53 protein-coding genes and 1 pseudogene (2 of these 54 cut by a window edge) are annotated in these 57,671 nt (G+C 58.1%); 26 read left to right on the forward strand and 28 right to left on the reverse strand.

Annotated features, from left to right (window positions below; translation table 11 throughout):
• The 5 genes from ACQUWM_RS13935 to ACQUWM_RS13955 form a co-directional block, all read right to left on the reverse strand.
• Nucleotides 1-1,919: the 5' portion of a penicillin acylase family protein gene (locus ACQUWM_RS13935; RefSeq protein WP_428922567.1), read on the reverse strand. The gene continues 571 nt to the left of window position 1, outside the view; 1,919 of the gene's 2,490 nt are visible here — the first part of the coding sequence; it begins with the start codon at nt 1,917-1,919; the stop codon falls past the left edge of the window.
• A 96-nt stretch (nt 1,920-2,015) separates the two neighbouring features.
• Nucleotides 2,016-3,692, reverse strand: coding sequence for a methyl-accepting chemotaxis protein (locus ACQUWM_RS13940; protein ID WP_407001492.1), 1,677 nt, complete (start codon nt 3,690-3,692; stop codon nt 2,016-2,018).
• Between the two features lie 273 nt (nt 3,693-3,965).
• Complete coding sequence (locus tag ACQUWM_RS13945) at nt 3,966-4,196, reverse strand: DUF3565 domain-containing protein (protein WP_407001493.1); 231 nt, start codon at nt 4,194-4,196, stop codon at nt 3,966-3,968.
• A gap of 15 nt (nt 4,197-4,211) precedes the next feature.
• On the reverse strand, nt 4,212-4,817 hold the full coding sequence (locus tag ACQUWM_RS13950) for an outer membrane beta-barrel protein (RefSeq protein ID WP_428922568.1): 606 nt from the start codon (nt 4,815-4,817) through the stop codon (nt 4,212-4,214).
• 124 nt (nt 4,818-4,941) lie between these two features.
• Entirely contained in the window at nt 4,942-5,406 is a 465-nt protein-coding gene (locus tag ACQUWM_RS13955; protein ID WP_428922569.1) for a YchJ family protein, read from the reverse strand.
• A gap of 108 nt (nt 5,407-5,514) precedes the next feature.
• Here ACQUWM_RS13955 and ACQUWM_RS13960 point away from each other — a divergent pair, with 108 nt between their 5' ends.
• The gene (locus ACQUWM_RS13960; protein ID WP_407001496.1) at nt 5,515-6,246 is read left to right on the forward strand and encodes a sulfite exporter TauE/SafE family protein; all 732 of its coding nucleotides are present in this window, start codon (nt 5,515-5,517) and stop codon (nt 6,244-6,246) included.
• A 13-nt stretch (nt 6,247-6,259) separates the two neighbouring features.
• Here the strand turns inward: ACQUWM_RS13960 and ACQUWM_RS13965 are convergent, their stop codons facing one another.
• Nucleotides 6,260-6,937, reverse strand: coding sequence for a hypothetical protein (locus ACQUWM_RS13965; protein ID WP_428922570.1), 678 nt, complete (start codon nt 6,935-6,937; stop codon nt 6,260-6,262).
• A gap of 188 nt (nt 6,938-7,125) precedes the next feature.
• On the opposite strand from ACQUWM_RS13965, the gene ACQUWM_RS13970 reads away from it, so the two are divergent.
• The 7 genes from ACQUWM_RS13970 to pelG all read left to right on the forward strand — a co-directional run bounded on the left by ACQUWM_RS13970 (nt 7,126) and on the right by pelG (nt 18,840).
• Complete coding sequence (locus ACQUWM_RS13970) at nt 7,126-9,891, forward strand: endo alpha-1,4 polygalactosaminidase (RefSeq protein WP_428922571.1); 2,766 nt, start codon at nt 7,126-7,128, stop codon at nt 9,889-9,891.
• A gap of 3 nt (nt 9,892-9,894) precedes the next feature.
• Entirely contained in the window at nt 9,895-13,065 is a 3,171-nt protein-coding gene (locus ACQUWM_RS13975) for a tetratricopeptide repeat protein (protein ID WP_428922572.1), read from the forward strand.
• Nucleotides 13,066-13,136: 71 nt separating this feature from the next.
• Entirely contained in the window at nt 13,137-13,610 is a 474-nt protein-coding gene (locus tag ACQUWM_RS13980; RefSeq protein ID WP_407001500.1) for a hypothetical protein, read from the forward strand.
• 4 nt (nt 13,611-13,614) lie between these two features.
• Nucleotides 13,615-14,949: a PelD GGDEF domain-containing protein gene (locus tag ACQUWM_RS13985; RefSeq protein WP_428922573.1), complete on the forward strand. Its 1,335-nt coding sequence runs from the start codon at nt 13,615-13,617 to the stop codon at nt 14,947-14,949.
• Nucleotides 14,946-15,932, forward strand: a complete 987-nt coding sequence (locus ACQUWM_RS13990) for a polysaccharide biosynthesis protein (RefSeq protein ID WP_428922574.1) — start codon at nt 14,946-14,948, stop codon at nt 15,930-15,932. Before ACQUWM_RS13985 ends, ACQUWM_RS13990 begins: the two co-directional genes overlap by 4 nt.
• Nucleotides 15,923-17,464 carry a GT4 family glycosyltransferase PelF gene (gene pelF, locus ACQUWM_RS13995; protein WP_407001503.1) on the forward strand — a complete coding sequence of 514 codons (1,542 nt, stop codon included), beginning with the start codon at nt 15,923-15,925 and terminating at the stop codon, nt 17,462-17,464. Before ACQUWM_RS13990 ends, pelF begins: the two co-directional genes overlap by 10 nt.
• Nucleotides 17,464-18,840, forward strand: a complete 1,377-nt coding sequence (gene pelG, locus ACQUWM_RS14000) for an exopolysaccharide Pel transporter PelG (protein WP_407001504.1) — start codon at nt 17,464-17,466, stop codon at nt 18,838-18,840. The genes pelF and pelG overlap by 1 nt, the downstream gene beginning before the upstream one ends.
• Before the next feature lie 32 nt (nt 18,841-18,872).
• On the opposite strand, the gene ACQUWM_RS14005 is transcribed toward pelG, so the two are convergent.
• Nucleotides 18,873-19,298, reverse strand: a complete 426-nt coding sequence (locus ACQUWM_RS14005) for a hotdog fold thioesterase (protein WP_407001505.1) — start codon at nt 19,296-19,298, stop codon at nt 18,873-18,875.
• Nucleotides 19,299-19,397: 99 nt separating this feature from the next.
• Nucleotides 19,398-19,868 (reverse strand): hypothetical protein, encoded by a 471-nt coding sequence (locus tag ACQUWM_RS14010; protein WP_407001506.1) that lies wholly within the window; start codon nt 19,866-19,868, stop codon nt 19,398-19,400.
• Nucleotides 19,869-20,021: 153 nt separating this feature from the next.
• Here ACQUWM_RS14010 and ACQUWM_RS14015 point away from each other — a divergent pair, with 153 nt between their 5' ends.
• Entirely contained in the window at nt 20,022-20,180 is a 159-nt protein-coding gene (locus ACQUWM_RS14015) for a hypothetical protein (RefSeq protein WP_407001507.1), read from the forward strand.
• Between the two features lie 54 nt (nt 20,181-20,234).
• Here ACQUWM_RS14015 and ACQUWM_RS14020 read toward each other — a convergent pair.
• Nucleotides 20,235-20,429, reverse strand: a pseudogene (locus ACQUWM_RS14020) (GTP-binding protein); the annotation flags it as partial.
• Nucleotides 20,430-20,570: 141 nt separating this feature from the next.
• Between ACQUWM_RS14020 and ACQUWM_RS14025 the strand changes: the two are divergent.
• The 4 genes from ACQUWM_RS14025 (at nt 20,571) to ACQUWM_RS14040 (ending at nt 24,164) form a co-directional block, all read left to right on the forward strand.
• Nucleotides 20,571-21,203, forward strand: a complete 633-nt coding sequence (locus ACQUWM_RS14025; protein WP_428922575.1) for a DUF1826 domain-containing protein — start codon at nt 20,571-20,573, stop codon at nt 21,201-21,203.
• Nucleotides 21,204-21,321: 118 nt separating this feature from the next.
• Complete coding sequence (locus ACQUWM_RS14030) at nt 21,322-22,440, forward strand: hypothetical protein (RefSeq protein ID WP_428922576.1); 1,119 nt, start codon at nt 21,322-21,324, stop codon at nt 22,438-22,440.
• On the forward strand, nt 22,430-23,353 hold the full coding sequence (locus tag ACQUWM_RS14035) for a metal ABC transporter solute-binding protein, Zn/Mn family (RefSeq protein ID WP_428922577.1): 924 nt from the start codon (nt 22,430-22,432) through the stop codon (nt 23,351-23,353). The genes ACQUWM_RS14030 and ACQUWM_RS14035 overlap by 11 nt, the downstream gene beginning before the upstream one ends.
• The gene (locus ACQUWM_RS14040; RefSeq protein WP_428922578.1) at nt 23,346-24,164 is read left to right on the forward strand and encodes a metal ABC transporter permease; all 819 of its coding nucleotides are present in this window, start codon (nt 23,346-23,348) and stop codon (nt 24,162-24,164) included. The genes ACQUWM_RS14035 and ACQUWM_RS14040 overlap by 8 nt, the downstream gene beginning before the upstream one ends.
• Here the strand turns inward: ACQUWM_RS14040 and ACQUWM_RS14045 are convergent.
• The gene (locus ACQUWM_RS14045) at nt 24,073-25,455 is read right to left on the reverse strand and encodes a ribonuclease J (protein WP_428922579.1); all 1,383 of its coding nucleotides are present in this window, start codon (nt 25,453-25,455) and stop codon (nt 24,073-24,075) included. The two genes, ACQUWM_RS14040 and ACQUWM_RS14045, sit on opposite strands and share 92 nt — an antisense overlap.
• Before the next feature lie 124 nt (nt 25,456-25,579).
• Here ACQUWM_RS14045 and ACQUWM_RS14050 point away from each other — a divergent pair, with 124 nt between their 5' ends.
• Nucleotides 25,580-26,263 (forward strand): type 1 glutamine amidotransferase domain-containing protein, encoded by a 684-nt coding sequence (locus ACQUWM_RS14050; protein WP_428922580.1) that lies wholly within the window; start codon nt 25,580-25,582, stop codon nt 26,261-26,263.
• An 18-nt stretch (nt 26,264-26,281) separates the two neighbouring features.
• On the opposite strand, the gene ACQUWM_RS14055 is transcribed toward ACQUWM_RS14050, so the two are convergent.
• Both ACQUWM_RS14055 and ACQUWM_RS14060 read right to left on the reverse strand, forming a co-directional pair.
• On the reverse strand, nt 26,282-26,734 hold the full coding sequence (locus ACQUWM_RS14055) for an acyl-CoA thioesterase (protein ID WP_407001515.1): 453 nt from the start codon (nt 26,732-26,734) through the stop codon (nt 26,282-26,284).
• Between the two features lie 51 nt (nt 26,735-26,785).
• On the reverse strand, nt 26,786-27,670 hold the full coding sequence (locus ACQUWM_RS14060) for a LysR substrate-binding domain-containing protein (protein WP_407001516.1): 885 nt from the start codon (nt 27,668-27,670) through the stop codon (nt 26,786-26,788).
• 164 nt (nt 27,671-27,834) lie between these two features.
• Here ACQUWM_RS14060 and ACQUWM_RS14065 point away from each other — a divergent pair, with 164 nt between their 5' ends.
• The 7 genes from ACQUWM_RS14065 (at nt 27,835) to ACQUWM_RS14095 (ending at nt 36,353) form a co-directional block, all read left to right on the forward strand.
• Entirely contained in the window at nt 27,835-28,953 is a 1,119-nt protein-coding gene (locus ACQUWM_RS14065) for an S-(hydroxymethyl)glutathione dehydrogenase/class III alcohol dehydrogenase (RefSeq protein ID WP_428922630.1), read from the forward strand.
• A gap of 52 nt (nt 28,954-29,005) precedes the next feature.
• Entirely contained in the window at nt 29,006-29,842 is an 837-nt protein-coding gene (gene fghA, locus ACQUWM_RS14070; RefSeq protein WP_407001517.1) for an S-formylglutathione hydrolase, read from the forward strand.
• Nucleotides 29,843-29,898: 56 nt separating this feature from the next.
• The gene (locus tag ACQUWM_RS14075) at nt 29,899-30,795 is read left to right on the forward strand and encodes a DMT family transporter (protein ID WP_428922581.1); all 897 of its coding nucleotides are present in this window, start codon (nt 29,899-29,901) and stop codon (nt 30,793-30,795) included.
• A gap of 129 nt (nt 30,796-30,924) precedes the next feature.
• Nucleotides 30,925-31,656: a flagellar motor protein MotA gene (locus tag ACQUWM_RS14080; RefSeq protein WP_407001519.1), complete on the forward strand. Its 732-nt coding sequence runs from the start codon at nt 30,925-30,927 to the stop codon at nt 31,654-31,656.
• A gap of 6 nt (nt 31,657-31,662) precedes the next feature.
• Nucleotides 31,663-32,709 (forward strand): peptidoglycan -binding protein, encoded by a 1,047-nt coding sequence (locus tag ACQUWM_RS14085; RefSeq protein ID WP_428922582.1) that lies wholly within the window; start codon nt 31,663-31,665, stop codon nt 32,707-32,709.
• Between the two features lie 321 nt (nt 32,710-33,030).
• Nucleotides 33,031-34,122 carry an OmpA family protein gene (locus ACQUWM_RS14090; RefSeq protein ID WP_428922583.1) on the forward strand — a complete coding sequence of 364 codons (1,092 nt, stop codon included), beginning with the start codon at nt 33,031-33,033 and terminating at the stop codon, nt 34,120-34,122.
• Nucleotides 34,123-34,133: 11 nt separating this feature from the next.
• Complete coding sequence (locus ACQUWM_RS14095) at nt 34,134-36,353, forward strand: Ig-like domain-containing protein (protein ID WP_428922584.1); 2,220 nt, start codon at nt 34,134-34,136, stop codon at nt 36,351-36,353.
• Between the two features lie 82 nt (nt 36,354-36,435).
• Here the strand turns inward: ACQUWM_RS14095 and ACQUWM_RS14100 are convergent, their stop codons facing one another.
• The 13 genes from ACQUWM_RS14100 to ACQUWM_RS14160 all read right to left on the reverse strand — a co-directional run bounded on the left by ACQUWM_RS14100 (nt 36,436) and on the right by ACQUWM_RS14160 (nt 49,505).
• Nucleotides 36,436-37,548, reverse strand: a complete 1,113-nt coding sequence (locus tag ACQUWM_RS14100; RefSeq protein ID WP_407001523.1) for an S-(hydroxymethyl)glutathione dehydrogenase/class III alcohol dehydrogenase — start codon at nt 37,546-37,548, stop codon at nt 36,436-36,438.
• A 74-nt stretch (nt 37,549-37,622) separates the two neighbouring features.
• Complete coding sequence (locus ACQUWM_RS14105) at nt 37,623-39,740, reverse strand: diguanylate cyclase (protein ID WP_428922585.1); 2,118 nt, start codon at nt 39,738-39,740, stop codon at nt 37,623-37,625.
• On the reverse strand, nt 39,740-41,569 hold the full coding sequence (locus ACQUWM_RS14110; protein ID WP_428922586.1) for a hypothetical protein: 1,830 nt from the start codon (nt 41,567-41,569) through the stop codon (nt 39,740-39,742). Before ACQUWM_RS14110 ends, ACQUWM_RS14105 begins: the two co-directional genes overlap by 1 nt.
• Entirely contained in the window at nt 41,556-41,825 is a 270-nt protein-coding gene (locus ACQUWM_RS14115) for a hypothetical protein (RefSeq protein WP_407001526.1), read from the reverse strand. Before ACQUWM_RS14115 ends, ACQUWM_RS14110 begins: the two co-directional genes overlap by 14 nt.
• Complete coding sequence (locus ACQUWM_RS14120) at nt 41,822-42,514, reverse strand: tetratricopeptide repeat protein (protein WP_428922587.1); 693 nt, start codon at nt 42,512-42,514, stop codon at nt 41,822-41,824. Before ACQUWM_RS14120 ends, ACQUWM_RS14115 begins: the two co-directional genes overlap by 4 nt.
• A 48-nt stretch (nt 42,515-42,562) precedes the next feature.
• Nucleotides 42,563-43,438, reverse strand: a complete 876-nt coding sequence (locus ACQUWM_RS14125) for a type II secretion system F family protein (protein WP_407001528.1) — start codon at nt 43,436-43,438, stop codon at nt 42,563-42,565.
• A complete protein-coding gene (locus tag ACQUWM_RS14130; protein ID WP_428922588.1) occupies nt 43,431-44,348 on the reverse strand; it encodes a type II secretion system F family protein in 918 nt (305 codons plus the stop codon). The genes ACQUWM_RS14125 and ACQUWM_RS14130 overlap by 8 nt, the downstream gene beginning before the upstream one ends.
• Nucleotides 44,345-45,550: a CpaF family protein gene (locus ACQUWM_RS14135; protein WP_428922589.1), complete on the reverse strand. Its 1,206-nt coding sequence runs from the start codon at nt 45,548-45,550 to the stop codon at nt 44,345-44,347. The genes ACQUWM_RS14130 and ACQUWM_RS14135 overlap by 4 nt, the downstream gene beginning before the upstream one ends.
• Nucleotides 45,551-45,562: 12 nt before the next feature.
• The gene (locus ACQUWM_RS14140; RefSeq protein WP_428922590.1) at nt 45,563-46,762 is read right to left on the reverse strand and encodes an AAA family ATPase; all 1,200 of its coding nucleotides are present in this window, start codon (nt 46,760-46,762) and stop codon (nt 45,563-45,565) included.
• A gap of 4 nt (nt 46,763-46,766) precedes the next feature.
• Nucleotides 46,767-47,942: a type II and III secretion system protein family protein gene (locus tag ACQUWM_RS14145; protein WP_407001532.1), complete on the reverse strand. Its 1,176-nt coding sequence runs from the start codon at nt 47,940-47,942 to the stop codon at nt 46,767-46,769.
• Nucleotides 47,932-48,798, reverse strand: a complete 867-nt coding sequence (gene cpaB, locus ACQUWM_RS14150) for a Flp pilus assembly protein CpaB (protein WP_428922591.1) — start codon at nt 48,796-48,798, stop codon at nt 47,932-47,934. Before cpaB ends, ACQUWM_RS14145 begins: the two co-directional genes overlap by 11 nt.
• 23 nt (nt 48,799-48,821) lie before the next feature.
• Nucleotides 48,822-49,262, reverse strand: a complete 441-nt coding sequence (locus ACQUWM_RS14155; protein ID WP_428922592.1) for a TadE/TadG family type IV pilus assembly protein — start codon at nt 49,260-49,262, stop codon at nt 48,822-48,824.
• Between the two features lie 24 nt (nt 49,263-49,286).
• Entirely contained in the window at nt 49,287-49,505 is a 219-nt protein-coding gene (locus tag ACQUWM_RS14160) for a hypothetical protein (protein ID WP_407001535.1), read from the reverse strand.
• A gap of 360 nt (nt 49,506-49,865) precedes the next feature.
• On the opposite strand from ACQUWM_RS14160, the gene ACQUWM_RS14165 reads away from it, so the two are divergent.
• From ACQUWM_RS14165 to ACQUWM_RS14185, 5 genes are all read left to right on the forward strand, one after another.
• On the forward strand, nt 49,866-50,345 hold the full coding sequence (locus ACQUWM_RS14165; RefSeq protein ID WP_428922593.1) for a DUF6231 family protein: 480 nt from the start codon (nt 49,866-49,868) through the stop codon (nt 50,343-50,345).
• A gap of 34 nt (nt 50,346-50,379) precedes the next feature.
• Complete coding sequence (locus ACQUWM_RS14170; RefSeq protein WP_407001537.1) at nt 50,380-50,778, forward strand: YkvA family protein; 399 nt, start codon at nt 50,380-50,382, stop codon at nt 50,776-50,778.
• A gap of 91 nt (nt 50,779-50,869) precedes the next feature.
• On the forward strand, nt 50,870-51,640 hold the full coding sequence (gene pomA / locus ACQUWM_RS14175) for a flagellar motor protein PomA (protein WP_407001538.1): 771 nt from the start codon (nt 50,870-50,872) through the stop codon (nt 51,638-51,640).
• A gap of 2 nt (nt 51,641-51,642) precedes the next feature.
• Complete coding sequence (locus ACQUWM_RS14180; protein WP_428922594.1) at nt 51,643-52,560, forward strand: flagellar motor protein MotB; 918 nt, start codon at nt 51,643-51,645, stop codon at nt 52,558-52,560.
• A 213-nt stretch (nt 52,561-52,773) separates the two neighbouring features.
• Nucleotides 52,774-53,982 carry an ammonium transporter gene (locus ACQUWM_RS14185; RefSeq protein ID WP_428922595.1) on the forward strand — a complete coding sequence of 403 codons (1,209 nt, stop codon included), beginning with the start codon at nt 52,774-52,776 and terminating at the stop codon, nt 53,980-53,982.
• Nucleotides 53,983-53,992: 10 nt separating this feature from the next.
• Here ACQUWM_RS14185 and ACQUWM_RS14190 read toward each other — a convergent pair whose 3' ends face one another.
• The 3 genes in view from ACQUWM_RS14190 to ACQUWM_RS14200 are tightly spaced (each overlapping or abutting the next) and all read right to left on the reverse strand, a layout consistent with a single transcriptional unit that may run on beyond the window.
• A complete protein-coding gene (locus tag ACQUWM_RS14190; protein ID WP_428922596.1) occupies nt 53,993-55,090 on the reverse strand; it encodes a lipocalin-like domain-containing protein in 1,098 nt (365 codons plus the stop codon).
• Nucleotides 55,087-57,360: an FtsX-like permease family protein gene (locus ACQUWM_RS14195; protein WP_428922597.1), complete on the reverse strand. Its 2,274-nt coding sequence runs from the start codon at nt 57,358-57,360 to the stop codon at nt 55,087-55,089. The genes ACQUWM_RS14190 and ACQUWM_RS14195 overlap by 4 nt, the downstream gene beginning before the upstream one ends.
• Nucleotides 57,357-57,671, reverse strand: the end of a protein-coding gene (locus ACQUWM_RS14200) for an ABC transporter ATP-binding protein (RefSeq protein ID WP_407001543.1). It continues 381 nt past the right edge of the window; only the last 315 of its 696 coding nucleotides appear in the window; its start codon lies beyond the right edge, outside the window; the stop codon is at nt 57,357-57,359. The genes ACQUWM_RS14195 and ACQUWM_RS14200 overlap by 4 nt, the downstream gene beginning before the upstream one ends.

The following is a 57,671-nucleotide window of genomic DNA, read 5'->3' on the forward strand; positions in this document are numbered from 1 at the left end:
AGGTTGTGGGTACCATCCCAGCGCTGCAGAACGGAACACGCTTCGGAAATATCCACCGGCTGACCATCGCTGCCCAACACAACACCAAGCGGGCAGTAGGCGCTCAGAACGTCTTGCCGCGCCAATTGCTCGGACATCAGGGAGCTGTCGAGAACGATGTCCTGTAGATTGGCCAGGTCGAACCCTGTACTGCCCGGGCGCCCATCGGAACCATCCAGACGCTGGACCACCTGCTCCATGCATTTACGGGTACGCAGTGAACGCGGGGTTTCCTCGTCACCAATGATGGCGGCAAAGCCGGTCAGCGGCTCCGCCGGGTTGGTGACCCAATAGCTGTCATTGCAATTATGGACCCAGTCGTTCCGCTGCAGCGACGGCAGGTTCGAGGGGCCGAATACTCCGTCTGCCGGAGCGTCCGCATCCGTGTCCCACTGGCAATCGGCACGGGCGCCGTCCAGCAGAGGCAGGCCCGGGGCCAACAGATCAAATACCGGTGACAACACCGTGGCACACGCCTGCACCTTGCTATCCGGAACATTGGGCACCACCGTCAGATCACCGTAATAGGCGGGTTTTCCCGGCCCTGTCGCGACGGTATTGACCCAGGGCACGCCAAGCACGCTGCCATGCAGTTCCACGAATTCCTCGAAACTGTCGGCCTGGTTCCAGCGGAAAAACTGGTTCAGCAAGCGGTCATTCTCGGCATTGGCGTCCCGCAGGGTGTATGCCTTGCCGTTTGACCAGTTCAGTATTGGCACACCTGCCGCCTCGAAAGTCAGCATGGGTCCATAACGGGAATTGTAAAGCGTGCGGGTGACGTCACTCACCTCACCACTCTCATCCATCGCCTGTACCGTGATCTCGGTGGCATCCATATCCACAAATTCACCTTCATAAAGGTACTGGGTCGGGTCGGCCGGGTTCAGGGTCAGTTCGTAGAAGCTGAAGCGATACGCTGTGGATACCGTATGGCTCCAGGCAAAATGTTCATTGAAACCGATCAGCACCGCCGGAAGGCCATAGAGTGCCGCGCCCATGATCTCGGCCTGATCCCCGACTTTAAGGTGGGCCAGGTAAAGCCGCTCGGTCTTCTCCCATGGAAAATGGGGGTTGCCGAATAATATGGACTCCCCTGTGCGACTGGCCTCGGCTGACAGCCCGTACATATTGCTGCCGATGGGGAGTTCGTCCGCGAAGGGGAATGGCAGGTCTCCGCCATCCTCAATGCCAGCATCGGCCAGCGCATCGAGAATCGCGTCGGCGGACAGCTCTGGCACGTCCGTTTCCGGCGGCTGGGCTGTCGCGACCCCATCCACAAACACGGAGGATGACGCCAATACCGCCAGGCGGAGATAACGGCGGTACATATCATCCTCTTCCATCGCCATCAGCCAGGGTTCGCTGCGGCAAGCTTCGTGCCGTCCGGGGTGCTCTCCATTGCGGAGCTCCCGCAGGTAGCGATTGAACCCGGCAACGTACCCACGGGAAGCCTCGCCAACCTCCGGATCGCTACCGGTTTTCAGGGGCTGTATGGCTTCATCCGTTGCCGTGGCTCGCCAGAAAAAGTCGGCGTTGAGGTTGGTGGTCGTCGCCCCATTGGACGGGATTTGATAGGTTCCATCGGCCCCGAGGAAGCGGGCACGCAACCCGCGAACGGTCAGGGTATCCTCCGCCAGGAGGCAGAGATTGTCCTCAGCCTGAACGTAACCGTAGGCATAACCCATACTGGCGAAGTCATCGGCTTCGATATGGGGAATACCGAAGGCCGTGCGCTTGAGGGTGGCCTTGAAGACTTGCTGATCACCCCCGACGACAGGTGCCGGGGCATTCGAATCGTCATCACCGCCGCTGCTGCTCAGGCAGCCGGAAAGCAGGATTGCTGACAGAGCAATCCCGCCCAGTTTTATTTTATGTACCATTGTCTCATCCGTCGTTGTTATTGTTGGTCACAAAGCTGACGCCCTGTCACCAACTAACGAACAACGGAGAGAAAGGGTTCCCTTTACCCGCGCAGTTTATACCTTGAATTGCCCCACCAACTCCCGCAGGTTCTCGCCCAGGCGCGCCAGTTCATGGCTGGCCTCATTGGTCTGGGTCACGCCGGTATCGCTACGCTGAGCGGCGTCCACGATGCGTACCACGTTCTGATTGATCTCCTCGGCCACCTGGCTTTGCTGTTCGGCTGCCGTTGCAATCTGCGTCACCTGGTCATGGATCTGACCCACGGATTTTTCGATGGTACCCAGGGCACTGGTGGCGTGATTGATACGCTCAACCGTTTCCGTGGAGTGATCACGGGATGCATTCATACGGTCAACGGCCGCCCGCGACTCGCTGACGAAGCCACCGATCATCTCGCGAATCTGGTCGGCCGACTCCGCACTGCGCTTGGCCAGCTGACGAACCTCATCGGCCACCACCGAGAAACCGCGACCGTGCTCACCGGCGCGGGCAGCCTCAATAGCTGCGTTCAGCGCCAGCAGGTTGGTCTGTTCGGTGACGGCATGAATCACATCCAGCACCTGTTGAATATCGTCCGACTTTTCAGCCAGGGAATTGATGCTGCGGGCGGTTTCCTCAATTTCACCAGACAACTTGTTAACTGCGGCCTGAGCATTGGTGATGGTTTCACCACCATCCCGCGCCATGCGATCGGCATCCGAAGCGGCACTTTCCACTTCATTGGCATTGCCTGAAATCTGCTGGATTGTCGCCGCCATCTCATTGATGGCAGAAGCAATCTGGTCGGTCTCGGATCCCTGCTCCTGCACCGATGCGCGGGTTTCATTCGCCACCCGGCTCAGTTCTTCAGCAGCCGACGCCACCTGATCCGTGGTGGACCCCACTTCACGGATGGTGCCCTGGATCTTGATGACGAAGTTATTAAAGCGCCGCCCCAGTTCCGCCAGTTCATCCGTGCCCTCGTCCGGCAGGCGTTGACGCAGATCACCCTCGCCGTCAGCGATTTCCTGCATCATGTCACTGACGACTTTCAGCGGCTTGGTCACGGTACGGCCAACGAACAACCCAATGAACAGGGCTACCAGAACCACGATGACAGTCACCAGCAGAATAAAGCCAAGGGTGGCCTGAATGTTCTCTTCGACATCCTCGCGGGCGGCGTTTACCACGGCGTCAATATCCGTCACGTATACACCGGCGCCAACCAGCCAATCCCATTCAGGGATAATGGTCGAATAGGACACCTTGGATTCCTCATTGCCAGAGGCGGGATTCATCCAGTCGTATCCGTAAAAGCCACCGCTTTCAGCAGCATCAAACAGGTCTCTGATCAGTTTCCTGACAGTCGGGTTATCCGTGGGGCCTTCCTTCGAAGGATCGGGGGCATACGCCAGGTTGTTGACGTCCCGGGTGTAGGCAAATACATAATTGGTCTTATCGAATCGAATCGAACGCAAACGGGCTGCCGCTGCCTCCTTGGCTTCCGACTCTGACAGGTTCGGGTCGTTCTTCGCTTCCATGACCACTGCACGGGCTGCGTCCACCAGATTCCTCAGCCCGGTTTTGCGGGCATCCAGCAGGCTCTCTTCCAGACGCTCGAGCTCCGCCTCACCGTTTGCACTGATCTGACTTGCAGTAATCCAGGCAATGGTAGCGGCCGTAAGCAGAACCGGGACCATTACAGCCAGCAGCAGTCGGGAACGGATTTTCAATCGAGTCATCAGTGTCATAGGCGCATACCCCATTATAATCGGTGCTTGTGGTGCAATTATGCACAGGCCAGCAAACACATCTGTTCCAGTTTGTTAAGGCGGTGTTACCGGAATTCATTGTCGGGGGAGTCCGTGCATACGAACTCGTTTAACGACAGTTGATTACGATAAGAGGTGTATCGGCCATCCTGTTACGGACTTGAACCGAGTGTAGACTAAAGTACCTACCATCGGACGGCACCTATGAAGAATCTGCTCCTCATATGCCATGGGAGGGGATACTGCAGTGACTCAGGGGAGCAGAGATGACTGCGATGGGCGCTCATCCGCCGGAGCACCCTCATCGCACTTTTTACAATCCAATTCAAATCCGACCATCGAGGCCCGCCCTTCTTCGGACACAACCCATGGCCGGTTTACCCAGGGCGGCTCATGGCGCACATGCTGGTTATGACCACAAGCCAGTTGCGCAACCCAATGGTTTTCCTCGTCTTTGTGATAGCCGGTTATGGATTGTTTCATGGCTGGTTCAGGATATCAGAACCTGAATTCAGGCCCGGCGGAAATCACATGGATATCCGACTTGAAATTCTCAATATCGGCAACGTCTTCGCCAATGCTCTGGAGGTAATCATACTCCACCCGCAAGCCGAAGGACTCGGTGATATCCACGGTAGCGCCAACACCGGTACGCAGAGAGAAACCCTGTTCATCGTCACTGGCACTGCCCAGACCAGTCACTGAGGCGCTGATGTCCTGGCGCCAGAACTGGCCGCCGACTTTGGCAAACAGGCGGACCGGACCAAAATTGGGCGTGAACACCAGCAACGAGCCGTCGAACATGTGATAGCCCATATCCAGCCTCGCGCTCATACCCGGCACCGATGCCTCCATCGTGACATCGTCGACAAACCGATAGCCGCCTTCAAAAGCCAGGTACTTATCAATGAATCCGCCGGCATAGACGCGAACGGTGGTTGCCTCATCGTCGCAACCGGAATCAATGTCGTCGCAAAAATCCTTCACTTCTGCCACGCCGCCGGACAGACCGACGTAAACCAAGTCCTCTGCAGAAGCCGCTCCAGCGATACCGGCCATAAAACCGCCGGCTAACACGCAAGACAACGCCCTTGTCTTAAACATCCTATTTTCCTTGTGTTGGTATAAGAGTGCGGATTGAGACAGGGATAGTACATCGGGAAAATTCGCCAGAGGCATAACGCACCCAATGTTTTACATGGTTTGACATTGCCAGCGAGCCAGATAGTCAGAGGCAACACGCCTTGTATTTTTTACCGCTACCACAGGGGCACGGTTCGTTGCGGCCGGGTTTCAGCTGGCCTTCCGTGGTGTCACCGGACACGTAATACCAACGGCCATCTTCCCTTGTGAAATTCGATGTTTCTTCCAGATACCCCCAGCCGTCACCCAAACGATAGACCGCACGGAAATGCACCATTCCGGCATCGCCCCGGGTGGACGTATCGAGAATACGAAGGGAGGCCCAGTCCGGCGACTGTTCCGTATCCAGGGACTGGGGGCGGGTACTCTCGTGCCAGGTTTCCAGCAGGTAGCCGGCAAGCCTGAAAACGAAAGCGCAATACCGCGAGCGCATCAACGTTTCCGGCGTGGGTGCCGGGCTGCCTTGATGAAATGGCTGGCAACAGGCATGGTAGGCTTCGCCGGAACCGCAGGGGCAGTGTTGCTGTTCAACGGAGGATTGGGCTGTCATCCGGATACTCTCATTCCACTATACTGTGATAAAGGCGCACAGTTTATCAGTTCCAACCGTTTCCCGGCTGTGCTATCACGATCCCTTACCCTCAATCGGTGACTTGTTTTGGACGAAGTAGCCCTGGTTCATATTCTGCTTGCCAACCTGACGTTACTTGCGGGTGCTTGCCTCCAGGGCGTTGCCGGCTATGGCATAGGCACCTTTTCGGCACCACTGCTGTTCCTGATCAGCCCTCTGTTCGTACCCGCGCCGCTGGTGTTGAATGCGGTTCTCCTGACGATCTTCATGCTGTTCCGGTACCGGGGAGCCCTGCAACTCCGCGAAGTACGTTTCGCGATTGGCGGAGGGGCACTGGGCACCATTTTCGCCGGTCTGACACTGTTGATCCTGTCACCCCAGGGGTTCGAACTGATATTCGGGGTGCTGATCCTGACCGGCGTGATGCTGAGCATTGGCGGCTTACGCCCGCGACTGAACGCCCGCAACAGCGTACTTGCCGGCGCTGCGTCTACCTATATGGGCACGATTACCGCGGTGGGCGGCCCTCCCATTGCCCTTATATACCAGAATGAAAAAGGGCCGCTGGTCCGTGCAAACATGTCCGCATTCTTTCTGGTCGCCAGTTTTTTCAGCGTAACGGCGCTGTTTGCGTCGGGGTATCTGGGCACCCGGGAGCTCACCCTGTTCGCCCTCACGTTTCCTGGTGTTCTTGGCGGCTTTTGGCTTTCGGGTAAACTGGTTCACCGCCTGCCGGTTGAGGGGCTTCGGCCAATCATCCTGGGCATCGCCGCCGTAGCGGGTACGGCGGCTCTGGCGCGTGGATTACTGTCGCTTTAGGGGAGCCCTGTCCTCACTCCGCCCAGAGCCGTGCCCGGAATCGGCTTCGCCGCCACAGCACAGCCAGCCATAGGGCGTGGAGATTGATCAGCAGCGCCAGCACCCATTCAAAGGCATTGTCCCTCTGGTCATGAAATTCCGGCACCACGCCATCGAGAATGACCGACAGGATGCCCACTGCGAGAGTGAGCTGGCACAGCTTCAGGAGCCGTGAGCCGGTTTCGTTCCAGGTCGGATGATGTCGCAGGGCGCCACTGATCAAAAGCTGGGCAATGAACGTGAGCGAGAAATACAGAACCACGCCGGTGCGCCGAACCAGGTTGAAGCCGTCACCGGCGTGACCGAGCGCCAGGGTATACGCGATCAAAGACAGGCAGGCGATAAGCCCAAGCCCGGGAATCCAGGCTACGCCCGAGGTGTGAATTCCCAGCTGGCGCAACCAGCGGCCATTCAGCCACCAGAACAGAATTCCAAGCAACCCGGCTGGCAACATCGCACCCTTGAAGATGAAATAGGCCATGCCGTTCCGCCCGGTACGGCTGATGCTGGTGCAGCTGTCCCAGTAGGGGATACACGCGGAAACATGGCCTTCCAGCACCGAGACCACAAAGGTGGTGTGAATGGTCAGAAACGGAATAAGGCCAGCGGCAAGCGCCAGCCACCATAGTGATATACTCCTATGATCGGCCACGGCAACAACCCCTTTATCGGGAATCCTCAGACAATGAGGTTAGCACTTCGCCGATTTGACGGCTCGCCGCTCAAATGAACATTATCTGATCGGTTTTTGCAAGTGGACGTATTAAATGCCTTCAATGCCGCTTAACTGCTAGATTAGACAGACGCCCATTCATCATCCGACGCTGATTCCATTATAAAATGTCTCGAACGTGCCTGTTGTTTATCACTCTTCTTGCCAGCAGTTTTGGGTTCTCAGCCCCGTCCACCCCTCACAATGTCGCGTTCTACTATGGTGACGAAGCTCCCATAGGCAGCCTCTATGCCTATGACTGGGTGGTACTGCAGCAGGACCGGACATCCGATGCCCGTCTCGACCTGCTGGACAAGGGGGGAACCCGTCCACTGACGTATATCAGCATCGGCGAAATGGCGCGTTCACATCGGTATTACCGTCAGTTGAAGGATCACTGGAAACTGGGCAAAAACACCGCCTGGCAAAGCTCGGTACTGGATATCAACAACCCGGCAGTTCAGCAGTTCATTCTGGATAAGCTGGTTGCTCCCGCCATGGAGCGAGGGTTTCAGGGTGTATTCATGGACACACTGGACAGCCATCTTCTGACCGATCAGGGGAAGGAGGATCCTGCCAGTTTCGCCGAAAGTCAGGCTCGTCTGATCAGGGCAATCAAACAACGCTATCCATCCGCCAGACTGATCGTGAATCGCGGGTTTCACCTTCCTGAAAGCGTTCACCCGCTGATCGATGCCCTGGCGTTCGAGTCCTGGCGGAATGGCTACGATGCTTCCCGTGATCAGTACACAATCGTGTCGGACAACGACAGGGAATGGCTGGGGGGACAGTTAACGCATTGGCGCGAGGAACATCCGGCTGTCCCGCTCATTGCCATCGACTACGCCGGGCGTGGCGACAACGCCGATGACCAGGCAAGGCGCCTCCGGGAAGAAGGATTCATTCCCTACATCAGCAACGGAGCACTCAATCGGCTGGGCCCCACGCAGCCGGCAACCGTAAAGCGGCACGTGCTGGTCATCCATGATCTACCGACTGAACGCATGGACCAGAGCGCCGCCCACCGTCGTCTGGGTATTATCCTGGAGCGCCTGGGGCTGGTACCGGTCTACCGATCCGCACAGGAGCCACACCCCCAGGAGCCCCTGGAAGACCGTTATGCCGGAGTGGTCATCTGGTGGGAAACAGGCAACCGTAGCAGCGACCTTTGCCAATGGCTGGGTGGTCGGCAATCGCCAACCATGCCGGTCATCACCTTTGGCCAGGCTCCCGTGGAGACCGCCTGCAGGACCCTGTTAAAAACTACGCGCCTGGCGGTTCCCGAGGCGCCGCTGTCCTTCAACTCACTCCACCCCTCAGTTGGGCAATACGAAGGCGGTCGGTTGCCGACCGCACCCACATCTCCATTACCAGCCATGCAATCCAGCAATACCTGGATAACGGCAACCAGCCACGACGGCAGAAAATTTCACCCGGTCTACACCTTTGACAGCGGTGGCGCGGCACTGGACCCGTTTGTACTAGAGCATGGCCCCGACGATCAGGCGTTCTGGCTATTCAACCCCTTTGAGTTCCTGCGCGAGGCCCTCCGGCTGGGCACATTCCCGGCCATCGACAGCACCACCGAAAGCGGTCGGCGAATCCTCACCGCACACATTGATGGCGACGGCCTGATATCCCGTGCCGAATTCCCCGGCAGTCCGCTCAGCGCGGAAGTGATCCGGAAACAGATTCTCAAACAGTTCCCTCTGCCCCATACCGTCTCCGTCATTGAGGCAGAAACATCGCCCAGAGGGCTCTACCCGGACGTTAGTGGGGAAGCAGAAGCACTGGCCCGGCAGATGTTTGAGATGGACAATGTCGAGGTGGCGTCCCACACCTACAGTCATCCTTTTTTCTGGCAGATTCTGGAGGGAGGCCCCGCCCCGGACCTTGAATTTACCCAGTATGGCTATTCGATGAACGTTCCTGACTACAACGCCAACCTGGACCGCGAAATCGACGGCTCGGTCAGCTACATCAACGACCGGCTGACACCGCCAGACAAACCCGTCTCGGTATTTCTGTGGACGGGAGATGCCAGACCGGGAAAACGCGCTCTGGCCAAAGTCCGCGAGCTGGGACTGATTAACATTAATGGGGGCGATACACACCCGATGCCCTATGATTCCGAGCTCGCGGGCGTGTGGCCAGACGCCAGACCCGTGGGTGACGAATTACAGGTCTATGCCCCGGTAATGAACGAAAACGTGTACACCAACCTCTGGACCGGACCTTTTTACGGCTTTCGCAACGTGATTGACTCGTTTGAAATACTTGAAGCGAAGGGGCGATTAAAGCCGGTTGGTATCTACTACCACTTTTATTCCGGCACCCGGTCCGAATCCCTGAACGCGCTAAAGGAAGTGTACCAGTACGCCCGCAGTCAGTCGGTCACTCCCCTGTTTCTGAGCGACTACGCCAAACGGGTGCAGTCTCAGTACTACTCAGCCATGACCGTTACCGGCGACGGCGGCTACCAGTGGCGCGGCATCGGCTCGCCATCAACGGTGAGAATCTCGCGGGATCGGTTCCCTGACCTGGCCCGTAGTGAGGGGGTGGCTGGCTATAACGATGTGGCGGAGCAACGCTTTGTCCATCTTGTAGGGGCAGAGCCAATGCTCCACCTTTCGCCGGCGCCGACCAAAGGACCGTACGTTGAGAGCGCCAACGCCGTGATCACCGAGTGGCAACGCAATCAGGCTTCCGGCAAGTGGTTGCTGAAGATTGCCCTGCAAGGCCACCAACCGGTCAGCCTCAGGCTGGCCGGCGCCGACCACTGCAAGATCACAAATAAAGCCCCAGTTCAGCAGTCCCGCGACGCGAACGCCAAGCGTCTGGTTTTCTCCAGCGCGGCTAACGACAGGATCCGCCTGGAACTGGAGTGCAGCTGATCCATGGCACGTAGAAAACCCTCATTTTTCAGCCTGCCAGCGCTACTCCTCATGGGATTTCTATTTGCCCTGGTGCTGTATGTGTTGTTTCCCCGGCAGTCTGTTTTTGAGGACATGCAGCATCTTTCAGACCCCGACGCGGTCTCTATCGCCTATTTTGAGACATTGTTGAAGTCTGACCCTGACAACGTTCCCCTGCGCATCAATCTTGGCCGCATGCAACGTCAGGTGGGCCGGCTAGACAAAGCCCGGACAACGCTGGCCCCGCTACTGGAAAAGCAGCGAATTCCATCAAGAGCCCTGGAAAGCTACCTTGAGTTGCTGGTCAGTCAATATCAGGCGACACCGGAAGGCGATCGTCGCGAACTGGTCAGGCGGGAACTGTCGTCGACCATCGACCGGCTCTTGGCACAATCCTACTCCGCCGAACACAAACAGAACCTTGCCCTGCCCGTATTTCCGCTACTGTCGCCCGCGCGACAGCTGTCGATCCAGACTGAACTGTTCTCGCAATCCGACGGTCGGATGCACCTGTCCCTTGGCAAGAATCTGGCCCGCGAGTATGAGGCTCTTGGGCGACATGCAGAGGCCATCAGCACCCTTGAATCCGTGTCTGAGCTTGTGCCGCAAGAAGAGAAAACAGGATTCACATCCAACCTGATCCGCCTCGAACTGGCTGCGGGTCGCCCGGAACAGGCACTGGCCAGGTTCCGCGCGAATCAGTCGGAGACATTGGACGCAGACCAGTTGCGCCAGGGGATCCGACTGGCGGAACTTGCGGATGCCACAGAACTGAAACAACGATGGCTTGGCCAACTGGCCAGCCTGGAGCCGAGAAACCTCGACGTGCAGCGAAAGCTCATCACCTCACAACTGGCCAGGGGGGATACCAAAAGTGCGCTGACGACCCTGAGACGCATCGAGCAACAGCCGGAAGCCATGACCCGGGAAGACCGGCGCCGCGCTGCCCGGATTCTCGAGTGGAACGGCTATCCGGAGCAAGCGCTCTCCTACTGGCGACGCCTGTACCGGGAGTCCGGATCAGAGACGGCATTCGAACGCGCCACCGCGTTGGCTCGCGAACTTTTCCGCTGGGAAGCGCTGACAGCCCTCCTCAGCCAGGCGGCGGCCAATAATACGATTGACGCCCGTGGCTTCGAACTGCTTGCCGACAGCCTAGTGCGCAATGGCCGGCTGGATGAAGCAGACGCCAGACTGGACGAGGGGATGAAGCGCTTCCCGAACAATGAGTCGCTGCGCGAACGAAAGATTACCCTGCTGATCAACCGTCGACGCTTTCCGGAAGCTATCCGGTTTCTGCAAGCTCAACCGTCCCTTACCGATGCCGAACGTATACGGCTGGCCAGGCTTTATTGGCGGATCCGTGACCCCGAGTCAGCTTTGGCGGCACTGGACTTCCAGCCCTCAGACCCGAAGCTGGCAGCGGAAGCCTCGGCGATACGACTGGAGCTTGGCGCGATGCTTGGTCAGGAAGATATTCTGCAAACAGAGTACGAAAGGCTGTCCGCCCTGCCTTTTGACGAGCTGGATGCCAGCATGCAGGAGCAAATGATCAACCTGGCCGTCAGGTTCAACGATTACACCAAAGCGACCACACTGGCCGAAATCCGTTTTGAGGACACCGGTGATCCAAGGTATCTGGCGGCAACGGCTGAATACCAGCTTTCGATGAACAACTGGGACCAGCTGGAAAGCACCCTGGAACGCTGGCGACAGCAATTCCCGGAAGCGCTGACCAACGCCCGGTTCTGGACACTCACGGCCCTGCTCCGCCAGCAACAGAACCGGAACGATGCGGCTCAAAAGGCCTTCAGGGAGGCGGTCCGTCTGGCCCCGTACAACACGGAGGTGCTGATCAGCTGGAGCTGGTTCCTCATGGGGCATCCGGAACGCTTGCCTGGCCCACTGCCCGAGCTGCTCAAGCGGCTCTCGAACAATCCCCCCGCCGAAGCCTACTCAGCACTGGCCTACGGCTATCAGGCGCTGGGAGACTCAGAGCGAGCCCTGGCCTGGGCACGCCGGGGGCGATCGGTGCAACAGAACAATCCCGACTGGCTACTGGCCATGGCGCCCCTGGTAGAGCAAAACGATGCCAGGGCCGAAGGCGCGGCCTACCGCCGACAATCCATCGCGCTCGGCGGAACAAGCACGCAACAGAGCAAACAGAACCTACTCTATCCATCAGACAATCAGACCGGCGCAGTGAATGAGCCGCTTTACCGTTTTGACAACCGCGCCCTGCAAACCGGCCTGTCGATCATGGATCTCGGCGAATTTGGGGTACGTTCCACCAGCGTAAGCGGCGAATTCAGCCATGACCATTGGCGCTGGTATTTCAACGCATCGGATCGGCGGGCCGACGCCCGGGGACGATTGCGGGAACGCCCCGAACTCGAACGCGACTATCGGATCAGGCTGCAAAACAATAGCCGCAATACACTGCTGACGCTGGAACTGGGACAGCTGTCGCGGTTTGGGGGAACGGATACGGCCCTGGGCGCAGAGATAGACAGTCGACCAGCGGACCGGATCAGCCTGAACGGTGGTATTGCACTGAAGGAGCGAACGCCTGACAGCGCCGAAGCCTGGTGGCTGACCGCCCGGGACCGGGTCTATGCATCAGCGCGGTATACGCCCGTCTCAAGGCTGGAGCTAGCCGCCGGGCTCGAGGGCATGTCCATTAATGACAGCTCCGGAGACTCCCTGGCAACAGGCTATGGCCTGGATGCCACGGGCACCTACACCCTGTTCAGAGAGGATCCGGGATGGGCAATCACCGCCAGCTACCGCCGCCAGCAACTCGATCTGGCGGATCAGTTGGGCCCGAAGACCTCAGCGGCCCTGTCGCAACCCCTGCAGCCCGGAGACCTGGTAGCGGAAACCTACGAGCGGGTTGGCATCCGGTCACGCTGGTTTCACGGCGAACCCCATGCGCTCTATCGCACCACGCCTGAGCCACACTTTTTTGTGGGATTGGGCGCAGGTTATGTACTATCCACTTCAAGTCCGGATTTCGGAGTGGACCTGGGGCTTGGCTGGCGCGTCATCGGTGATGATTCGCTGTCGTTGTCAGCTGGCTACACCTCGGACGGCCTGGATGGCAGCTCCAGAACCAACCTGAACCTTACATACACTCTGTTTTTCGGTCGTTAAAGGAGACCCGTATGACGCTTCGTTCCATTGGATTGTGCTTAAGCTTAATATGGCTGGCCGGCTGCTCTGTCATGCAAAGCCAGGAGAACGCCGAGCCGGTCAGTCTGGACAGCCGGTTTGCAGTCATTCCCCTGAGCAACCTGTCGCAAACGCCCCAGGCAGGCGATCAGGCCGCGAGCATCCTGAGCGCATTGCTGAGGGCCAACGGTGCCACGGATGTCCGGTTATACCTGCCGGAGGATCGGGACCCACTGGTCTATGACAACCGGGCCCGGCAGCAGGAGGCCCTGTCCCAGGCACTGGAGAACGGAGCCGATCTTGTTATCTCCGGAACGGTGGATGAGTGGCGCTATAAAGATGGCCTGGACGGAGAACCGGCCATTGGCATCACCCTGGAAGTCCGTGACCCCACCTCTGATCAGATCGTCTGGTCAGGCACCGGCGCCAGAACCGGCTGGGGCCGCGAGGGTCTGAGCGTGGCCGGCCACAAAGTATTGCAGTCATTGCTGGAAGCCATGCCACTCACCTCCGGAGAGCGCAACTGACGCCATGAGCTATACCCAGGAAAACGCCGGGACTGAGCGCCTGCCAGAACGATTTTTGTTGAAATGGTTTGAAACCCTGGCGGTGACGGCCCTGTTCGTTTTCATCGGCGCATGGAATCGCCCCGACGACCCGTTCTTCCTGACGGGCAGTTTCTCCTGGCCAGCACTGGCGCCCCTGTTGGTGGCCTTGAGATACGGCTTCTTTATGGGACTGGTGTCATCCTTGCTGTTGCTGGGGACCGTGGGTATCGCCTTCCGCCTGACGCTGCTCCCGGGTGGAGAATTTCCCTATGTGTGGAGTACCGGGATTCTGGCCGTAAGCCTTCTTGCCGGTGAATTCCGGGATTACTGGGAACGCCAGGCGGACAAACTGAAGGCCAGTAATCGTTACCGCCAGGTGCGGCTGGAGGAGTTTACCCGCAACTTCTACCTGCTGAAGGTCTCCCATGATCGCCTGGAGCAACAGATCGCCGGCAGCTCAAGCAGTCTGCGCGAGGCGCTCAGGCGGCTTTATCATGAAATAGCCCACGCCAATGGCCGGGGCCTGAATTCGGAAACCGGCGACCTGATGCTGCAACTGCTGGTTCGCTACGGCCAGCTTCAGATTGCGGCCATTTACGGGGTGAACAACGACACCCTCGTGGAACAGCCTGTTGCCCGAATCGGAAATTTCAAGGACGTACACAAACAGGATCCGTTGCTACAGCACGCACTGCAGGAGCGTAAACTGGTGTCTCTCCAGAGTGAATACCGGCAGAAGCTGGAGGAGCTGGACACCAATCTGCTGCTGGCCATACCGTTGATTACTTCCCAGCAAACGGTGATAGGCATGGTGGTGGTCGAAGCCATGCCATTCTTCAACTTTCAGCCCAAGACCTTACGGCTTCTCGCCATTCTTACCGGGCACATGGCGGACATTGTTCATCAACAAGCGCATATATCCCCCGAGGCTGATACCGAGTGGCAGCAGTTTCGTTTCCAGATGGATCGTGCCGATTGTGACGCGAGGGATCACAAACTTCCGGCTGCAGTGGTGCACTTCTCATTCGCCTCCGAACCCGATGCCGAAACAGTGACAGCGCGCATCCGCCAGTTACGCCGTGGTCTCGATGTCATTGCAGAACTCCCGGATAAAAACGGCCATCAATTGGCCATTCTGCTTCCGCTGACGGATGAACTCGGGCAAACCGCTTACCTGCAAAGACTGGAAGATGATATCCGGACCCACACCGGCAAGACCCTGTCAGAGCTTGCTCAGGTCCAGTCACTGATGATCACCGGCAAGACCAGCGCAAGCGAATGGTTGAGCGGCTTCCTGAAGGGGGAGGCTTCATCATGACCAACGCGTGGCTGGCTGCACTGGCGATATTGCTTGAAGGCGGCGGTATCTATGGCCTGATAGCAGGGCTGACGGATACCCTTGCCATCACCGGATACCTGACCGCCCATGCGTTTGCCTGCGGGTTTCTGACGCTTGTTCTGCTGCCGTTGCTGCCCCCCCGTTACCGGAGCCGCCTGCTCCTGCCGGGGCTGTTTCTGTTTACACTGCAGTTTGCCATCCCGTTTCTTGGCAGTCTTGGGGTATTCACCGGTGTACTGCTCGCACTGTACCTGCCCAGATTCGAACGCGATGTCGCCTGGCAGGAGCTGGAGATACCCGAACTGCCTTTTCAGCCGGTCGACATGGACCAGCAGGTCATCTACAGCGAGGGCGGGTTGCGTCAGATTCTGCGCGAAGCGGGGAGCACAGACAAGCGCCTCAAAGCCTTGCTCGCCACCCGACAGATGGCCGACCGTGATGCCATCGGACTTCTCCAGGAAGCCCTCAAAGATCCTGCGGATGATATCCGGCTACTGGCCTATTCCATGCTGGAGCAGAAGGAAAAAGTCCTTGCCAGCCAGGCACGCAACCTGCAAATGGCACTGGACGAGAAGCTGTCGGACAACCGCGAACGGCTGAAGCGACGACTGGCCCAGACCTGGTGGGAGATGGCCTACCTCGGACTGGCACAGGGCAGCCTGAGACTCTACTACCTGAATAGCGCCAAACGCATACTGCAGGACCTGACCAGCGAACTGTCCCGACATAACGACTGGCGTTTACTCGGTCGTATTGAGCTCGCACTGGGCAATGTAATCGCGGCCCGTCATGCCTTTGACCGGTCCCTGGCACTCGGAGCGCCGCCACAACTGCTCCTCCCCTACCAGGCCGAGGTGGCTTTTCTTGAGCGGGATTTTCAGCGGGTCCGTTATTGCCTGGCCAGCCTTGCCAGGTTCAAGCCTCACCCATCGGTTCGCCTGGTGATGGAGGGATGGCTGTGACAACGCCCCGGCAATCCGGATCTCCGCAGGCAGACGTAACGCTGTTACTGGAAGGAACCTATCCGTTTATCCGCGGCGGGGTGTCCTCCTGGGTTCACCAGATCATCACTGGCTTGCCCGAATACACCTTTTCGCTGGTTTTTCTTGGCGGCGACCCTGCCCATTATGGCCAGCAGCAGTATGAACTGCCTGAAAATGTGGTCCATTTTGAGTGTCATTACATCATGGATGTCAGGAAGGAGCAGAAACCAACGCCAAGAAAAGGCAACAGGAAGGCGTTCCAGGACCAACGGGAACTGCACGACAGGTTTCGCAAGGGCGAGACTGTACCCGCCAACCTCCTTCACGATATTTTCCGGCAACTCGGGACCAAGCGTGGTATTACCCGCGACGATTTCCTCTACAGCGAGGAAAGCTGGTCGATGATTGACGACAGCTACCGCCAATTCTGCACCGAACCTTCGTTTGTCGACTACTTCTGGACCATCCGTATCATGCATGCCCCACTGTTCCAGTTGGCAGAGATCGCCCGGACCCTGCCAACAACCGGAATGGTTCATTCAATCTCGACTGGTTATGCCGGCCTGCTTGGCGCCATGGTGAGCGAACAGCGCAACGTGCCGTTTGCACTCAGCGAGCACGGCATCTATACCAAAGAACGCAAAATCGACCTGTCCCAGGCCGAGTGGATTCAGGACCCGAGTGACCTGGTCAGCGCCAACATCAACGATCAGCTGGGTTATATCCGGCAGCTCTGGATCCGCTTTTTCGAAGCGCTGGGGCGTCTCACCTACCAGCAGGCCGATCCCGTGGTATCGCTGTATCAGGGTAACCGCGCGCGGCAACTGGCTGACGGGGCGGATGAAAACAAGACCCGGATCATTCCCAACGGTATTGAACCAACCCGCTTCGAGGCCGCCAGAGCTGCGCGCCCGGAAAGGGTTCCCCCGGTGCTGGGGCTGGTCGGACGGGTTGTGCCCATCAAGGACATCAAGACCTTTATCAGGGCGATGCGCTCGGTGTGCGAGGTCATCCCCGACGCCGAAGGCTGGATCGTCGGGCCGGAAGAAGAAGACCCGGTCTACGTGACAGAGTGCAAGGAGCTGGTGCAGAGCCTTGAGCTGGAAGACAGGGTCCGGTTTCTTGGCTTCCAGAATGTAAACGACATTCTGCCGCAGCTGGGCCTGATGGTACTGACCTCCATTTCAGAAGCTCTGCCATTGGTCATCCTTGAAGCCAATGCAGCCGGCCTGCCGTGCCTGGCGACGGATGTCGGCGCCTGCCGGGAGCTGCTGGAAGGCATGTCCGAAGAGGACCGCGCCCTCGGGCGCAGCGGGTCGGTGGTGCCGATTGCCGATCCGGAAGCGACCGCCCGCGAAGCCATCCGGTTACTGCTGGATGAGGATCTCTGGCATCGGGCGCAGAAAGCCGGCCTCGAAAGAGTTCAACGCTACTACACCCTCGAGAGCATGTTCGACGCCTATCGCAACATCTACGTCGACGCGCTGGATTCGCGGCCGGGGGAATCCTGATGGCAGGTATCGGTTTCGAACTGCGGCGCATACTCAAGAACGACAGCCTGACCAGTCTGCTGGGCGCCTATGGCCTGGCCGGCGTCATCAGTTCAGGCCCCTGGGTATTGTCTGTACTCGGGGTCATGCTGATTGGCATTATCAGCATCAATCTCTCAATACCGGGAACCGAGGTTGTGCAGTTCCTGGTGTCGGTCACCTATCTGATGGCGGTTTCCCTGATTCTCTCCGGGCTGTTCCAGCACGTGTTTACCCGTTGGGTGGCGGACCGGCTATACGAGAACCGCAACCCGGTCATCCTGCCCAACCTGATGGGGGTAATCTGGGTCTCCACCTTGCTGTCACTGGCGATCAGCCTTCTTGCGCTGGTGTGGTTATTCCCGGACACCTCAGTGATGTACAAGCTGTTGATGCTGGCCAATTTTGTGGTGTTGTGCAACCTTTGGCCGGTCACCATCTTTCTCTCCAGCATGAAGTCCTATCGCCGCATCGTTGTTGTCTTTGCCCTGGGCTACGCCACCGCCATCACTGCCTCCCTGCAGCTTGCCAGTTTCGGGCTGGAGGGGTTACTGACAGGTCTGTTGATGGGGCACAGCCTGCTCTTTTTCAGTTTCTTCTATACCATTATCCGGCAATACCCGGGCGAAACCCTCATACGCTTCGATTTTGCCCGCCGTAAACAAATATTCCCGGCGCTGATCCTTACCGGTCTTCTATTCAACGCGGCTGTGTGGGCGGATAAAATCATCTTCTGGTTCCACCCCCACACCTCCCAATCCATCATCGGTGAATTACGGGCGTCCATCATTTACGATCTGCCGATCTTCCTGGCCTATCTTGCGATCATTCCAGGCATGGCCGTCTTTCTTGTGCGTATGGAGACCGATTTCTCCGAAGCCTACGAGCGTTTTTACGATGCGGTTCGAAACGGCGACACCATTGGTCGCATCAACGGGTTTCGCGATGACATGGTGCTGGTTGCCCGTAACGGGATCTACGAGATCTGCAAAGTCCAGGGCCTGACCGTCGTTCTCCTGTTCCTCTGGGGTAAAGAACTGCTCTCCGCCATTGGCATTTCCACCCTCTACCTGCCGCTGTTTTACGTCGATCTGGTCGCCGTCAGTATTCAGCTGATCCTGCTGGCGATCCAGAACGTGCTCTTCTATCTGGACGCACGTGGGATCAACCTCACACTTTGCTTTCTGTTTCTGACGTCAAACATCGTATTTACGCTGATCACGATCAATCTGGGAGCAGCGTTTTACGGCTACGGCTACGCAGCAGCCACACTGGTGTCCGCGCTGGCCGGGCTGGCCCTGCTATCAAGGAAGTTTGACCGACTGGAATACGAAACCTTTATGTTACAAGGGCGCTGATACGCCCTTGGAATTCGCCAATGGCGGGCTTGTTACGGGCGCTTGGTCACGGCCATGGTCAGGCGGGAAATACAGGTGGTCTTGCCCTGTTCATTCTCAAGACGAATTTCCCACACCTGGGTCGCGCCACCGATATGCAGGGCCCTGGCTGTGCCGTAAACCCAGCCCCCGGTCACCGGACGAATATGATTGGCATTGATGTCCAACCCCACCGCAACCGTGTTCGGGTCTTTCAGGCAACAGTTCGCCGCCATGCTCCCGAGGGTTTCCGCCAGCAGAACGGAGGCACCGCCATGCAGGATGCCAAAAGGCTGAACGGTACGCTCATCAACCGGCATACGGCCTTTGACATAGTCATCCCCATACTCAAGGTATTCGATACCCATGTGGTTGACCGCCGTGTTCCTGCTGGCTTCCATCATCTGTTCAAGATTGGGGGTTTGGGTCCAGATTGCCATGGTGTTACTGCCTCCTGATGCGTGAAAAACAGGTTAATCAGGACTGAGTTTATACAGTTAGGTAGCGAACAACCATAGGACTTTTACATACCCCTCCTCTCAGTGGAGCACCCGGGCACGATGGGCCGTGCAAGGCGCAAAAGGGATCGTTGGCCAGTTGAGATAGTCCGCGAAAAAGTCGCAGTGCATGGATGTGTCCAGCAATACCTCCATGCATTCCCCAACGCCACAACAGCCCTCCGGATCGGACGCACAGGTCCCATCCGGCTGTAACTGCTCCAGAGCCCTTGCCAACACCTGCTCGGCACCGGAACGATCGCCCTGATCCGACAATGCGCGAAACACCAGTATCGCGGAAAGGGTCAACTCGATGTGCATGCACTCATCATGACTGCGGTGAGACAGGCAGGCCAGGTCAAACGCACTGCCAGACAGCGAGATGACATCACGCCGGTCACCGCACTCGTAGCGGGTAAAAGCGCCTTCCATCCAGAGCAGCCACAGCTCCTTTTGTTCATCCAACGGCAAGTCAGCAAACACCCGGCGGTGATTGGGACATAGAAATTCCATAACGGCTCCTTGTTTTGACTCATTAAATGATAATAATTATCATTTACAGATTTTGCAAACAAGGAGAAAGCTAGAGATGCTAATGACAATCGTTTGCATTACAATTTTTAGCTGCTAACCTTTCAGAAGATGGGGTGAACAGGAGAGCGTGTGATGAGCAGAACAGCAACCCAATTAGCCGGTAACGCCAGCAGCATCTTTCAGGCGTGGCTGGACCTGAAACAGCAGGCTGGTTGCGAAACGCGGACCGGCGCCAATAGAAGTGCCACCCCGTCCGGCAATACTCAACGACGACGTGACACCTCAAGGTAATTGCAGCTCCGTATCACCCCCAGGCTGGAAAGGGATCGTTGAGGGTCTGCCAGAACGCTTTTCCGCCTGGTTCAGCTCCACTTCTTTCTGCACCTGAGCCGCATCAATGTTCACTTCGCTCATGTCATTGACGATGACCGCCACACGGCGGCCCTCACGGTTATTCAGAATGTGGCTCAGCACGGTGGTTTTTCCGGCTCCAAGAAAACCGGACAGTACAGTTACAGGTAATCGATTGGTTTTACTCATTATTCATAAACCTCTCTCAGAAATTCTCAGCCAGATAGTCAACGTCGGGGTTCACAAGCATTATGTTATAACATAACATTTACGCCGAAATCGATCAGCCGGTGTCTTGCCAAAGCCAACACGTTCAAACAGGACAGAACCATGACGCTTCAACCCCCTGCACTGGAAACGCCGATGGCCATTGTGGGCGATCAGGCCGAATGCCTGACGGATATCTTTCGCAACGAAGTCAACCTGGCGGTATGGAATCGCAGCTTACGCCCGGGAGTTACCCGATTTGCAAAGGCATTGACGGCTTCTGCCGGGCAACTGGAACGATTTGTCAGCTTGTCGGATGGTGACAGCGTCGCCGTAGCGCTGCCGCACTGGGCACTGAACCTGGACGGTGCCGAGGCGTGGGTCGCCGATACGGATGAGGTGATCGACATGTATCGATGCCTGTTCGAGCCGGACGCTGTTGGTCTCCGGCTCCACATTCTGAGCGGAACCATGTGCCCGCGCTTTCACGTGGACCGGGTGCCGGTGCGTTTGCTGTGCACCTACCAGGGCACTGGCACGGAATGGCTGCGGGAGTCACGGGTAACACGCCCCGACAGCCCCGGGCCCCTGCCCGATCAGTCAGTCGACACCAGCGATATTGAACGCCTGGCAACCGGTGCCATTGGACTACTCAAGGGTGAGGCCTGGGAAGGAAACGAAGGACGCGGCCTCGTTCACAGGTCTCCGGCACCCGGAGATCATCCACGATTGGTCCTGGCGCTGGACTGGCTTTGACTTCGCTCGAACATGCAACGTTATAACGTTTTTAAAGAATGACGATCAGAAAACAACCCTGTTCCTGACCATCCTCAGGTGCAAATTCACCAACCCTTCCAGAAATCAGAGGAATACTATGAAGCTGTTGAAGAACCATGCCAGTGCCGTTGCGCTGGCCATCCTGCCGTTCACCGCGATTCAGGCCAACGAACTCAACCCGGATGTCAGCGTCATCCTGGACGGCTATTACAAGCAGAACCACACCGCTCTGTCCCATCGTGATGAGGGCTTCGGGCTCGGCCACACGGAGTTGTCACTGTCCGCTCCCATCGACGACCTGTTTGAAGGCCGGCTGACCGCAGCGCTGGAAGACCACGAGGGTGAAACCGAGCTGGAACTGGAGGAAGCCTTCCTCCAGACCACCGGTATGCCTTACAACCTGAGCGTCCGCGGAGGCCGGTTCCTCTCCCAGGTGGGTTACCTGAACAGCCGCCACCTGCACGAAGACGATTTTGTGGAACGCCCGGCGGCCTATCGGGCGCTGCTCGGCAGTCACTACTTCGACAATGGTCTGCGCCTGAATCTGTTACTGCCGACACCGTTTTACTGGCAGATCGGCGCCGAAGCCTTTGACGGCGGCAAGCTGTCCGAAGGGGACGAGGATATCGGTGTGTATACCGTCAACACCCACTTCGGCGGGGACATTTCCCGTTCGCAGAGCTGGCAGGCGGGCCTGTCCTACCTGAACAATCGTCAGATCCATGGAGATCATGGCGATGATCATGACGAAGGCCACGATGACCATGACCACGGCGGCCACAGCCACGGCGCCGGCTACACCGGCGAGAACCTCTACATCGCCGACCTGGTCTGGAAATGGGCGCCAGAAGGCAACAACCGCCAGCAGCAGCTGACTCTCAGTGGCGAATACCTTTACGCCGACGACCTGAACGAACATGCCACATCGGATGATGTTCACAAAGGCTGGTACGCGTCAGCCGTTTACCAGTTTGCGCCCCAGTGGTCCGCCGGCGTTCGTTACGGCGAGGTGAACCTGAAAGAACCCCACGGCGATCACTTCCACGACCAGGAACTGGAAGAGACGGACGTGATGCTGGCCTGGTCCCACTCACACTTTTCAACGGTACGACTGCAATATACCCATCAGGAAGCGTACGGATTCGAGGAAGCCGACAATGCCGTGATGCTGCAATACGTGATGAGTTTCGGAGCGCACGGTGCCCATGGTTTCTAAGCGCTTACTTCTGACACTTCTGCTTGGGCTGGCGTCATTGCCTGCCCAGGCGTCGCTGACCATCTTCGCCTGCGAACCGGAATGGGCCGATCTCGCCGGCATACTGGTGCCGGAAGCCCGGATCACCGTGGCGACCTCGGCGTATCAGGACCCGCATTACATTGAAGCGCGCCCAAGCCTGATTGCCGCCATGCGCAACGCTGATATCGCGATCTGTACTGGTGCATCGCTGGAAGCCGGCTGGCTGCCATCGCTGCTGCGCAAAGCGGCCAACCGCGACATACAGCCAGGGCGTTCCGGGCTCTTCTTTACCGCTGACCAGGTACCCCTGCATCAGCCCCACGAGCATGTGGATCGCAGCATGGGTGACGTGCATCCGGAGGGAAACCCCCACGTGCATCTCGATCCGGACGCGCTGCCACGGATAGCAGAAGCACTGGCGGAACGGCTGACGGCGATTGCTCCGGATCAGGCGGTGGATATTCAAAGACGGCTTCTGCAATGGAAGGTGCGCTGGAACCTGAGCAAGGCCGAATGGCGCGCCAAGGCCAGGGACCTGGAGGGCATATCAGTCGGTGTCCAGCACTCCGGGTTCGACTATTTGCTGCGCTGGCTTGGCGTTGAGGTTGCCTTTGATCTGGAACCCAAACCGGGCCTGCCGCCCAGTGCGTCTCATCTTAACGCCGTGCTACAGGACCCGGACTTACCTGGCGCCTCCGCAATCGTGGTTGCCCTTTATCAGGATGAGCGTCCGGCGAACTGGCTTGCCGCACAAACCAACCTGCCTGTCCTGGTTCTACCCGGAACAGTAACCGGGAAAGATCCGGCCACCAGCCTGGAAAGGCTGTTGTCTCACCTGGTGAACGAACTTCATCAACTTGCTGCTGGCAATACGGTGGAGAGAGATGGCTGACTGGCTTTGGTTGCTGTGGCCGATGACCGCAGGCCTGCTGATGGCAATAGCCCTTGTGCCTCTGGGCCAACGGGTGCTGAAAAGAAACGTGGTATTTGCGGATCTGGCCATCGCTCAGTGGGCTGCACTGGGGGCGATCAGCGGCGGGCAGTTATTGCCCGGCGACTGGTCGCATCTGGCACCGGTTTCCGCCCTGACGTTTGCACTGGTTGCCGTCTTTCTGGTACATGGCGTAATCCGCTTCGCACCGGATCACCGGGAAGCCATGATCGGCCTGCTCTACGTACTGGGCGCTTGCACCGCAACGCTGATGGTCAGTGATGATCCTCACGGCGCCCAGCGTCTGAGCGAGGCTTTTAATGGTGACCTGTTGTGGGTAACTGGCACAAGCGTGATCCCCCTGGCTGTCATCGCCGGTCTTGTGCTTGTCTGGTGTGTGATACTCCGGGGGCAGGTCCAGGAAAAGCTGTTTCTTCCCCTGTTTGCTCTGGCAGTCACCGTATGTGTCGATCAGGCCGGGATCTACGTGGTCTTCGCCTCTTTGATTGCCACACCGCTGCTGGTTGGCCGCATGCGCGCCCGCTCCGCTGCAACTGCGGTCGCTGCCTGCTTTGCCGGATACACCATCGGCCTGCTGCTATCCGCGAGCTACGACTTGCCCGCCGGGCCGACCATCGTGGTTTCAATTGTTGCCTGCGGCCTGGTTGCTATAGCGGTTCTCAGAAAACCCGCACCAAATCATGCTTCTCCCAGCCCAGCCGACCGGTTTCAACGACCTGGCGGCGAATGCCGGGTACCGGACGGATCATGAACAGATCGCCATTGCGGCCCACCAGGGATCTGGGTACGCCACAGGCTTTGGCGATACCGGCGTGAGCCTCCATGTGTTCGGCCTCACCGTGGACCGGTATGGCCACATCGGGTCGGACCCACTGGTACATGGCTTCGAGCTCTTCCTGGGCGGGGTGCCCGGAAGCATGTATGGGGAGTGCTGCGTCTTCCGCCGTGATGACGGTCACGCCCATGACTTTAAGTCGATCGATCAGGGCGGCAATCGCCTCTTCGTTGCCGGGAATGGCGCGGGCGCTGAAGATCACCGTATCGCCGCTTTCCAGCTCGAAGTCCGGATGGCTACCATTGGCAAGCCGTCGCAGGGCCGTGCGGGGTTCGCCCTGACTGCCCGTGGCCACTGCCAGTACTTCGTGGCGGGGCAGATACCCCAGGTGGGAAGCGTTAATTAACTGATCCGAGGTGTCCCACACACCTGCGGCTTTCGCGGCACCACTCATATTGATCAGCGAACGTCCCAGCAAGCCCATGTAGCGACCGGTTTCCCGGGCAATCATCGCCAGTGTGTGCAGGCGGGCGATGTTGCTGCCAAAACAGGTCACCACCACACGGCCTTCCGCACTTCCGACGGCCTGCAGCAAACCATTGTGCAACGCACTCTCCGAAACCGAGTGACCGGCAACCGTGGCATTGGTGGAATCACACACCATGGCGGCCACCCCCTCATCCGCCAGATCGGTAAAAGTCTTGCGGGAATAGCCGTGACCCACCAGCGGCTGGTCGTCCAGCTTCCAGTCCCCGCTGTGGAAAATATTACCCAGCGGGGTGCGAATCATCAGGGCGTTGGGATCGGGAATGGAGTGGGTCAGGGCCAGCCACTGAACGTTGAACGGGCCGATCTGTTTATGCTCTCCGGTGTCCACCACAATGATCGGTACCCGGTGCAGCAGATCGAACTCCGCCAGTTTGCGACGCAGTATTTCGGCGGTGAAACGGCTGGTGTAGATGGGGCACTGCAGCAGCGGCCACAGGTAGGGAACCGCCCCTACGTGGTCTTCATGGGCGTGGGTGATGATCAGCCCGGCGAGCTGATCGCGGCGATCGACAATAAACCCGGGATCCGCCATTTGCACCGGCGGCTCGCCGCGATGGTGAATGGTGCCGTCCGCCGCGATTCGCCCGGGCCTGGGAAAGGTCACCCCGCAGTCCACCATCAGCCACTGTCCATCGTGACCATAGAGATTGAGGTTCATGCCAATCTCGCCAGTACCGCCGAGCGGTAAAAACCAGAGATCGTTGTGGTCAGGCGTCACGTATTCCCCTTCATGATCCGCACTCGATGGTTGAAATTGATGGCGCTGGCCACAAGGTTTTAACCCAGAGCAGTCAACTGATCCACGAAGCCCCATTCATCCATCAATTACAAGGATACATTCCATGAACGTTCTGATGGTTCTGACTTCCCACGACCAGATGGGCGATACCGGTCACAAAACCGGTTTCTGGCTGGAAGAGTTCACCGCTCCGTACTACGTCTTCAAGGACGCTGGCGCGCAGATTACCATAGCCACACCCAAAGGTGGCCAGCCCCCCGTCGACCCCAACAGCGAAGCGGAAGAGGCGCTGACCGAGACCACACGCCGATTCCAGGCAGACGCCCACGCCAAAGAGTCCCTCGCCAGCACCAAAAAACTGGCGGATGTGGACATGAACCAGTTCGATGCCATTTTCTATCCCGGTGGTCATGGCCCGCTGTGGGATCTGGTGAACGATGAGAAAAGCATCGCCCTGATCAAAGCGGCCTACGAGCAGGACAAGGTCATTGGCGCCGTGTGCCACGCACCGGCGGTCTTTAAAAACGTGGAAGTGAAGCCCGGGCAGAACATCGTCGGCGGTCGCGAAGTCACCGGCTTCAGCAACAGTGAGGAGGAAGCGGTTGGCCTGACCAGCGTCGTGCCGTTCCTGCTGGAAGACATGCTCAGGGAAAATACCGCCACCTATTCCAAAGGCGATGACTGGGCGCCACACATTGTGGTGGACGGAAAACTGATCACCGGCCAGAACCCGGCCTCATCCGAAGGCGCGGCCAAAGCCGTGGTTCAGGCGCTTCAGGAAGGCTGACCCGCCTCCCGAAGTCTTCTATTCCCCGGCGTGACTGATCAATACGCCGGGGGCTCCCACCTCCAGCTTTTCCCGGATGTGCGCCGGTATTGGTGTCTTTGCCATCTCCGAGGGCTGAATCAACACGTAGGTAATGTCGGCCTCGGCAACCAGTTGCTCATCGCCATAGCGGACAAACTCCAGGTGTAGGGTAAACGAAGTGTTACCAAGACGACCGATCCTGATCCTGGCCTCCAGCACATCATCAAACCGCGCCGGAGCCCGGTAATTCATCGTCAGGCTCACCACCTGAATGTCGAGATCCTGGTCCAGCAGGTTCTGGTAATCCCCGAACAGGGTACGGATGTATTCGTTCACGGAAATATCCACAAAGTCCGCGTAACGGGCGTTGAAGACGACACTCTGGGCATCGCATTCACCGTAGCGGACGCGGAAACGGAAGCGGAATGGCTGGTCAGTCTGTTCAGTCATCGTTACTCAATCTGAAATATGGGTGGACCCACAGCCTACCCCATCAACCGATCATTTTCTGCCCGCCATGCCGAGCGACTCTGCGAAATAATCCAGCAACATTCGCACCTTTGGCGACAGGTGACGGTTGTGGGGATACACGGCCCAGATACCGTCATCATCCTCCCGATAATGGGTCAGCAGCGGTATCAGTGCACCGGAATCCAGTGCCGGCTGAACGTAGTAATCCGGCAGCTGGACGATGCCAATGCCCTTGAGCGCGGCATCCAGCAGGGCCCGCCCGCTGTCGCAGCGGACGTTGCCGCTTACCCGGATATTGCGGGGTTTGCCCGCTTCCTGAAAGCGCCAGTAATCGAGATTGCCCTGAAGGCAGTTATGGTGCTCCAGTTCAGACAAGGAATGAGGTGTGCCGTGGACAGAGAGATAAGCAGGTGAGGCACACACATACAGGGTGCGGGAGGCCAGGCGTCGAGCCATCAGGCTGGAGTCCTCGAGCTTACCGAGCCGCACCGCAAGATCGTATCCTTCGGCCACCAGGTCCAGTGTCTGGTTGGTGAGGTTCATTTCGACGTCGAGTTCCGGGTATCGCAATACAAAGTCATTGACCAGGGGCGCTATCGACTTCTCTCCGTAGGTCACCGGTGCCGTCAGCCTCAGTCTGCCCCGGGGTACCAGCTGCATGTTCGTGATAGAACGTTCCGCCTGCTCGAGGGCGTCGAGCACCTGCCGGCAATGCTGGTAGTAGATCTGACCGGCTTCGGTCGCGGAGACTCTTCGGGTCGTTCTATAAAAGAGGCGGGTGGATAGACGCGCTTCAAGGGCAGCGACCTGCCGGCTGACCTGGGCGGTCGAGACACCCAGTCGTTTCGCGGCGCGGGTGAAACTTTCTGTTTCTGCCACCGCGACGAACTCGTTCACGCCTTCCCAATGATACATGTCCTGCCCTATGCCGTTTCTTTCGGCCTTGATTATTGCACACAGGTAAAAGTGATTTAACGAAATGCTCCATTATCAATCAAGTCGAGGTAAATACAATGGGCGGATGAGTCGGGCGGCTTCCCGCCTTCCACGTATGACCAACGGAGAGCGTTATGACTGAGATGATCAAATCAAAAGCGGCGATTGCCTGGGGACCAGGCCAGCCACTGTCAATTGAGGAAGTAGATGTCATGCCCCCGCAAGCGGGAGAGGTTCTGGTGAAAGTCATCGCCACTGGCGTGTGCCACACCGATGCGTTCACCCTCTCCGGTGAGGATCCGGAAGGCAACTTCCCGGCGATTCTGGGCCACGAAGGCGGCGGCATCGTGGAAGCGGTCGGTGAAGGCGTCACCAGTGTCGAGATCGGGGACCACGTCATCCCCCTGTATACGCCGGAGTGTGGCGAGTGCAAGTTCTGCCTGTCTGGCAAGACCAACCTGTGCGGTAAGATCCGTGAAACCCAGGGTAAGGGGCTGATGCCCGATGGCACCAGCCGTTTCTATAAGGACGGCCAACCCATCCATCACTACATGGGCTGCTCCACCTTCTCCGAATACACCGTGCTGCCAGAGATCTCCCTGGCCAGGGTCAACAAGGAAGCACCACTGGAAGAAGTCTGCCTGCTGGGCTGTGGCGTGACCACCGGTATGGGCGCGGTGATGAACACCGCCAAGGTGGAAGAAGGCGCAACCGTGGCGATCTTCGGGCTCGGCGGCATTGGCCTGTCTGCCATCATCGGTGCCACCATGGCGAAGGCCAGCCGCATCATCGGTATCGATATCAATGAGAGCAAGTTCGACCTGGCCCGCCAGCTGGGCGCGACCGATTGCATCAACCCGAAAGACTACGACAAGCCGATTCAGGAAGTGATCGTCGAGCTGACCGAGGGCGGCGTGGACTATTCCTTCGAATGCATCGGTAACGTCGATGTGATGCGCTCTGCCCTGGAGTGTTGCCACAAGGGCTGGGGCGAGTCTGTCATCATCGGTGTCGCCGGCGCCGGCCAGGAAATCTCCACCCGTCCGTTCCAACTTGTGACCGGCCGGGTCTGGAAAGGCTCCGCCTTCGGCGGCGTCAAGGGCCGCTCCGAGCTGCCGGGCATTGTCGAACGCTACCTGCAGGGTGAGTTCAAGCTCAATGATTTCATCACCCACACCATGGGGCTGGAAGACATCAATGAGGCCTTCGAGCTGATGCACGAAGGCAAGAGCATTCGCAGCGTTATCCATTTCGACCAGTGATTGTGATGGCCGCCTGCCCTGCCCGGCAGGCGGCCCGTCGACGGAGTGTCCAATGACCCTTGAAAACCTGAGCAGCAACAAAAGTTTTGGTGGCTGGCACAAGCAGTACAGTCACCCTTCCGACAGCCTTGGCTGCGCCATGCGCTTCGCGATTTACCTGCCGCCGCAGGTCGCCAACGGGCAAAAGGTACCGGTGCTTTACTGGCTGTCCGGCCTGACCTGTACCGATGAGAACTTCATGCAGAAAGCCGGTGCCCAGCGCGTGGCAGCGGAGTTGGGCATGGCCATCGTGGCGCCGGACACCAGCCCGAGAGGCGAAGGTGTTGCCGACGATGAGAGTTACGATCTGGGCCAGGGCGCGGGTTTCTATGTCAACGCCACCGAAAGCCCCTGGAACCGGCACTACCAGATGTACGATTACGTGCTGAATGAATTGCCGGCATTGATTGAGTCCGTTTTCCCGGTCACTGACCAACGCTCAATCGCCGGCCATTCCATGGGCGGTCACGGAGCTCTGGTGCTGGCACTGCGCAACCCCGAACGATACCAGTCTGTCTCGGCGTTCAGCCCGATCTGCAATCCGGTCAACTGCCCCTGGGGCAAGAAAGCCTTTACCGCTTACCTGGGCAGGGACACCGCTCGCTGGGTGGATTACGACGCTAGTCTGCTAATGCGGGAGGCGCGGCAGTTTCTACCAGCTCTTGTCGACCAGGGGGACGCGGATAACTTCCTGGCGGAACAGCTACACCCGGAAACCCTCGAGTCAGCCGCGGCCAATAGCGGTTATCCGCTGGAGCTGAACCGGCGCGAAGGCTATGACCACAGCTATTACTTCATAGCCAGCTTTATCGAGGAACATCTCCGGTTCCATGGTCGTTACCTCGGGTAATTCGCTCGCATTATCAAATGACGGGTATCCGGATTTAATGGTTAATGGTGGCTCTAATGTCCTTCTCTTTCTCTTTACACGGCCACGAACGGGGCCTCGCGATGGCGGCCGTCGGTGTCACGATCCTGAGCTTTGACAGCTTGCTGGTCCGGCTGGCGGCGACGGATGGGTGGAACATCATCTTCTGGCGAAGTGCCCTGATGGGACTATCGCTCGGCTTGCTGTGCCTTGACGGGCGCCGGTTGGCGACGCTGCGCGGGAATCTTGGCGCCTCACTGTGCTCCGCGATACTGCTGGGCATCACCTCCAGCCTGTTTGTCCTGGCTGTCATGAACACCAAGGTAGCGAATGTGGTGGTCATCCTGAGTGCCGCCCCCCTGTTTGCTGCCATCTTCACCCATTGCTTTCTGCATGAGACTGTGGCTATACGAACCTGGCTGGCGATCATCTCGGCCATGGCCGGCATGCTGATCGTCTTCTCGGGTTCGCTGACCAGCGACGGCCTGGTCGGCGATGTCTATGCGGTGCTCGCAGCGGCCGCCGTCGGGGGTAACCTCACCCTCTTGCGCCGGCACCCCAACCTGGACAGAGTTCCCCTCATTGCCATAGGGGGCGGCTTATCAGCGCTGGTTGCCTGGCCGATGGCAACGCCACTGGCCCTCACGACACAAAGCTACGGCGTATTGGCCCTGATGGGGCTATTGCAGATGCCATTGGCCACCGTACTGATCAATAGTGCGACCCGTCATCTGCCGTCGGCGGAAGTTGCCCTGTTCTATTTGATTGAAGCCGTGCTTGGCACCCTGTGGGTTTGGTGGTGGCTGGGTGAGCAACCACCAAAGGCGACCCTGCTGGGCGGTTCTTTGATCCTGTTGACGCTCTTCGTCAATGCCTGGTTTGGCCTACGAACCTCCCGGATGGTGCAGCCCGCTGGCGAGTACCGCACCCCGTAGCGATCAACTCACTCGTCTGGAAGCAACTTCTACATACAACAATTTGTCCGCCCGTTGCACCTCACCCATCAACAACCACCAACCTGTGCTATGTTCATTGGTACCCTCCCAAACAGGCAGGCGGTGCACATGAGCAACCCCAAACACACGTTGTTCTGGATGACACTATTCCTTGCCGTTGTGGTGGCTGTGTGCGCGCTCATCCACGCGCCCCTGACCACAGCGTTTATGGCCAACTGGGTCTTCAACCTGTTGATCGTCTGCGTGCTGATCATCGGCATCGCGCTGACCTATCGGCAGGTTTTCATACTGTTCCCCGAGCTGCGCTGGATTGCCCAGTTCCGTACCGGCAACGCCGGGCTTTCGGTGCTGCAGGAGCCGCGCCTGCTCAAGCCGCTGGCGAAACAACTGGGAGACGAATACAAGCGTGATCGTTTCACCCTTTCCACGCTTTCTCTGCGCACGGTGCTTGATGGCATCCACTCGCGCATGGACGAGCAGCGGGAGATCACCCGCTACTTTATCAGCCTGCTGATTTTTCTCGGGCTGCTGGGCACATTCTGGGGGCTATTGGGCACGATCAACGCGGTAGGTGATGTCATTACCAACCTCAACATGGACCAGGACGATTTCGGGGTCGTGTTCGCCGATCTGCAGGCGGGCCTGCAAACACCGCTGCAGGGCATGGGCACTGCGTTCAGTTCTTCCCTGCTGGGGCTGGGTGGATCACTGATCCTGGGGTTTATGGACATCCAGGCGGGCCACGCCCAGAACCGTTTCTATGACGGACTGGAAGAATGGCTGACCAGCGTCACCAACCTCGTGGATACCGTGGAAGATCATGGCCAACAGATCGGGTAATGCCTCGTGATCGGTTCCAAGCGCCGCGCCCGCAGCACCATCAATGTCTGGCCGGGTTATGTGGATGCCCTGTCAGCACTGCTGATGCTCATCATTTTCATGCTGCTGATTTACGTCGTCAGCCAGCTGTACCTGTCTCAGACCCTGTCCGACCGCAACATGGAACTGGCGCGGCTGAACGATCGCCTGAATGATATTTCCCGCCTGCTAGGCCTGGAGAAAGACAAGAATACCGTGCTCCAGAGCCAGCTGGAGGCGAGCGTGACCCGCAACGAAGAACTCCAGATGCGTTTTGAAAGCGTGCGAAACCAGCTCATGCAACAGTCAGCCGAGGCACAGGCCCGGGAAGAACAGCTGAACGCCCTGAGCCAGGCGATAGAAGAGCGTGAACAGGCGTTGGACGAGAAAGACGAACTCTCCGCCAGCCAGCAGGACATGATCCTGCGTTTGTCCAACCAGATTGCAGCCCTCGAATATCAACTCAGGCAGATTGCTTCCGCCCTGAAACTGCAGGAACAGCAAACGGCGGAAAAAGAAGCCGAACTTGAGGATGTGAGCCGGCGACTCAACACCCTGCTGGCAGAGCGGGTGAATGAACTGGAGCAATTCCAGTCGGAGTTTTTTGCCCGGTTACGGAGAATTCTGGAGGAAAACGAAAATATTCGTGTGGTCGGCGACCGCTTCCTGCTGCCATCGGAGCTGCTGTTTGCCTCCGGCTCGGCGCAACTGGGCGAGGATGGTCAGGGCGAGCTGGATAAACTGGCGGCGGTGTTACTGGATGTGGTCGAGCGGATACCGGAAGACATCGACTGGATTCTGCGGATCGACGGCCACACCGACGTGATCCCCATCAACACGCCGCAGTTTCCGTCCAACTGGGAACTGTCCACTGCCCGGGCGGTGGCGGTTGTTCGCTACCTGGCCGAACAGGGCATTCCCGAGCGGCGCATGGTCGCAGCCGGCTTCGGCGAATTTTTTCCTGTTACCGAAGGCACCTCACCGGAAGCACTTCAGCAGAACCGGCGAATTGAGCTCAAGTTGACCGACCGCTAACCTCAATCTTACCCACTTCCCTGATATCTCAAAAGGTTATATCTACCTGTCTGCCACTGCGGCCTTCTGAACGTTGGACGGATTCAATCCGCCCAATTGTAAATCACTGTAAAATCCGGCAATTACGGCGCAAAAACTGGTCAATTTGCCGCCCCTACCCGACTTTTCGGCCAATGCCCGCGCACAAACCAATGCCGTATGTTCCGAACCATTAACAATAAGAAACATTCTGAAACATTTCGCCAACCATATACCTATCTTACGCGCCGACGGATCACCGGGCGACAACAAAGAATCAAAAACGTGAAAAGGATCACACACATGACTCAACTCCATAAATTACTGCTGGCCGGGTGCATCGCATTGCCCGCCAGTTGGGCACACGCCGACTCTGAACATTTTCCGCTTTCCTACAGTTTTATCGGCGCCGAAGTGGGCTACGTCGATTCCGGTAACTCCAAAGACAAATCTTCCAACATCGACAACCTCTCCAACTATCCGGAATACGGCCTGACACTGGGCCACCAGTTCACGCCCAACTTCACCCTGATGGGAGCGTTCACCTACGGCGACGCCGAAACCCGCTCGACCAACATCGATACCGATATTCTGAGAGGCTCACTCGCGGGCCGGATTCATCCAGGCAAGTTCCGACTCGCCGGCTGGCGGCCGTTTGCCGGTCTGGGATACAGCTATACCGACATTGACGTGGACGGCGCGCCCAGCTCCAAGACCGAGGACGCCATCTACCTTGAGGGCGGCTTCCAGCGCATGATGACGAAGCGTTTCGTTTTCGAAGCCGGCATACGAGCCCGCACCGAAGTCGAAGATGGATACGTGGATGGCCAGGCTTTTGCCGGCGTCCAGTTCCTCTTCAACCGCTCCTACCCCGAGCGTCCCAAAGACACATTAAGCAAACGTCCGGAGCCCGTGGCGCCACCAGCAGATTCTGATGGCGATGGCGTTGTGGATCCCCGCGACCTGTGCCCTGGCACCCCGAAAGGCGCACTGGTGGATTCCGACGGTTGTGCCAAGGAGCTCACCAAAGAAATCAAGGAAACCCTGTACGTCGAGTTCGACCTCGATGGCACTGACGTGAAACCCGAGTATTTCGATGAGATCGGGCGCCTGGCGGATCTGATGACCCAGTATCCCACCAGCCGGATGCTTCTCGAGGGCCACACCGACAGCACAGGCAGCGCACGTTACAACCAGAACCTCTCCCAGAGCCGTGCCGACTCGGTGATGAAGGTATTGGTCAAGGAATTCGATATCAGCTCTGAACGCATCTCAACTACGGGCATGGGGGAGTCCCAGCCCATCGCGGACAACGCGACTGATGAGGGCCGCGCGCAGAACCGCCGGGTAGAGGCCATCCTCACCGGCAAACACACTGAAATAATGAAAAAATAAAGAGGCTCAACATGGCTAATATCCGATATCAACTGGGGGTGGGTGTCACGGCCCTTTCCCTGATGATCGCAGGCTGTGGCGGTAGCGGCGGCCCCAGCGATCCACGCATTCCCGCGGAAAACACGCCTTCCGGTAACAACGACTCAAATGTCGGCGGCGATTCAGAAACCTTTTGTACTTCCGAGAGCACGACTTTCGAAGTCGCCGAGTTCGTGCCCGAAAATGGCGAGCAGGGCGTAGAACTGAACCGCAGCCTTCGAGTGACCTTCAACGCCGATGTCGATGCGGCCACTGTCAGCCAGAACTCACTGCCGCTGACAATTAATGGCAACGCGACTGTGGTGTCCGCTACCTACAGCGTGATGGGCAAAGCGGTTGTGATTAACCCCAACCAGAATCTTCAGCCCAACACCGACTACATGGTGAGCGCAACGTCTGACCTGCGCGCCCTTTGTGATCAGGAAGGTGATCGGACCAAGAACCTGACCGAAAACGACTCTGCCGCATTCAAGACAGGTAGCGAAGTGGACGGTCAGGGACCGTCAGCTGTAGCCTCGTCGCCTGAGGACGGCGAAACGCTGGCTCCGACGGACACCAACATCTTTGTTGAATTCGATGAAGAGATCGACCCCCAGTCCGTCAACGCAAACAACTTCACCGTCACGGAGATCGACGAGAACGGCAACCCGGTTGCTAACGTCGAGGGTGTGATTAACCCGGTTGGGAACTCCATCGAGTTTGACCCCGACGCCAACCTGGACTTCCAGACGTTCTACGAGATTGCCGTCGATACCACGATCACGGATCTTGCGGGTAACACCCTTGAATCGGAAGCGACCTATACCTTCCGCACGGGCGGCCTGGTTGTCATGCTCGATAACACCTTGCTGGCAGAGCCTCAGACAGCCCAATCCGGAGAGGGTTTTAACAGCGGGATACTGGTCGATGGCCTGCATACTCTTGGTGGAACCCTGTTGTCCGCCCTGGAATTCGGTGAATCCGAAGACGGCCTGAACAGCGTTGATAATGCGCTGATCCTGCAGATTCCGCTGGTGGAAGACCTGCTCACTGCCCTGACAGGCTTGAGTGCTGGTGAAACTCCTTCCCTGGAAGGCACAGATCCCACCGACTACTCATCCGCGCTTGTCGCTGTTTGTGATCCGAAATCAATCAGCACCACGGATCCAAAAGCAGATTGCGCCCTTGGCCTGGACCTCGGTCTGGATGCAACCCAGCTCCAGAGCCTGGCCGATGCCTTCACGGGCGGGAACCCTGAGCAGATTCCAGCTCTGATTCAGGCCATGGCAGAGACCTTTGCTTCTGGCGACTTCAACAACCTTCCGCCGGAATTGTCGGAGGCTCTTGGAGGTCAGCTTTTCCCGGCTAACGATGGGTTCGGTGTCGAGTTCCGACTGGTGGACGACAGCAGCCTTCCCCTGCCGGCCCAGGGCGAAGACGCCCTGCTGGAAGTGCTGGATGCATTCAACGCGATTCCGGTGCTCGGTGAGCTGTTCAACTTGAATGATGACAAGGCATTGGTCGATCTGGGTCTGTTTGAGGGCTCCCTGCTGGGTGTGGATTTGGGTGGACTGGCTTCACTGGATGTCCTGAGTGGTACTGAGACATTCATCGGAGAGAAAGGTGTTCTCAACCTCGGCGGCTCCCTGTTCGATATGCTGCTGGAAATGGTTCCCGAGCCGGGCGGTACGCCAGGCGATATGCCGATCGACCCCGAGGATCTGCCTCTGATCGGCGATCTGCTGAACATGGAAGACAGCCCGCTGGATCCCGCCCGTCTGGGGGAGCTGGCTGAAATGCTGGAGCTGCCTGAGGGCTTCGAGTTTGATCCAGAGACCCTGCCACTGATCGGCGATATCCTCTCCGCGCTGCCCAGTGACTTCCCGGGCGAAGGCGGTGAAACGCCAGGGCTGGATGATCTGCCCGTGCTGGGCGACCTCGTCCAGTTGCTGGATCCATCCAGCCTTGAAGAGCTCGACGGCGACCAACTGACATCCATTCCGGTGTTGGGGGATCTTGCTGGGCAACTGCTGGAGTTGAGCGATGGCGGCGAGGTGGATTCACTGCCGCTGGTTGGTGAGCTGACCACGCTTCTGGACGGCGGCGATCTGGGCGGCGATAGCCCACTTGGCCCACTGACCGATCTGCTCAATCCGGATCAACTGAGCGATACGTCGCTACTGGATGATCTCCTGGGACTGCTTGGGCTTTAATTCCAGGCAGCTGACCTACAAAAAACCCGCCAACTGGCGGGTTTTTTGATGGCTGAACTAAAGGTGATGCAGGCTTACCGACTCAAAAGTGAATCACCGACCGAATACTCTTACCCTCATGCATCAGCTCAAACGCCTCGTTGATATCCTCAAGCGGCATATTGTGGGTAATAAACACATCCAGCGGAATTTCCCCTTTCTCGGCCTTTTCCACATAACCCGGCAATTCCGTCCGGCCTTTCACACCACCAAACGCAGAACCCTTCCAGACCCGACCGGTCACTAGTTGGAACGGACGTGTACTGATTTCCTCGCCGGCGCCGGCTACGCCGATGATGATGGATTCGCCCCAGCCTTTGTGGCAGCACTCCAGGGCTGAGCGCATCACGTTCACGTTGCCGATGCACTCGAAGGAGTAATCCACACCGCCGTCCGTCATTTCAACGATGACTTCCTGGATTGGCTTGTCGTAGTCATTGGGGTTCACCACATCGGTGGCGCCCAGTTGCCTGGCAATATCGAACTTGCCCGGGTTGATGTCGATGGCGATGATACGGCTTGCCTTGGCCATGGTCGCGCCGATAATGGCGGCCAGGCCGATCCCGCCGAGGCCGAAGATGGCCACCGTCGCGCCCTCTTCCACCTTCGCCGTGTTCAGCACCGCACCTATACCGGTAGTGACGCCACAGCCCAGCAGGCAGACCTTATCCAGCGGTGCGTCTTTCGGGATCTTTGCCAGGGAGACTTCCGGCAACACGGTGTATTCAGAGAAGGTGGAGCAACCCATATAGTGGTAGATCGGCTCGCCCTTGTAGGAGAAGCGGGAGGTGCCGTCCGGCATCACTCCCTTGCCCTGGGTTTCACGCACGGAACCACACAGGTTGGTCTTTCCGGAAGTGCAAAATTTACACTTGCCGCATTCGGCAGTGTAAAGGGGAATCACATGGTCCCCCACTTCCACGGAGGTGACGCCTTCGCCGACGGCCTCAACGATGCCGCCGCCTTCATGCCCAAGGATGGCCGGGAAGTTGCCTTCGGAGTCGGCGCCGGACAGCGTGTAGGCATCGGTATGGCACACGCCGGTGGCGACAATGCGTACCAGCACCTCCCCTTTCTTGGGCGGTGCAACGTCCACTTCCACAATTTCCAGCGGTTTGTTGGGGGCAAACGCCACCGCAGCACGGGATTTAATCACTTTCAGGCTCCTTTCGGATACGTTGGCAGGTTCAGCGTTTTACGCTGTTACCTCATTGTAGATGACCGTATCCACTAAAAGGACTGTTTCACGCAATTCCGTCCGGATTCCTTCGCGCTGTACAACGCCGCGTCTGCACGCTGAATGAGTTCATGGGGCGTATCGCCAGGGCGAAACGCGGCAACGCCCACACTGATAGTGACGGGTTCCGGAATCGAGAAACGGTGGCTTTCAATGCTGCTCCTCAAGCGATCAGCGACCGGAACGGCGCTGTCCAGGGAAGTCTCCGGCAGGATGATCAGGAATTCCTCACCACCCCAGCGACCGGCAATTTCCGACTCACGAATGCCGTTGCTGACCAGGGAAGATACGCTGGACAACACCGCGTCCCCCTCATTATGGCCGAAGCGATCGTTAATCGACTTGAAATGGTCCAGATCAAAAATGATGAGCGAAAAGGTGCTGCCGTACCGGGTGCAACGCGCCACTTCCTGATCCATGAAACTTTCAATCTTGTGGCGGTTGTAGAGACCGGTCAACTGGTCATGCACGGCCTGGTAAGTCAGTGAATGCAGCAGCTGATTACGGTTCAGCGCACTGCCAAACAGGTTGGCCATCAGCTCTGCGGTCTGCGACCTCTGGGGCGTCCACGGATTAACCGGGGCGGTCATCTGAATGCCCAGGATACCCGACATCCTGTCACCCCGATGCACCATGGCCAGCAGAACCGATTGGTTGCTTCTCAATGCCAGCAAGTCCTGCAGGAACTCCAGTTGCGGGGGAATGTCACGTTCCGTCGAGAAAATCACGCTCGCCTTACCCGCAAAAACCTTGGCCAGGGCCGCGGTGATAACCGGATATTTTCTGGCAGTGTGCTGGCACAGTGCATTAAAGCCCTCACCAGCCCACTCGTGACTGATCCACACCTGCTGACTGGCTTCCTCCAGCTGACACAGGAACACCCGATCCGCGCGGTAGAAACCACCCAGGGCCCGGCAGGTGCTGGTGAGTCCCTCGTCGGTCTCCTCGGGATCGAGAGTTAACAAATCCGTGCTGATACGACGGACCATCTGCTCTGAAAGCACCATTTGTTCCAGCTGACCCTTCGCCTGATGGCGCTCGATGGCCAGACTGGCAATGGCGATGGGGTCGGTCAGGGCATCAATGTCATCATCTCCTGGCGTCCAGGGCTCATCGTGATACACATCAAAGGTGCCCAGTAATTCCCCGCTGCTACCGAGGACCGGTTCGGACCAGCAAGCCCGCAACCCTGCCAGCTCGGCATCGTCACGATAACGATCCCAGCGGTCATCGGAGCGCACATCCCGCGTTACCACCCGCCCGCGGATAAACACGGCTGTCCCGCAGCTGGCCGCGCCAAAGGCCACGGGCACGCCATCCAGTGTTTCACGAAACGCTTCCGGAATAGACCGCCCGCCGACCCATCGCAGGCGGGCGCCTTCTACATTGTGCACCATGACGCCACAGCGCGCGCCGGCCATCCGGGATTCCGCCATTGCAGCAAGGTGATCGAGTGTCGCGTGCAAGCCATTATCGTTAGCCATGGATGTCATGGCCTTGTGGCGATAGCGATCGGCTTTTTCGGCGTGTTTGCGGTCGGTAATGTTCACGCCAGTAAACATCAGCGCCTGCCCGCCCTTGTAGGAAATGATGGAAAGTGAGCTGTCGAGCCAGACCGGACGGCGGCCGACGGGCTCAAAATACCACTCGAATTTCTGTAAACCGGAGCGCCCGGTCTTGTAGATGATTTCTTCAAAGTCCAGCAAACTAAACGGAGCGGCTGACCATGCGTCCGGCTTTTGCATCACGCTGGCGGTTAGCTGTTCTTCGGTCCTCGCGCCAAAGGCCGTCATGGCGGTTTCATTGGCGTACAGTACCGACTTGTTCGAACGGTCCAGCAGCATCACCGCGATGGCGGACTGGTCGAACAGCGTGCGGAGATCCCGGTCTGCATTGCGCAGGGACCGGCTGGCAGAGCCCATTTCAAGACTGAGTCCCTGCACCCGGCGATTCAGGCGTTGATATCTCAAAACAGAGAGCACCAACAACGCCGCCAATACGGCCGTCAAAAATGGAAGAGCAACGGCCAGAGCGTTCTCTGAAAATAATGCCCAGTAATCCGATACTGCTGAGTCCACGTAGTCGCCGTCCATGCCTGAAACTGGATTCACTAATTCACTATAGACACATTTTCAATGAGTTGTGTTGTGTTTTGGTTAGCATTCACGACAGTGACCGACATATTGCCCGGATTCACGCCGAGTGCTGCCAGCAGGGGAGCCACCACGCCTTGAACCACGTCACTGGCAACGTCTTCCAGCAGGATAGTAATCGGTGTTACCAACGCGTTGGCCACACTCAAAATACCCGCACCCAAGCCGCTTGTCCCGCACGTAAGATCCAGCGACGTAATATCCACATTCGCATCAAAATCATCTGCCGAATTTCCCGAAGCCAGGCTCTTTCTGGCGCAATCACCATCCGCGCACTCAAGTGGGTAGTTGTGAATGACCGATGGCAGGGTCGTCTCACCGTACAGGTCAACGGCCAGACCGGCATCTACACACAGTTGCTCGGTATAGGTTCCCAATAGAATGGTATTTATCGTGAGCTCCAGGATCTCAGCGTGAACATCCCCCGGAATCACCGTGCCAGTGCCGGGATCAATCCGGCCTGTCTCTATTTCAACAGCGGTATCCACCAGATCAAAGCCCAGGGAAACGTCATTATCATTGCCGCCACGGGCGCAATCGCCGGACACAAAGCTGCCACGACCGCCGCCAGCCTGAACAGCCAGTGGGATGTCGATATCCTCAAGGAGATTGAGATCTATCAAACCAAGAGACAGGGTTGATATCAGGCTGTTAATGGTGCTGTCGCTCAGCCCGGCCGAGATAACGGCTTCAAGCCTTATATCCGCGGATTGGAACTGAGTTACCCATTCTCCATCGGAATCCTGCCGCGCCGGGCCATACACGATCTTCGGTGGTTCCGCTACGTGCAACCCCAGCGCGACATCCAGGTCAGCCAGTTCACCGATAGAGCTGGTCAGGCTCTGCAAAAGTGTGGACTCCGACGTCTGCAGATTCAGAGTCAGGAGCGACCCGGAATCGCTCAAAACCCGGGCGCTGTTCATAACGGTACTGATCACCAGGTCGTACACCGGAAAACTGGCATTCGCCGGTACATTCGCACCCTCGACCACCTCAAGCACATCGCTCACATAGAGGCCGCTGATACCGGTCGCACCGGTCAGATCATCCACCAGGCCGCCAATGGGTTGCGCAGCCCCACCCACAAGCCCCGTCACTTCCGTCAACAGATCAACGAGAGGTTCGTCGACCAGATCCGCCACACTGGCAACCCCCATCCGCTCCAGCAGGTCACCAACATTAACCAGGGTATTTTCAAGACTGTCCAGCTGGGTTGGACTGAGGCTGTAGGAAGGATCGCCCAGAACAGCACCCACCAGATCGCCTAATAGACCACCCTCGACATCAGCAGCGGAGCCGGCCGCGCTGATTGTGGCGTTCACTTCCTTGCGCACGGCGGCGGAGGTCTCAAGGGTAATGGAGCCTACAGGAATAAGCCTTGAAATAGGCTCTTCACGGGTCATCGATACCCGAACACCGTTACTGCGATTGAGGGCGGACTCCGGAACACTACGAAACACCAAATCGGTATTTTCCTCCGAGGATTCCAACAGACCGGGCAATACCTCCAGGGCCCCGCCATCCCCGTCGTAGCCGGCAGCCTGGGCCGCGGCCAGAGCCCTGGCCGTCATGGTAGACATCGCTATATCCGCACCGCCACAAGCCTGGGCGCCGTCGGCAGCGGCGCTGGCGGCGGCGTTTACCTGATTCTGCATTTCCGAGTTCAGGGCCAGAAGGCGGGCACTATCAACCGCCAGCACCATAATCAGAACGATGGCGGAAACAGCCAACGGCGCGAGAAAAATCAACGCTCCGCGCTGGCTACGGAGGTTTTTATTCCTCCCCACGGGATGCCTCCGCCATTTTGTCGGGAATAGCTCGCCGGAAGGTCTCTGCGATCCTCTCCTGACTGTCCACATAAGCCTGGACGGAAAGTTCACTTTCTTCCGGTGCGCCCGATTTTGCCTGCCGGTCCAGTTTCTCGCGCACTTCCGGTGTTTTCTCCGCCACAATCACGGAATTGGACAGCCCATACTCCGGTCGTTCCTGAGCAATCGCGGATACGGACAACAACATGAGACACATCAACAGGACTCTACTCATCTTAACCTCTGTAACCTGGCAGCCAGTTTTTCGGCATGGGCGATTTCATCCATGGACAAATCGTACTGATTCCGCAGCATGGCGAGGCCGGAACTGTCATCGGTAATAACGTAACTCGCCGCGAGATTCTGGCGCACAGCACCCTCGCCATCGGCAAGCTCAAAGGCCGTCCGCAATTCGAACACAGCTTCCTGGTAGCCACCTGTCAGTAGCAGGCCGTAACCATAATCATTGCGCACATCGGATGATGACGGCGCCAACTCCCTGGCCTTTCTGAGTTCACCGACGCCCTGGCTCAGTTTTCCCTGTTTCAGGTACACCAACCCCAATCCGTGATGCCCCATGGCGGAATCGCAGTCGGTCGCCAGCGCCTGAAAAATGTCCTCTGCCTGGGCAACCTGTTCGGTTGAAGCCAGAAGCTGTCCCCGCCTTACCCAGTGCTGTTCAGTTTCAAGCCCCTCACTTTCCAGCTTGGCCAGGGCCGCATAGGGCTGTGACCGGGACATCAGGGAATCCACCGCGTCCAACTGCAACTGATGCTCAGGCTGCAACGTGGTGGTGCAGCTCACCTGAGGTAGTGAGTCCACACCCTGACTGCTGCCGGTTCCCATCGTTGCGCAACCGGTGACGCCCAGTGTCATAGCCAGCAGCATCGCTCCCCGACTGCCGGTGTTTTTAAGTGTTCCCATAATGTCTCCTGACAGGGTTTTTTATTCGTTTGTCGATCCGGAAAGCTTTCAACGGCTTAACGTATCGACTATCGACATCACAGCCGGGCCGCCAATCAAAAGGAATAAGCCGGGCAACATGAATGCCATCATCACTATGGTCATCTTTGCACCAACCTTATTGGTTTCCTCGCTTATGCGGTTACGTTCCGTTTGCTGGGCCTCTTTAATGATACGTTCAAGGCTCGACGTGACACCCGCTCCCAATGTACCACTCTGCTTCATCAGGTTTACGTAACTCCGAAGCACCAGTATTCGACGGTTTCTACCCAATTCATCCAGCGCGGCAGTTCTGTCAGCGCCGCTTTCCATCACCCTGTTGAACCGATCAAGGCGACTCGCCAGATGAGGCATAATCGGCCTTGCCTGAACCGCAATGAGCCTCAGTGCACGCTCAATGGAAAGCCCGGCTTCCATCAGCATTCGCGTCATATGACACAGCTCGATGGCCTCAAGGTTCTGTTTTTTCTCTGCGTTGGCCCCCATCGTCCGAATAATGCGGCGGGGCAGGAGAAACCCCACAGCGGCGACGACCACACCGGCAATAGGTCCCGCGACAATAATGCCGAGCACGATGACTACCAGAGGGAAAAGCCAGCATAATGTCAGGTAAGTGGCCTGGCTCTGCTGACGGCTGCGCCCTGTAGTCTCAAGAGCAGCTTCCATATCCTCGTAATCGCCCTGTATTGCCGACAGACTGGTGAAGCTTTCACCGAACTCCGCGAGAAAGCCGGAGATATCGTCATCAGCGTTAACGCCGACACCTCTGTTTCTGAGACGCTCATGAATTCTAGACCTGACGGCCCAGCGCGGAGCCATATAGCCGGCCATCCACAGTGCAAAAAGTGCTGCAGCAGCTGCCAGGAGAAACCAGGTATCAACCACGACCAACCCCCTGAATCATTCGCCACATGACCAGCATGCCAATCACCTGGAGAATCCCGGCTGTTAACAGCAACGAATGACCGGTCGAGGTATGCAGCAACGCGTCCGAGTATTCCTGGTTAATCAACACCATGAAGACCGCAAGCGCCGGGGGGATGATGGCAAATGAAATCGCGGTAAAGCGTGTTTCCGCTGTAGCTGCCATGAACTCCTGCCGCAACGCCTGTTGTGACCTTAACGACGCGGATACTTGCTCCAGCACAGGCCTAATCGACGAGCCGAAGCGTGATGTCGTACGCAGGGCAATCGCCACCAGAACCATGGAGGGCACCTTGTAGAGCTCCGCGAAATCTTCAAACAGGCGGGTATATTCGCGGCCCGCCTCCACAGCGTTACGTAGCCGGAAAACCAGGGGGGTAAAGACGGGTGACGACTCGTCAAACGCCGAAATCAGGGAGTGCTCAAGGGAACGGCCGGCGTCAATGTTTCTCAATACGGCTTCCACAACGCCCGGAAGCTGTTCATGAATGATCTGGCGCTGTTTCTGGAAACGCATGCGCCACCAGACACCAAGCGCGGTAACAACAAAGAACAGCACAACCAGTAGAACCACCACACCCCGGGACACGGCAATAAAAGCCAGCGCAAGCAGCAACACTGCCGTTATCGTCACCAGACGCCGCATACTCCAGCCGATATCCGCCTGCACCAGCAATTTTTCCAGCGGTCCGAGATCTACCCTGGCGCCGCCCAGTCCGGAACTTTCACTCGCAGCGGTCAACCGGGTTCTGATCGCCTGAATGATCTGGTGATGGTTCCGCAGATATCCCCAGACCAACTGCACTATCACCAGCACCGTGGCCAGCAAGCCTACAAGCAGGGCGCCGACAAACCAGATCTGGCTACTCACCTCGGTGCCTCCCCGGTCAGTGGCGCCATCTGATCACCGCCCTCCCGCTCTGCGCGGTACAGGGTTTCCATTTTGTAGGGATCATCCGGCGTGGCTTTCATTGCAACCACTTCGCTGACAAACCGGCGGCCGTTGGGTAGCCGGGAAAGCTGGACGATGACATCCAGTGACGAGCCGATCAAACGGCCAATGGCCCGCTCACCGGCATCGTACCCGTTCACCGCCAACAGGGTTTCAATTCGCACCAGCGCATCCCTGGCAGTGTTGGAATGAATGGTACTCATGGAGCCTTCATGGCCCGTATTCATGGCCTGTAACAACTCGATGATTTCACCGGACCGGACCTCGCCGAGAATAATCCGGTCCGGCCGCATCCGTAGTGCGTTGATGACCAGGTCCCGCGCCGTAATCTTGCCTGACCCCTCGGTATTGGCCGGGCGGGTTTCCAGACGAACTATGTGGGGGTGATTAAGCTGCAGTTCCGCCGAGTCCTCAATGGTGACCACCCTTTCATCCCTGGGGATATACTGGCTCAGCAGGTTGAGAATGGTCGTTTTGCCGGTACCTGTACCGCCGCTGATCAGGATATTGCGTCGGGTTTCCACCAGCGACATCAGGATTTCCAGGCTCTCGGAAGTCATCGACCCGCTGTTTACCAGGTCCTGGGCCGTCAGATGCTTCTGGGTGAACTTCCGGATGCTGATGGACGGACCGTCCAGCGCAATCGGGGGGATGATGGCATTAACCCGGGAACCGTCCGGCAGGCGGGCATCCACCATTGGGCTGGACTCGTCCAGGCGACGCCCCAGGGGAGCCAGGATACGGCGGATGACACGGGTTACATGGTCGTCATCGATAAAGCGGGTCTGTGCCCGTTGCAGTACACCTGACACTTCAATAAACACGTCTTCCGGCCCGTTCACCAATATGTCGTTCACGCTTTCATCCGCAAGCAACGGTTCCAGGGGACCAAAACCGGCCACTTCATCGAAAGTTTCCCGGGCCAGCAGCGACAGATCCTGCGCGGACAATGGCATCCGATGCTGGGACACGAAGCTTTGCACGTTGTCCTGAACAAAGGCATAGAGGGTTTCACGTCCGGACTTACCAACCTCCACGCCTTCTTCGTCCAGTCGCTCCACGAGAAAATAGTGAACGCGCTTCTTCAGGTCCTGGTATTCCTGATCAATTCGGGTAGCCACTCGACTTTCTCCTTAACCAACCCGTAACAGCTTGCGTCTCACATCATGCTGGCCTTCCCTGTTCTCTCCAGCCGCGTATCGCTTCAGGATGCTTTCCAACTGCTTCTGATACGAGCTTCTCTGCGGCAGTTTATGCAGCGGTAGGCCAGCATTGATGGACATCAACCTGCTGGTCCAGTCCAGCGGCAGGTTGCCCATGTATTCAATGCCAACCGCCCGTTCAAGCTCGCCCAGCGCAGGGGAACCTTTCTTTTCATAACAATCCAGCACCAGGGATTTGCGACAGTCCCGAGTCAGATGTTCACGCCAGCTATCCAGTTGCCGACGCGCCTCATGAGCATGCTCGACAATCGGCTGAATCACCATCACCAGGTCCTTGGCATGGAGGCCCACCGCACTCACCCAGAAATCAGCAACCACGGGATCCACATTGACGACGATGTAGTCGAACATGCTCATCAACTGGCTGACTGCGATAAACAGATCCGCGTTGCGATCATCACTGAGGGCTTCGGGCGACAGCTTACCCGCCAGCAACCGCAGGTTCGGAGCGTATTCCTCCAGGGCGGTTTCGATCATTGCCTGATCGAGTGATTCCGGGTTCTGTAACAGGCTTTCCAGGGTGACCCGGTTATTGCTGTCCAGGTAGAAGGCATGCCGATCCGTTGCCGACGTATCAAGTGCCAGGATACGCGCCTCCGGAAACAGCTTATTGGTGGTGAAGGCCAGGTTCTGCGCAAAAAAACGCGTATCCACCACCGGACTGGAACTGGTCACCAGGGTAATCTTGTGCCGGCCACCGGCGGCAGGCCGGGAACCGGCCGTCGCCGGCCCGGGCGTGGCCTTCAGAAACTGCTGGATCCGGGTACGGATTTCCTCGCCATCGCTACTGGCGATAAAGCAGTCCCTGGCGCCGGCACGCATGCTCCGCAGCAGGAAATCCTGGCTCACCCGACGGGTCAGTGATACCACCGCCAGATCCTCGCGGGATTTGGTGAGGGCACTGATGATCCTCAGGGCTTTTTCCGCGTCGTTTTCATCCGCCGCCACCATAACGAAGCGACTGCCGGTGGCCTCAACCAGCCGGCTGACGCGGGAAAGGTCTGATGATGCAACGAACTCCACCGGCCACATGCCATCCAGCGTTCGCTCCAGCCAGGTCCGTATGCCAATGTCATCCGCCACGCAAACCAGAATGTCGTCTCTGTTCATAGGATCACCAGCTCAGTCCGTGTTTGATGGGGCGTTCGCCGGGGCTGGAATCGGTCGCCATGTCCAGCCAGCCTGTGCTGCTGCGGTGGTAATCCCGGGCGATGGTTTCCAGCTTGCCGTTACCCTGTTTACCGGGGCTGACCAGGTGAGGTGTAACCACCATGATCAGTTCGCGATCTTCCCGTGAGACACGGTCGGAACGGAACAGCGCGCCCAAAACCGGCAAATTACCAAGCCCCGGAATTCGATCGCTGTTGTTGAAGGTGTTGCGACTGACCAGACCACTGATGATGAAGGTTTCGCCAGACCCCATGGCGACGGTGGTTTCCGTACGGCGAACCCGCAAACCGGGAATGGTAATGCCACCGGTGGTCACACCCGCGGTTTCATCCAGATCACTTACCTCAGGCGCGACCTTTAAAATGATCTGGTTTTCGCCCACCACCGTCGGTGTCAGGCTCAGGCTGACACCGAACTGTTTGAACTCCACCTGTATGCCATCATCGTCACTGCGTACCGGAATCGGGAATTCACCGCCAGAAAGAAAGGTGGCACTCTGGCCACTCAATGTAACCAGCGAAGGTTCCGCCAGCGTGTAGGCAAAACCGCCAGATTCGAGGGCGTTCAGAATACTCAGGGAGCTGTTGCCGAACCGGAAAAAGTTGAAACCATTGGTGGCAATACCATTAGCGCCGGCAAATCCCGGCACTGTTGAGTCGGGCGCCGCAAAGGACGCCCCCAGACGCCCGCCATCAAACAGCTTGGAATAGTACATTCCCAGTTCATTCAGTTCGTTGCGGTTCACTTCAACGATGCGGATATCGGTCTGCACCTGAGTCCCGAAAGGCAGCTTTTCACCCAGGGTAGAGGCGACAACGACCGGGGATCGCAAAGGCTCGGACCGACCATTGAGCCAGACGGTCAAAATCGCGACACCTTGTGACTTGGCGGTCAGCAGCAATTCCCTGTCATCTGACACCGAGACACTGGCCACCTCAGGGTCAGACGTTGCCACCTTGGCCAGCGTATCCGGGAATGTCAGCACCTTCTGCTCGCCTTTACCCAGCTTGACCGGTGCACCATCCACCATCTCATCACCCTGGGCCGCCGCGGGCATGACCACAGCAAGGCTACCCAGCAGCAGGGCCGCTATCCAGAAGGCGATCGGCTTACCGTACATAAACACTCCTCGATTCGGATCCTTCGAAAACCTGTACTCGGGTGGAAGGTGGTGCGGTACGCCGGGTAGGCGCTGGCTTGGGTGGTGACGGGAACAGATCTTCCAGGTAGACCGCCTTGACGGTTCGTTCTTCCTCCCCTGAACCTGCCTCTGCTTCCGACGCTACCTCCCGCTTCGGAGAAACCGCTACAAGCCGGAGACTGCCTTCACTGGAAGCAAGCAACAGGCGTGACACTTTGTCTTCGGGAACCGACAACACGACCGTGTTGTTACGGCGGGAATCGTTGTCCTCCCCTGCCTCCCCGTTGTAGGGAACCCCCTTGACCGCCAGAACCAGTACATTGCCCAGCAGTTTCAGGGCAGCGGGCTTGTCATTATCCGAGCGGCGGAATGAGGCAATCACGTCCACCCGGTCGCCGGGACGCAGCAAGCCGCCCACACCAGACACCTCATCCACGCCAATGGCCATGGCCTGATGGTCTTGCGGCACCAGGGTTTCCAGCACACTGTCGGTTCGCAGGTTCGCCGCCGTCAGCATCTGGCCGGCCGCCAGCGACGTCTTTATGGGTTGGCCAAAGGGAGCGTCATCAGCGCGAACGGCATCAGGCACAGGGTCGGAGGACGAAACCGGCATAAAACCGTCTTCTTTCATCACATCGCCGGGAGACAGGGCCTGGCTGGCCACCAGGTATCGATACTCCGGCGCCGCCGGCACAGTTTCAGGCTCGGATACCTGACTTTGCGAAGAGGGAGTAGCAGGTTGACTCTTGACGGACAGAAGGCCAGCAATGGCCAGGCCCAGAGCCACCAACGCCAATACCGTTGCCGGCAGTGCATATATCAGTCTTTTATTCATTATTGTGCCTTAGTCATCCAAAACTAGAAGGCCATGGTCGCTTCAGCACGCATAGAGTCGGGCATCGGGGGAAACTTTCCCAGAAAACCGAACGTCAATTGGGGAACCATGGGCGCGTCCAGATTGTTGCGGGAAATGACACAGCTCAGGAAGTTGATCCCGGCCGTCGCTGACACGTCACAATCGATGGATTCCGTTCCAGCCCTCAGACGCTGGGATCTCGATGCCCAGCTTTGTTCCAGGGTCGCATTGGCTGTGGCCACAATCTGGCCAGAGAGATCATCGGCGGAGAAACGGGTCCGATCCACCCGCAATGCTGACGAGGCGGCCTGGTCCACGACACTCTGCATTTCATATTTTCCGAAGAACAGAATGCCGTAGGTGATCGCCCCGTACAGCATAGCTATAACGAGCGGGAAGAGGAGCAGAAATTCGAGGGCGACAGCCCCTTTTTCTGGTCTCATCAAATTGCCCCGAATCAGATCGCCCTATGCCGCTCCGCCAGTGAGATCAACGCCGTCAAAGAGTGCGGTAATTTCAGGCCCGAAGGCAAAGACTGCAGCGCCCAGAACAACGACGATCGCAGCAACCAGAACGGCATATTCCAGCCCTGATGCGCCTTTCTGCTTAGACTTAAGAGACAACTTCCTGGACTTCAGGTTGACGGCAATACGGGTAGACAAGTTGTTGATGCTGTCGATGCTCATGGCAAACTCCATCGCATGTGTTGTTGTATGGTTTTAACGTAGTTTAAATGTCGCTTCTAACGCGACAGTTTTTGTTTTGTTTTTTGTTACTGACAGTCATGTTTCATTGCGTGCGTCAATTGATTCAGTTCAAGAAAATGCCACTGAAACCTGGTTCAATTGTCGAACACGTCACAGAACAATAACACCACTTCAACCCTCAAAATATTGCCCGTAATGACAAGTAAGTCAGCCATGTCAGCCAATAACCCAAGGGCGAAATCATCCCGAAACCCTCTCCAAAGCCCGGATTCCCGCGCTGTTGCCCGCCAACAGGGGCAAATGGGATACTGACCCACGAATTCAGGTACGGAACGTCTTATGTCTACGCCCCATCAGGCCATTGCACGAATCATTGACACGACCCAACCACGTAATTTGCTGGTTTGCGGTGCATTGGCGGAAAAGGCGGGCAGGCACTGGCAGTTACACAATGAGGGTGTTCGTATAACAACCTTGACAGAAACCGCCCCCAACGAAGCATTCCCATTGCCCGAGGTTCAGGACCTGGCGCTGATTACCGGCGTTCTTGAACACCTCCCGAGGGATCAGGGGGAAGTCCTGTTGGGCCAACTGAGAAACTACGGCACACATCAGATCGCTGTGGTGGTGGCTCCGGATTGGGGCTGGAGCTTTACCGACTTTATCGCCCTGGGGTTTCGGCGCCAGGCCGAACTGACCGATAATGATCACGCGTCGACGCTCTACACCTACAATATCGACACCTACAACCACAAACGGGCCTGGAACAATCCGGACAACTGGGCCAACCCCGAAATGTGGGGGAAAGCCTGGTGGTAATGGACCAACATTCAAATTGACAGGATCAAGCAGCATGCCCGTCTTCAGCCAGAAAAACGCAGAAAAGCAGTTGAACGCAGAAGCAGACAAAGTCCGGCGTGAGGATCTGGATTCCCTGCTGGCCAGGCAGCGCACCATTGAGGACAAGGTCAAAGGCAGCGGCAAGCTCAGCCGCTTCAGGGAGGACATCAAGCTGATGTTCGCCATGATCCGGGATTACTGGAATGGCAGCTACCGTGATGTGCCCTGGAAAAGTATCGCCGCCATTGCCGGCGCTCTGTTGTATGTACTGAACCCGCTGGATGTCATTCCGGATCTGCTGATCGGCATTGGCTTCCTGGATGATGCCGGCGTGGTGGCCCTGTGTCTGAAGCTCGTGGAATCAGACCTGCATCGTTATGCGGCCTGGAGAGAACAACAGGAAGAAGCGTGAAGCACACCTTTTGCGGATTGATTAAATTCTGACCTGAAGGTAACCTCGCCGCCCTTATTGTCTTGCTACCTCATTCAAATCTGGAGTAACCGTGGATTTCGCCACTCTTATCGGTCTTGTTGGCGCCATATTGCTTATCGCTTCCGCAGTGATTCTCGGCGTTTCCCCATCGGTATTCATAAATCCGGCCTCCCTTCTGATCGTTGTTGGCGGCACTTTTCTGGTGGTGCTTGCCAAATTCAGCTTTGCCCAGTTTTTTGGCGCCTTCAAGGCCGCTGCGAGAGCGTTCAAGTTCAAGTTACCTGAGACCCAGGCCAGCATCGAGGAACTGGTGGATATCGGCAATGTTGCCCGGAAAGAGGGCGTCCTCGGCCTGGAAGGCCGTGAGATCAGCAGCCCCTTCCTCAGCCAGGGTATCCAGATGCTGGTTGATGGTCGGGACGGCAACACCATCAAGCAACTTCTGAGCAAGGAACGCCTGATGACGCTCGACCATAACCGCTCCGGGGCCAAGGTTTTTACCGCCATGGCAGACGTTGCTCCGGCAATGGGCATGATCGGTACCCTCATTGGTCTGGTGCAGATGCTTTCCAACATGGAAGACCCGAAATCCATCGGTCCGGCTATGGCGGTTGCGCTTCTGACGACACTGTATGGTGCGATGATCGCTACCATGATTGCCTCGCCCATCGCAGACAAGCTGTCCCTGCGGATGACGGAAGAGGCGCGAATGCAGTCCCTGTACATCGACGCTCTCGTTGCCATTCAGGAAGGTACCAACCCGCGCATCATTGAACAGATGCTCTCCAGCTACCTCCCGCCCAAGGAACGTGAAAAACTGGCTGAGGCCGAGGGTACCTAGACGTGGATGATCTGCCGGAAGAGGAAAAACCGGGAATTCCCGCATGGGTCGTCACCTTTGCGGACCTCATGTCCCTGTTGATGTGTTTCTTTGTTCTGTTGCTCTCTTTCTCGGAGATCGACGCACAGAAATTCAAGCAGATTGCCGGTGAACTCTCCAAAGCCTTCGGTGTCCAGCGGGAAGTCCCGGCCCTTGAAATTCCCGAAGGAACCAGCCCGATCTTCGACAAGTTTTCTCCTGCTCCGCCTGAACCGACGGTAGTCAGCGAGGTGAAACAGACGACTACCGACGAGAAGCCGGAGCTTCAAACCCTCAAAAGCCCCACAGACGTGGCTGTGGAATCGGCCATTCAGGATCAGATGCAGGAATCCGTGGACCAGATCCTCCAGGTTCTCGAGCCTGCCATCGCCGACGGGCGCATCAACGTCAGCCAGGACCAGCGGCGCATTGTGATCCGGGTGGAGGAAAAGGGCTCTTTTCCGTCAGGGGCTGCCCGGCTGACTTACGAGTTCGAAGGGCTGTTGCTGGAAATGGCAAGAGTTCTGGCCGATATTCCGGGCAACCTGACCATTGAAGGCCACACCGACAACGTTCCTATCCGCACAGACCGTTTTTACAGCAACTGGGACCTGTCCGCCGCCAGGGCAGCGGCGGTCGCGAACGTGCTACTGGCCCGTGATCACGTGCAACCTGCCAGGCTGGCCGTAACCGGCCTGGCGGATACCGAGCCGAGAGTGCCGAATAACTCGCCAGAGAACCGCGCCAAAAACCGTCGGGTAGAAATCATCATTGATCTCTCCGAGCCCATGCAGGAACAGGAAATTCGCCTGCGGGCACTTATTGAATCCGAATCCACAAATCAGGAAGCCATAATCGATATCGAGTCTGGAAAATCGCTATCAGACGAAATCAGCTGGTAAAGCACTCCAGATTGGTGCGCCACCTCTGAAAACGCACAACAATAGTGCGCAAATGCCCCTCCATACCCCAGGGCGAGCTTCCAACAATCCCGCAACCCCCTTACCGCCCTTGAATTGCATTATTTTGGAACACCTCTTGCTACTAGCGCACTCCATCAATGCACGCACTGCCCGGCAAGAGGCAGCAATCCAATCTATCAGGAGAGAAAACCCGTGGACATCACGAGTGCAGTACATACCCTGACCGAAAGCGCCAACACGCTGTTCATACTCATCGGCGCCATTATGGTACTGGCCATGCACGCCGGCTTTGCCTTTCTGGAAGTGGGCACCGTACGCCACAAAAACCAGGTCAACGCCCTGGTCAAGATCATGACTGACTTCGGCGTCTCTGCCGTTGCCTACTTTTTCGTGGGCTACTACATCGCCTATGGCAGCCACTTCATGGCCGGCGCCACGGAGCTGACCGCCGCCAATGGCTACGATCTGGTCAAGTTCTTCTTCCTGATGACCTTTGCCGCTGCGATTCCCGCCATCGTTTCCGGCGGCATTGCCGAAAGGGCGAAGTTCTACCCCATGCTGATTGCCTCCGGTCTGATCGTGGCTTTTGTCTATCCGTTTTTTGAAGGTCTGATCTGGAATGGTAATTATGGCTTCCAGGCCTGGCTGGAGACCCAGTTTGGTGCAGGTTTCCATGACTTCGCCGGCTCTGTTGTGGTGCACGCCGTGGGTGGCTGGATCGCCCTGGCTGCGGTCCTGCTGCTTGGCGCCCGGAACGGGCGTTACCGAAATGGTCGCGTGGTCGCCTTCGCACCGTCCAACATCCCGTTCCTGGCCCTCGGCGCCTGGATTCTGACCGTGGGCTGGTTCGGCTTTAACGTGATGTCCGCACAAACCCTGGACGGCATTAGCGGCCTGGTGGCGGTCAACAGTCTGATGGCCATGGTTGGTGGCGTACTGGTCGCCATGCTGGTCGGTAAAAAGGACCCGGGCTTTATCCATAACGGCCCGCTGGCCGGCCTGGTCGCCGTATGTGCCGGCTCGGATCTGATGCACCCCGTCGGTGCGCTGGTGACCGGCGGTATTGCCGGGGCCGTCTTCGTGTACCTGTTCGAATGGGCCCAGGCCAAAATCGAGCGCCTGGACGATGTGCTGGGTGTGTGGCCGCTGCACGGCGTGTGTGGTGTCTGGGGCGCCATTGCCGCAGGCATCTTTGGCCAGGAAGCCCTGGGGGGACTGGGCGGCGTCAGCCTCATGTCACAGATTGTTGGCTCCATCGCCGGCGTTCTGATTGCTTTTGTTGGCGGCCTGATTGTGTACGGCGTGATTAACGTCATTGCCGGGCTCCGCCTGACCCAGGAAGAAGAGTTCAACGGCGCGGACGTGAGCATCCACAAGATCGGCGCCACCTCAATGGACTGAGGCCTGACGATTAATACCCGGTCAGCTCCATGTAGCCCTCACCCCGATGGCTGCCGGTGACGCTGACCGGGCTTTCCCAATAAGGGAAACGGCCCAGGTTCCAGTACTCTCCGGCCGGGGCTTCCACGCTCAGTTCCACATCCTTCGCCAGCCTTTCACCCTTTGATAGCACCCGGATGCGCCATCGCACCGGCACTTCGCCACGCTCTGTATCCCGGCGCTGTTCCGCCGTCACCTCCAGTTGATCTGGCCCCAGGGCTATCGGGTTCCGCTCAGGAGTAATCCAGGTACCGGACAGATAATCCCCGGCTTCCTGGCGCAAGCGAAACACCATGACCTTGTCACCGGAATCCAGGTGCAACGCAAACCAGTCCCAGCCCTGCTGCCCTGCCTTCAGAAACTGGCTGCTCCACTCCCTGTCGAACCACCCCTGCCCGGACACCTGATAGCTCTTCCCTTCGATCGTCACGGTTCCACGAATGGCGATGTCCACCAGGCTGAAGTACATCGAACCCTCACCACCTTCGGATTTGGCGCTGAACCCCTGGTTGCCGTGGGCGACAGGCTCCCCCTGATTCTCCAGGGCCAGATCGTATGCCCAATTGTCACCACTGGCCTGCAATCGCCAATGACCACTGTCCGACTGCAAGCGCCAGTCATCCAGCCAGACTTTAAAGGGCGCTGCAGTCGCACCTGCCTGCCCGATGTCTCCCCGCGCCAGTTTTTCGGCAAACCAGTGGTCACCACGGAATGACACGGCGGCATGGGCCATCCAGCCAGCTTCCAGTGGCCAACTTTCGGGTTCCGGCACCGGTTCGTCGGGTGACCGCGCCTTCAGGGCCTGGCGGAACTGGGTCCACTGCAGGCCCATGGGTTCTCCCTGTTCCGTGGTCAGGTTAGCCGTAAGGTACCACCACTCGATCCGGTGGCGGGGATGGGGACCCATATCGTCCGGGAATGTCAGGCGATCCCCCGGACCCGGCTGTGCAAATTTCCCCTGCTCGTCCCCCAGACCGGCAAAGCCGGTTTCTTCCGCTGAGTCAGTACACCCCGAAAGAATCAGTGCCAAAACCACCAGCCATACCGCAACAACGGGTACACTGTTCATCGTTCACCTCCGCGGGCACCGCTGGCAAATTCGGGCGGGGGCACCTGCCCCGTCAATTGTCGGCGCATCAGCAAGGCGATGCATCCGCCGATGGCCAGACACAGCACAGCCATTTCCAGCCAGAACCCCGGGTATACCGTCATCGGCAACGACCAGCCAAACGCCAGCGGATTAATGCGGCTGACCAGCACCCAGGTCAGCCAGATCCCCAGCGGCAACGCCATCAGGGCCAACGCGCCCGTCAGCACCATGGCCAGCCGGTACAACTGGCCGGCCACTTCGGCCCGCGACATTCCCCACACCGATAACAGCCGGAAATACCACGCCCGGGTTGTAAAAAACACCCTGCCCATCATCAACAAGGATCCCGCCGCCAGCGCCAGGGTCAGCAGGGTGATTGCCCGGGTCAGCAGGAACGTCTGGTCAAATACGGCGGAAGCCAGGGAGCGAATGCTTTCGTTGTCTCTGATCACCGGTTTCTCGGTGTCCCAGGCGCTGGTCAGCGCCTGTTCAATCTGTGCCACCGGCAGGGATCCGGTGTTAATGGAAAAGCTCTCGAAAGCCGGACTGTAAGCACCCGGCAGATGATCCCCAGCCAACAGGACCTCCCCCGCCGGGCGGCCGTAATCGGCATAGACCCCAACGACAGGCAGGCGCAGGGAGTTACCACCAACCGAGATAAACATCTCGTCACCGGTCTGGAAGCCTTGCCGACGCACCAACTGCTCGTTGACCATGACACCGTTTCCCTTCGCCAGTTGCGACCAGGCCCCCGGTGCTGCAGACAGAAGCTCCCAGCCGTCGACCAGCGGGCCAATGGGCGATATGGCGAAGAGGTCCGTCGCAACTGGCTCACTATCGCGCCCGGCGCCTTCCACACCCCCAACCCGCACCTTTCCCCGCTGCACAAGGTGCCAGTCACCGAGACCTTCCAACGCTGACAGCGCAGCCACGGCGGCCCGCGATGACTCGCCCTCCGGCACCTCCACATAGAGTTCCGCCGCCAGACGCTGGCCCAGCCAGGCCTCGAAGGTATCTTCGAAGGTGGTAACCAGGGCCTGAATGGCCAACACCATGGCTACCGCGAATTGCAGTGCCACCACCGGTAAGGCAAGACGGCGAAACAGTACCGACAACTCCCGCAACCGCCATTGCCTGACCACATCCCCGCTACGCCTGGCCTGCCTGTCAGCAAGCCCGGAAAGCACCAGGGGCGTCAACAGCCCCAGGGCAACAAACACCACGGCTATTCCGGTGAACAGCCAGATCAGCTTGGTGGTCAGGGTGACTGTTGTCAGCCCGGCCAGCAGCAACACCACCAGTAAAAGGCGATAGTTCCGGCTACCAGGCGCTATCCGCCAGCGCGGCTTCAGGGTATCGGCGAAACAGGCGGCCAGCACCACCAGCGCCATAACCAGTGCCGGCCACAGCAGATCGTCGGTTTGCACGGCATACAGGGGCGCGTCGAACAGCCTCTCCATGGCTTCCCCGAATCCGCTGCCGAGCGCGCTGGCAAGCCAACGTCCAAGCCAGATGCCTGGAACCACACACAGGGTTGTCAGAACCGTCAGTTCAATCAGCAACCACCATCGGACGCTGGCCGCCGGAACCCCGAAGCGTTCAAGCAGGGCAAAACTTTCCCGACGCTGCGCCAGTCCCAGCAGGTAGACACTCCGCACCAGCAACGCGGTGATAAGCAACACCAACAACCCCAGGGCATCCAGGTTCAACAGGAAGCTTTCCCCCAACTCACCGGTATCCGGGCCCATTGAAAAGCTACGAATCCGGTAACCGGCTGGCAGGTCCCCAGCGGGCATATCTTCCACCACCAACAGTGTCAGCCTGGCGGGGTACCCCTGCCTGACAAGCTCCGACGCTTCACTGATATCCAGAAAAGGGTGTCCATTGAGCAAATCGTCCCGGGCCTGCCCGGGGACGTCATCGCCAAAGCACGCCCCGGCAAACGGGTCGACGCCGATAACCCGGCCGTCGGGGGCCGGCCGCTGCACTTCCAGCCAGGGCATGACGCACAGTCCCTGGCGGCGCAAGCGGACAAAGTCGCTGACCGTGACCGCCTTTTGATCCTCGCGAACCACCTGCTGACGACCGGCCACTGCCTGCTCACTTTGCGCCAGGCTGGCGCGGGCAAGATCCGTCAGATGGCTCACACCGGTCCACAGGGTGGTTGCCAGTACAATCATCAGCGCCAGTGCCGCCAACTGCATGGGGTGGCGCCGATAATGGCTGAACAGCGCGGTAAACAGGGTCATGACGGCGACGATGTCACAACGGGCTGCTCAACGCCCAGGTCAAGGCGCGACTGGCAGCGGGCCGCCAGAGCCAGGTCATGGGTGGCGAGGATCAGCGAACAGCCGGTTTCCTGCTGCATACTGAACAGACAGTCTGCCACGTCATCCGCCGTGTGGTGATCCAGGCTTCCCGTCGGCTCATCCGCCAGGATCAGGCCGGGGCTCATGGCAAATGCCATGGCCAGGGCAGCGCGCTGACGCTGACCACCGGACACCTGATCCGGATACCGCCCCGCCAGCTCTCCGATTCCCAGGCGCTCCAGCCAGCCCTT

The organism is Marinobacter sp. DUT-3 (assembly GCF_050379435.1).
GTDB lineage: Bacteria > Pseudomonadota > Gammaproteobacteria > Pseudomonadales > Oleiphilaceae > Marinobacter.

What these genes read in the sequence shown, in the direction of transcription:
- ACQUWM_RS14005 (WP_407001505.1), bottom strand. Translation starts at nt 19,298, where the DNA reads ATGGCAATCTGGACCCAAACCCCCAATCTTGAACAGATGATGGAAGCC.
- ACQUWM_RS13980 (WP_407001500.1), top strand. Translation starts at nt 13,137, where the DNA reads ATGCAAAGCCAGGAGAACGCCGAGCCGGTCAGTCTGGACAGCCGGTTT.
- ACQUWM_RS14170 (WP_407001537.1), top strand. Translation starts at nt 50,380, where the DNA reads ATGCCCGTCTTCAGCCAGAAAAACGCAGAAAAGCAGTTGAACGCAGAA.
- ACQUWM_RS14025 (WP_428922575.1), top strand. Translation starts at nt 20,571, where the DNA reads ATGACGCTTCAACCCCCTGCACTGGAAACGCCGATGGCCATTGTGGGC.
- ACQUWM_RS14010 (WP_407001506.1), bottom strand. Translation starts at nt 19,868, where the DNA reads ATGGAATTTCTATGTCCCAATCACCGCCGGGTGTTTGCTGACTTGCCG.
- ACQUWM_RS14120 (WP_428922587.1), bottom strand. Translation starts at nt 42,514, where the DNA reads ATGGGAACACTTAAAAACACCGGCAGTCGGGGAGCGATGCTGCTGGCT.
- ACQUWM_RS14195 (WP_428922597.1), bottom strand. Translation starts at nt 57,360, where the DNA reads ATGACCCTGTTTACCGCGCTGTTCAGCCATTATCGGCGCCACCCCATG.
- ACQUWM_RS14030 (WP_428922576.1), top strand. Translation starts at nt 21,322, where the DNA reads ATGAAGCTGTTGAAGAACCATGCCAGTGCCGTTGCGCTGGCCATCCTG.
- ACQUWM_RS14190 (WP_428922596.1), bottom strand. Translation starts at nt 55,090, where the DNA reads ATGAACAGTGTACCCGTTGTTGCGGTATGGCTGGTGGTTTTGGCACTG.
- ACQUWM_RS13970 (WP_428922571.1), top strand. Translation starts at nt 7,126, where the DNA reads ATGTCTCGAACGTGCCTGTTGTTTATCACTCTTCTTGCCAGCAGTTTT.
- ACQUWM_RS14160 (WP_407001535.1), bottom strand. Translation starts at nt 49,505, where the DNA reads ATGAGCATCGACAGCATCAACAACTTGTCTACCCGTATTGCCGTCAAC.
- ACQUWM_RS14060 (WP_407001516.1), bottom strand. Translation starts at nt 27,670, where the DNA reads ATGTATCATTGGGAAGGCGTGAACGAGTTCGTCGCGGTGGCAGAAACA.
- ACQUWM_RS13940 (WP_407001492.1), bottom strand. Translation starts at nt 3,692, where the DNA reads ATGACACTGATGACTCGATTGAAAATCCGTTCCCGACTGCTGCTGGCT.
- ACQUWM_RS14065 (WP_428922630.1), top strand. Translation starts at nt 27,835, where the DNA reads ATGATCAAATCAAAAGCGGCGATTGCCTGGGGACCAGGCCAGCCACTG.
- ACQUWM_RS14050 (WP_428922580.1), top strand. Translation starts at nt 25,580, where the DNA reads ATGAACGTTCTGATGGTTCTGACTTCCCACGACCAGATGGGCGATACC.
- cpaB (WP_428922591.1), bottom strand. Translation starts at nt 48,798, where the DNA reads ATGAATAAAAGACTGATATATGCACTGCCGGCAACGGTATTGGCGTTG.
- ACQUWM_RS14055 (WP_407001515.1), bottom strand. Translation starts at nt 26,734, where the DNA reads ATGACTGAACAGACTGACCAGCCATTCCGCTTCCGTTTCCGCGTCCGC.
- ACQUWM_RS14080 (WP_407001519.1), top strand. Translation starts at nt 30,925, where the DNA reads ATGAGCAACCCCAAACACACGTTGTTCTGGATGACACTATTCCTTGCC.
- ACQUWM_RS14155 (WP_428922592.1), bottom strand. Translation starts at nt 49,262, where the DNA reads ATGAGACCAGAAAAAGGGGCTGTCGCCCTCGAATTTCTGCTCCTCTTC.
- ACQUWM_RS13975 (WP_428922572.1), top strand. Translation starts at nt 9,895, where the DNA reads ATGGCACGTAGAAAACCCTCATTTTTCAGCCTGCCAGCGCTACTCCTC.
- ACQUWM_RS14035 (WP_428922577.1), top strand. Translation starts at nt 22,430, where the DNA reads ATGGTTTCTAAGCGCTTACTTCTGACACTTCTGCTTGGGCTGGCGTCA.
- pelG (WP_407001504.1), top strand. Translation starts at nt 17,464, where the DNA reads ATGGCAGGTATCGGTTTCGAACTGCGGCGCATACTCAAGAACGACAGC.
- pelF (WP_407001503.1), top strand. Translation starts at nt 15,923, where the DNA reads ATGGCTGTGACAACGCCCCGGCAATCCGGATCTCCGCAGGCAGACGTA.
- ACQUWM_RS14145 (WP_407001532.1), bottom strand. Translation starts at nt 47,942, where the DNA reads ATGTACGGTAAGCCGATCGCCTTCTGGATAGCGGCCCTGCTGCTGGGT.
- ACQUWM_RS13955 (WP_428922569.1), bottom strand. Translation starts at nt 5,406, where the DNA reads ATGACAGCCCAATCCTCCGTTGAACAGCAACACTGCCCCTGCGGTTCC.
- ACQUWM_RS13990 (WP_428922574.1), top strand. Translation starts at nt 14,946, where the DNA reads ATGACCAACGCGTGGCTGGCTGCACTGGCGATATTGCTTGAAGGCGGC.
- fghA (WP_407001517.1), top strand. Translation starts at nt 29,006, where the DNA reads ATGACCCTTGAAAACCTGAGCAGCAACAAAAGTTTTGGTGGCTGGCAC.
- ACQUWM_RS13985 (WP_428922573.1), top strand. Translation starts at nt 13,615, where the DNA reads ATGAGCTATACCCAGGAAAACGCCGGGACTGAGCGCCTGCCAGAACGA.
- ACQUWM_RS14095 (WP_428922584.1), top strand. Translation starts at nt 34,134, where the DNA reads ATGGCTAATATCCGATATCAACTGGGGGTGGGTGTCACGGCCCTTTCC.
- ACQUWM_RS14015 (WP_407001507.1), top strand. Translation starts at nt 20,022, where the DNA reads ATGAGCAGAACAGCAACCCAATTAGCCGGTAACGCCAGCAGCATCTTT.
- ACQUWM_RS14140 (WP_428922590.1), bottom strand. Translation starts at nt 46,762, where the DNA reads ATGAACAGAGACGACATTCTGGTTTGCGTGGCGGATGACATTGGCATA.
- ACQUWM_RS13945 (WP_407001493.1), bottom strand. Translation starts at nt 4,196, where the DNA reads ATGAAACAATCCATAACCGGCTATCACAAAGACGAGGAAAACCATTGG.
- ACQUWM_RS14040 (WP_428922578.1), top strand. Translation starts at nt 23,346, where the DNA reads ATGGCTGACTGGCTTTGGTTGCTGTGGCCGATGACCGCAGGCCTGCTG.
- ACQUWM_RS14115 (WP_407001526.1), bottom strand. Translation starts at nt 41,825, where the DNA reads ATGAGTAGAGTCCTGTTGATGTGTCTCATGTTGTTGTCCGTATCCGCG.
- ACQUWM_RS14165 (WP_428922593.1), top strand. Translation starts at nt 49,866, where the DNA reads ATGTCTACGCCCCATCAGGCCATTGCACGAATCATTGACACGACCCAA.
- ACQUWM_RS14090 (WP_428922583.1), top strand. Translation starts at nt 33,031, where the DNA reads ATGACTCAACTCCATAAATTACTGCTGGCCGGGTGCATCGCATTGCCC.
- ACQUWM_RS13950 (WP_428922568.1), bottom strand. Translation starts at nt 4,817, where the DNA reads ATGTTTAAGACAAGGGCGTTGTCTTGCGTGTTAGCCGGCGGTTTTATG.
- ACQUWM_RS14075 (WP_428922581.1), top strand. Translation starts at nt 29,899, where the DNA reads ATGTCCTTCTCTTTCTCTTTACACGGCCACGAACGGGGCCTCGCGATG.